Here is a 57,671-nt window from a genome sequence, read left to right as displayed (position 1 = left end):
GGTCCGCATTGTCGTCCACGAACAGCGGAGACTGATTAATCGGCGCGACATGCGCGATGAGCTTGTTCATCTCGTCGCGGTTGAGCTTTCCGTTACGCAGCTTGGACTGGTCCACCTGAGCGCGGGAGCAGAGCAAACGCTGGGCGAGCTGCACGCCATCCATTTCGAGGCTGAAGAACGCCACATGCTTGTTGAAGTCGATGGCCGCATTCGCCGCAATCGTCAGGGCGAACGACGTCTTGCCGACACCCGGACGGGCCGCGAGAATGATGAGATCGGAATTCTGCAGGCCGTTCGTAAGTTCGTCCAGTTCGGTGAGTCCCGTGGGGATTCCCGTAATGCCGTCCTTCCTGTTGTTCAAGCGGTCGAGCAGCGGGGTCACAAAATTTTCAATCGGGCGAAGCGAGTTCTTCACCTGTTTCTCGGCAATCGCGAAAACGGCACGTTCCGCCGATTGGAGCACCTCGTCGGGAGCGGAAGAGACGTCCATGGCCTTCTTGATGGTATCGGACGACATGCGGATAAGCTTGCGAAGCACAAACTTGTCGCGCAGATGCTCCAGGTTCCATTCCACATTCGCCGAGGAAGCGACGCTCTCCATGAGTTCAAAGATATATTCGCGGCCGCCCGACTGCTGCAACCTGCCCATCTTCTCGAGTTCAGCAGGGAGGGTAAGCATGTCAATGGGGGTTCCGGCGCTATAGAGTTGCCGCATCGCCCTCCATATCAGCTGATGGCGTTCCAGGTAGAAAAAGTCATCGTCCGAAACAACATCGATGACCGGAGTCATGACATTCGGATCGCGCAGGATTCCACCCAGCAAATAACGTTCGGCCTCGCCGTCCATGGGGACCTGGCGACCTTCGAAACTTCCACCTTCGTTTACAAATTCAGACATAGCAATACATCGGAAATATAATTTTTATAAATCGACCAGCACTCCGTCAGGCCTTGAAGTATGTGCACTTCGGGATATGGACCTTCCAGGTGAGCCATTTTAGCTGCTTGTCCTGCGACATGGCGACCGCGTCCACAAGCGAACATGTCTTTACGCCCGAAAAATCGAGGTCGGTTCCGGCCAGGTCGTTAAAGACCTTGCCCTTGCCGAAGAGCTGGTGGAACAGCGGTTCACCGAAGGAGACCATCACCTGCGGGGCGATAAAGGAGAGTTCCTTCGCAAGCATTTTGCGGAGCGCCGTTTCGAGCAGGGCGGGAATGTTCCTTGCGGCATGGCCCTTGTAGAAGTAGGTGACCCCGATTTCGTTTTCGGCAACGTTCAGGTTCGCAAAGAGCCTCACGAGCATGGCTCCCGGTTCCGACGAGAAAAAATCACCCGAGTTCGGAAGCGGATTCGGCATCAACAGAAGAAGTTTCGGATTCGCAGGGCCCGCATAGCGGACAATGTCCCCGACTTTCGCATAGACGGCTTCGTTCTGGATAGAGTCGTAGAAGGCATCCAGGGATTCCGCCGCTTCGAAAGCCGACGCAGCCTTCCTCATGACGGGGCGGGCAGACGGGGCCGCCATCGCGGGGCCCACGGACAGGGGTTCCTGCGTTCGCACGGGTGCAGGGGGAACTTCCTGGGCAACAGCACTGCGGGATGCGACCGCCTGCGGTGTGACAACAGGCCGCGGCTGCGGAACCGCACGCGGCTTCTTCGCATTCAGAGACCAGGGTTCATCCAAAAAAACTTCGGAATCGCCCATGTCGATTTGACCGCGCAAGTAGTTGCGCAATTCGCTCATGTCATATTCTTCAGGCATTCAGGCGCTCCAGGCAAAAGTTCAAGATTGTTTCGGCGAGGTCCACCTTGCCCCCCATCTTCATCGGCGGCACGTCGGCACCCGGAACCACTAGGGCGAAGCGCACTCGGTCGAGACCGAAGCCGGAGTCGGAGGCGACCGGCGCATTGAGAAGGAGCGCATCGGCACCGCTCTTTTTGAGTTTCTCTGCCGCATGTTCTTCGAAGTGGTCCGTCTCGAGCGCGAAGCCGACGATGACCTGGTGCCGGGACATCTTGGCTCCAGCGCGGGCCGCGGTGCAGTCGCGCAAGATGTTCGGATTCGGCACAAGCTCGATGGTGAGTTGGCTACGGCTGTCCTTGATTTTCTCGTCGGCGGCGTGGGCGGGGCGGTAGTCCGCTACCGCCGCGCAATGCACGACGGCGTCCGCCTCGGCGAGCCGTGCCATCACGGCGTCGTGCATCTCCCGGGCGCTTTTCACGCGGGTAACCGCGACGCCGCCCGGAAACGCCGCCTCCATCGGGCCCGCGACAACTTCGACCTCGAAGCCGTTCGCATAGAATACCGAGGCGAGCGCAACCGCGGTCTTTCCGCTGCTGCGGTTAGAGATGTAGCGGACCGGATCAATCGCTTCTTCGGTGCGGCCGGCCGTCAAAAGCAGCTTCTTGCCATGGCCGGGGAGCGTTTTGTCTTGCGTGGGCTGGACGTCCTGTGCGACAGGGAATGCGGGCGGATTGCTTTGGCCCCTATCGCCTTCGCGGGGATGACAAAGTACAGCCCCTTCCAGCCACTTCACAATCTCTGCCGGTTCCATCAGGCGGCCTTGCCCGACTTCACCGCAAGCGAGTTCCCCCGCAGGAGATTCAAGAACGGTCGTATCGTCAAAGTTACGCAGGACTTCGAGGTTGCGCTTGACGGCAGGGCTGTTGTACATCGCGACGTTCATCGCAGGGGCGATAACGCGCGGGCACGTGCAGCTCATGAAGCAGAGGCTCACCGGGTCATCAGCAATACCGCAGGCGAACTTGCCGATGACATTTGCAGTAGCGGGAACAACCAGATAGAGGTCGGCCCAGCGAGGAAAATCGATATGCTGGAAGGGGCGCGCCTCGACGGCTCCGCTCTTGAGGTAGACGGGGCACTTGCTGAGGCTTGCGAACGTAAGCGGCGCCACGAACTCCGTCGCGGCCTCCGTCATGCACACGCGCACCTCGGCGCCCTTCTTCTGCAACAGGCGCAAAAGTTCGCAGCTCTTGTAGGCGGCGATTCCGCCCGAAACGCCAAGGAGGATCTTCTTTCCAGCTAGTTCCATATAATGCAAGATAGAAAAAGGCCGGCATGGCCGGCCCTTTCAGGGAAATATTTCTTGCAAGCTAGCGGCTAATTTCTAGCGCAACGAATCGGAAGCGCAATATCCTTCTTGTATTTTGTGAAGACGGCGTCTTTCCTTTCGCACGAGAACTGGACGCCGTAACCCTTGTCGGCCTCCTGGAACGGAGTCGATGCGGTCCAGTATTCTGCAATGCCACCGTAGTTCTGGACATGCTCGTAACCGTAGTAATCCATGTATTCCATGTGACCGCCAAGATCTGCGGTAAAATCAAACGAGTTCAGGCCGGGAATGCCTCCATGGTCGTACCACTGTCCGTAGCATTCCATTCTTTCCCTGAGAACCCACGATGCATTTTCAAGGCCGCCAATAAGGATGAACAAGCCTTCCCATTCTTCGATTGTCGGCAGGTGCCAGCCTCTGGGGCAAATGCCTCTCAGCGTTTCGGGGAGATTGCAGTCGACCGAATCATGGCAGTTGATATCGCTGTTCTCGTAAGTGTAAATGGAATCGATGGCTGCCGCCCATTTGTAATAGCGGCCACCCGTTTCACAGCTGTCCTTGCACCAGAAATTGTTCTGCAGGCTGGGGGTCTGGACGCTATCGATGTACCTGAGGTCTTCGGCCATCCACTTCTTGTTACCGATGGTAACATAGTAATACAGCGAACTGTCGCGCACATCGCAGAAGCTAGTCGAGGGATTAAAGGGAATGCCGCCGCAAAGAGGATATTCCTGTTCATCCTGGAGGGAGACTTCGAGTGTGTCTCCGCTGCATACGAACTTGACCCCATTCCAGGTTTTAGCAACGGCGCAACCGTTGCCGTCATCGCCCTTGTCACCCTTTTCACCCTTCAGCGAAGCGAGCCATTCTTCTTCCGTTCCGGTGAAACCGGCGGCAACGGCCAGTTCGTAGGCCGACTTACCATCAGCACCGTCGTCGCCCTTACTTCCATCGTCGCCCTTGTCGCCGTCGTCACCCTTGTCTCCCTTGGCACCATCGTCACCCTTGTCGCCTTTATCGCCCTTTTCTCCCTTTTCGCCATCAAGGCCCTTCACTCTCGTCCATTCTTCTTCGTAGCAATAATAGAGCATTGCGGAATCCGCAACGAACATCATTTCGCCGTCTTTGTCCTTGGTGCAGTCACCGAGTTTCTCGAAAGTAGCGACAGACTCTACGCCTTTTGATTCTGTAATGGTGTCATTGCAGGCAGTAAGACAAACCATGGATGTGACAATTCCTGCTGCGAAAATTCCCCAGCATCGCTTGCTATTCCCAATCATCGTGTTCTCCTTTTTTGTAAACAGCAGAATTGCTTGTTTATTCTATACTACCAAATGTAATAATTTATACAAACAACAATAACTTATTATTAAAATTCATAATAAAAAAAAATTCCCGTGGTTTTACCCACGGGACTTTTAATGTCGCAAGCGATTGTTGTTCCCCTTACGGGGTTTGCAACGGCAACTTACTTGGCTTCTTCAGCAGCGGCGTCTTCGGCCGGCTTTTCAGCCTTCTTCTTGGCAGCCTTCTTCTTCGGAGCGGCGGCTTCACCGATCGTCGTACCCGATTCACCCGGCTTGTGGGAATCCATCCAAGCCTTGAGTTCTGCGGATTCGCGGTTCTTGAAGTAGTCCACCACAGAGAGGTAGATCTTGCGGTTGTTCTGGTCGATTTCGGTCACGACAGCCGGGACTTCGTCGCCAACCTTGAATGCATCGGCCGGAACCTTGATGTATTCAGCAGTGAGCTTGGAGACCGGGATGAAGCCTTCGATACCGTCGTTGAGTTCAACCACGACGCCGCGGTCGAGCATACGGACAATCTTGCCCTTCACTTCGGAATCCACCGGGAACGTGGTTTCGATAGAATCCCACGGGTCTTCGGTGAGGTGCTTCATGGAGAGGCTGATGCGGCGCTTTTCCTTATCGACGGCGAGCACGACGCATTCGACCTTGTCACCCTTCTTGACCATTTCGTTCGGGTGGGTGATCTTCTTGGTCCAGGACATGTCGGACACGTGAATGAGGCCATCCACACCTTCCTTGATTTCGACGAATGCGCCGAAGGAAGCGATGTTGCGGATTTCGCCAACCACGCGGGCACCCGGCGGAAGTTCGGTCTCGATGGAATCCCACGGATCGCTTTCGAGCTGCTTCATGCCGAGAGAGATGCGTTCTGCATCTTCTTCAACCTTGAGCACGACGGCTTCCACTTCCTGACCCACGGAGAGGATCTTGGAGGGGTGCTTGCCATGCTGCGTCCAGGACATTTCGGAAACGTGGATGAGGCCTTCGACGCCAGAATCCAGTTCGACGAATGCACCGTAATCGGTGATGGAAACGACCTTGCCCTTGACGATAGCGCCTTCGGGGTAGCGTTCGGCGATGTCCTTCCACGGATGCGGCTTGAGCTGCTTCATGCCGAGAGAGATGCGTTCCTTCTTGTCGTTGAAGTCGAGCACCATGACTTCGACTTCCTGGCCGAGCTGGACCATTTCGGTCGGGTGGTTGATGCGCTTGTAGCTCATGTCGGTGATGTGGAGGAGCCCGTCCACGCCGCCGAGATCGATGAAGGCACCGAAGTCGGTGATGTTCTTGACGATACCCTTGCGGACCTGGCCCTTCTCGAGAGTTTCGAGAACGTCGCCACGCTGCTTGTTGCGTTCTTCTTCGAGAACGACGCGGCGAGACACGACGATATTCCTGCGAGCCTTGTTGACCTTGATGACCTTGAGGTCGAATTCCTGACCGATGAGGGCGTTGATATCCGGGATCTGACGGAGGTCGATCTGGGAGCCCGGGAGGAAGGCGTCGATGCCGAACAGGTCGACAACCACACCGCCCTTGATACGCTTGGTGAGCGTGCCGCGCACGACTTCGTTGTTTTCGAATGCCGCGTGGATGCGATCCCACACGCGCACGAAGTCGGCCTTCTGCTTCGAAAGGATGAGACGGCCGTCTTCATCTTCGAGCTTTTCGACAAACACTTCGATTTCGGAACCGATTTCGAGGGAGTCGGAGTCCTTGAACTCAGCGCGGTCGATAACTCCTTCGCTCTTGTAGTTCACGTCGATGAGGACTTCCTGGTCGTTCACCTGGCTGATCTTGCCCATGACGAGCTTGCCCTGTTCGAGGCAGCCCATGCCGGCATACACGTCGGCGTTCTGCTTGCGGAAGTCCGGAGAGCATTCACCCTGGGCGGCAAGGATTTCGGCGAGATCTTCTTGGGTTCCGAATTTGAGATTTTGAGACATATTGTTTTTTGGGGTTGCGGTTCAAAGGACTCGGGACTACGCCACTACACCTACGTAGTCGAGAATCTTTTGGACCTGTTGTTGGATTGAGATGTGTGTAGTGTCAATTTCGATAGCGTCGTCCGCCTTCTTGAGGGGGGCGTTCGCACGGGAAGAATCCAGGCGGTCGCGTTCGACCAGATTTTCGAGGACTTCTTCCAGGGTAACCTTTTCGCCTTTTTCAAGGAGTTCCTTGTAGCGGCGTTCGGCGCGGACCTTCACGTCCGTCACCATGAAAAACTTGTACTTCGCGTCGGGAAAAACGACCGTGCCGATGTCGCGGCCGTCCAGGATGCAGCTCTGCTTCTTGCCGATTTCGCGCTGCTGCCTGGTCATGGCGGTACGGACGGAGGGGAGGGCGCAGTAGATGCTCACGTTGCTCGAGACCTTCATGCCGCGGATTTCGCTTTCGCGGCAAACACCGTTGATGAGGATGTGGTTTTCGGAGTCGAACCCGAGGGTGAGGTCAGAGAGCAGTTCGTCCATGGCGGGGCCTTCTTCGGCCGGCAGACCCTTGTCGAGGGCGGCAAGCGTCACCGCGCGGTACATGGCGCCGGTATCGAGGTAGGTTATACCGAGGGTCTTCGCCACGATCTTCGCCGTGGTGCTCTTCCCGGTACCCGAACCGCCATCAAGGGCGATAACGAAATGCTCACTGGTTTTTACCATAGTGAGCGCAAATTTAGAAAAAACTACTCGTAGTCCAAGTCGTTGAGGTAAACCGTGGCAGTATTTTCGTCGGTATCCCAGAAAATCAGCTCCGAGCCGTCCTTGTAGAAGGTCAGCTCCCAGCCGTTGTCGTAGAAGTAGTAGTAACTACCGTAGTCGTCGTGCCCCGAGGTGTACTCGTGGGTCGTATAATAGTAGCTGTAGTTGCCGTCCAAAGAGAGCGTTGCGAGGTCGTCGGAATCGATCCGGAGCGAGGCCGTATAGGCAGGGCTTATCGGAGCGGCAAGGCTGCAATCGAAAAGTCCGATGCCGTCGAACCGGCAGTCCATCACGTAGTAGTATCGGTACGAGCGGCTAAATACGGCGCCGTCCGCATCCGGGGATCCGGCGGTCCAATCGCCGCACGCCGCAAGGAGAAGGAGCGCCGCCAAGGCAAACGTCATTTTTGCGGTAAAACGGGACATCAAAAATTCCTAAAAAAATTCCCCGACGGGCGCCGGGGATTCGTTCAAAACAAACTAACAGCTAGTCGTTGGATTCGTAGTCACCATTGAAGATCTGTTCTTCGGCTTCTTCCGTATTCTCGTCCTTGTATTCCTCGGGAGCCTGGAGGTCACGGGTGCTGCCGTACTTCCTCTTTTCTTCCTCGGTCAACTTGTTCGTGAACACTTCGACTTCGGGTTCAGCCTTGGCCTCTTCTTCCTCGCCCTGGAGGATCTTCTGGCCTTCTTCGAGGCGGCGCTGGATACGCTGCTTTTCCATTTCCTCGAGGTTCGTGCCTACCTTGGCCTGTTCCTCGGAAACGACGTAGCGTTCGTTGGCTTCATCCATGGCGGCCTTGATGCCCACCAGGCGACCGTGGCCATCGACCTTGAGGCCAGCCTTACGGAGAGTGGAGAGCGGCAGGCGGCGTGCGGCGACCTGGTATTCCTGCTTGAATTCGTAACCGTCGCTGCTGATTTCGCGGGCTTCGTCCGAAGTGACATATTCGAGGGCTTCCTGCCAGCGCGAGCTCTGCACGCAAGAGGTAAAGCCTACAAGGGCGTTGTCGAGGGCTTCCGGGTCATCGGAAGTGCCGGCGCAACCGGACAACACCAGAGCAAAAAGAGCCAATCCCATCAATAACTTTTTCATAGAGGAAACCTCCCAAAAAAATGATACCACTTCAAATATATAACATTTTTTTTATAAAAAAGCCAAAAAAAATTCTATTTTTCAGCTAACTCCGTGTCATTATTGCAGTTACGACGACATCCGAGCCCCTTTTTTTCTATTTTTCACCCCACCATGAGCGAAAACGCAGACATTTACCGCATCCATACGCCCGACAACAAAGAAATCATCCTTGTTGGCACCGCACACATTTCGAAGACCTCGCTGGAACTGGTCCACGAGACCATCGAAACCGAAAAGCCGGATACTGTCTGCGTGGAACTCGACGAAGGCCGTCTCAAGTCCATCCAGGACCCCGACCGCTGGAAAAAGACGGACCTAAAGGAAGTCATCAAGAAAAAGCAACTTTCGACGCTGATCGCGAACCTCGTGCTGGGTTCCTACCAGAAGCGCATGGGCGACCAAACGGGCGTGAAACCCGGTTCCGAGCTCAAGGAAGCCGTCAACATAGCGAACGAAAGGCAAATTCCTCTAGTCCTCGCCGACCGCGACATCAAGATAACACTCAGGCGCACCTGGGCATGCACCCCCTGGTACCGCAAGTTCAGCCTGCTGGGCGGCCTTTTCGGGAGCATTTTCGACAAGACCGAAATCAGCGAGGAGGAACTCGCAAAAATCAAGGAGCAGGACGCCCTCAACTCCATGATGCAGGAGTTCGGCAAGACATTCCCCGAGGTGAAGCAGGTGCTCATCGACGAACGCGACCAGTTCCTTGCAAGCAAAATCAAAAATGCGGAAGGCAAGAAGATCGTGGCCGTCATCGGCGCGGGCCACATGAGGGGCATCGCAAGCATCATCGAAGAAAACAAGGAACTCCCGAGCGAGGAATCCATCTCGGTCATCCCGAAGGGGGCTCCCATCTGGAAAATTATCGGATGGGCCATCCCCATCGCGATTGTCGCAAGCATCATCTTCGTGGGCTACAACGCGGGCGTAGAGAAGGCTGGCGAACTGAGCCTGCAATGGGCAATGCTCACCGGCGGCGGCGCCATGCTCGGTACGATTATTGCAGGCGGGCATCCGCTCACCATTCTGGTAGCGCTGCTAGTCGCCCCATTCACGGGACTCACTCCACTTATCGGCGTCGGTTTCTTTACCGCGCTCACGCAAGTGTACATGAGGCCGCCGCGCGTATCCGAGATGGAAACCCTCTCCGACGACATCTGGCAGGTGAAGCGCTGGTGGAAGAACCGCGTGACCCGCGTAATCCTCTGCTTCCTGTGTCCGGGAATCCCCGCGATTATCGGGAAGATACTCGCGATATTCCAGATTTACCAGGCGTTCTAGAAGACGAGGCCGACGGAGAAGCCGCCGCTGATAAAGCCTTTCTTCCCGAAGTCCATTTTCCCGATTTCAGGATTTATCTCGGAAAGGTCATCCCTGAAGACTACGCCCAGCTCGACGCGGGAAAAATAGTACGACGCACCCAAAGCAATACCATAGTGATAATTGTTCACTAACATATTGTCGTCATAGTAACCATAGCGGACGTCGTTATCCTTCAAATAACCGACATACCCGCCAAAACGCAAAATGGCGTTCCCTAACTGCAGCCCACCCTGGACCAGCGCATCTATATTATAGACCCACCATTCCCAGATATCGTCGTAATAGCTGTCTTCGTAAGTCCACGAGCTAAGCCCCAGACCCAGGCCATATTCCACGAAGAATTTTCCTTGGCCCGAGCGCATAAAGGCCTGCACATTAGCCCCAACGCCTAAGCCATTAAAGCGAATGCGATCGGCATCGTAAAATAAGCCGTCAAGATCGAACACAAGCCTGAACTTGTACGGTTTGAGATCTCCGGATTTTTCTGTCTTAGGCTTGGCGGAAGAAACGTCGCCTGCCGAGGACGCTCCGGATGCTCCACCTGCGGACGAAGCCGTCTGGGATGCGGGAGCAATTTTCGAGAGCAAGGAGCCAAAAATCGAGGAAGACGAAGACGAGGAAGGCGCCTCCTTGGAAGACTTCGCCTTCGATTTCGGATTCTCGGCACCATCGTAGCCGGCCGTACCATATCCCTTCTCGCCATACGCCGTCGAGCCGTAGGCCGTCGAGCCATACGCCGTCGAGCCATACGCCGTTGAACCGTAAGCACCTCGGTCTCCATAATCGTCACTCCACGCGAGACAGGCGAGGGCGAGCAAAACGAGCAATAATTTCTTCATTACGCTAACAGACAATTATTCTTGGTTGACGGAAGCGTCAGACGGAGTTTCGGCGGTAGAGCGCATGTCCTTGACTTCCCTCGAAGAAAGCATCTTGTAGCGGATCGAGAGGCCCCAGTATTTGCAGGAGCATTTCTTTTCGCCATTGACGTTGTTGCAGAGTTCCTCGGCCCTGACATTGATGACGTCCTGGGCTCCGTTCCTCGGGCTCGTGACCGTTGCGTAAGTGACAAAATCCAGAACGGAACACTTGTGTTTGTCTTCCCAGGACACCGGTCCGACAATCTCGTAGGTGCTGGCGCCATAGACGCCCATGGTAGAACTCTGCTTGTCGACGTAGCCGTACTTCTCGGTGCGGACAGGTCCTTCCTTCTTCTGGGTCTGCTGCACGGGTATCATTCCGGCGCAACCGGTCACGGCAAAAGCGACCGCAGCAATCATGGCGATATAGACGAATTTTTTCATTTTGAGCTCCTGTTTGAAAATTTTCGCGCACAAATTTAGGTTTATTTTTATTAACATACAAGGGTATGGAGTTTTTTTTGTTGAGAGTGCGACAACGAGGAGAGCTATGAAAGTGTGTGATTGGAGAGAGGGATGGACTGCGCGGTCATTTCATTCCCGTGCAGCCCTTCGGGTTCTGGCCTTCGGCCAAAATCTCAGACGTCTGCGCTTCACTGCGTTCCGCAGACGTCTGTCGAACCCTCTGCGAGGGTTCGAACCGCTACCCTATGAAAAAATAAGGAACCCGCAAGGGGTTCCTTATTTTTTCAAGGAGAGAGAGGGATTCGAACCCTCGGACCTGTGACAGTCTCCGGATTTCGAGACCGGCCCAATCGACCACTCTGGCATCTCTCCAAGGTTCGCATAATTTAGTAAAGATTTCGCGGTTTGTCTACCCTAGGCCCCACGACAGGTCTTCCCCCGCTCGTTTTCTTTTCTTGCCACCCTTTGAAACGGCCTGCCGTATTTCTACATTTGGCCGCGAATCCAAAAAAAGGATCCAACAGAACTTCAGGTTTATAAGCGCGAGTGCGCTTCGGGGCTTTTCAAGGTTCGGCCGGGCAACCGGCGCTAGAACCATTCGATAGTGCGGCATGGGCCGCAGATGAAGTTTACGGGTCCTGAAGGTGAACTATGTCGAAAGATACCGAAGAGCGTATCCCTGAAGAGGAAATTGACCCGGAATCCAAAATTGCACGCGAGGCGGACGCTTTCCTGATTGCCATCGCCGGCGGCGCCGACGAAGACGAGGCAGACGAGGCCGCATTCTTCGCAACAAACCCGAACGGCGTTGTCGTCGACGAAGAAGGCGACGTGCTGAAGAAGGGCCCCAAATCGGCCATCGAAGTCGGTACGAAGGTCGAAATCGAGGACGGCGAAGTCGAACAGCCTGAAGATGACGATTCGGCAACTTCATCCACCTCGGACGAGGATTATGCCGAGTCGAAGAAGGACTGCGCGGAACCGGCCGAAGAATCAGACGAAGATCCGGGCGACGAAGCACTCGTAACCTTCGAAGACCTGGGACTTGCCGACGAAGTTCTCGAAGCCATCAAGGCGATGAACTACGAGACTCCCTCCCCCATCCAGGCGAAGGCGATCCCGGCACTGTTGCAAGGAGCAAACCTGCTCGGCACGGCGCAGACCGGTACCGGCAAGACAGCCGCTTTCTCGCTCCCGCTGCTTTCCAGGCTCGACTTCAACGGCCATGAGACCACGATGCTCGTGCTCACGCCGACACGCGAACTCGCCATCCAGGTGGCGGAAGCTATCCAGCAGTATGCCGCCAAGATGCCGAAGGTGCACGTAGTTCCCGTCTACGGCGGGCAGGATATCGCAGTGCAGTTGCGCGCCCTCAAGCGCCAGGCGAACATCGTGGTCGCCACCCCGGGCCGCCTCATTGACCACATCAAGCGCGGCTCCATCGTGCTTTCGGGCGTGAAAGCCATCGTGCTCGACGAAGCCGACGAGATGCTCGACATGGGATTCATGGAAGACGTGGAAACCATCCTGAAAGAAATCCCGGCCACGGCCCAGCGCGCGCTCTTTAGCGCCACGATGCCGAACGAAGTCAAGAAGATTATCGACCAGCACCTCGGCGAATACGAGGAAGCCCGCATCGAAGGCAAGACGACGACCGTCGAGAATATCCGACAGCGCTACCTGCTGGTGAAAAACGAGCACAAGATCGAGGCGCTCGCCCGCGTGCTGGAGGGCGAAGACTTTGACGGCGTTCTGATTTTCGTGCGCACCAAGCAGAGCACCACCGAAGTCGCCGAGAAGCTCGAAAGCCGCGGATTCAACGTGGCCCCGCTCAACGGCGACCTCGCGCAGTCCATGCGCGAACGCACCATCAACCGCCTCAAGATGGGCAAGCTCGATATCGTCGTCGCCACCGACGTGGCCGCCCGCGGTATCGACGTGGACCGCATCTCGCTCGTGGTAAACTACGACATTCCCTACGATACGGAATCCTACGTGCACCGCGTAGGTCGTACGGGCCGCGCCGGGCGAAGCGGGAACGCAATCCTCTTCATTACCCCGCGCGAAAAGCGCATGCTCAAGACCATCGAGAAGGCCACCCGCCAGCCCATCGAGGTGATGGAGATGCCGACCGCCGACGTCATCAGCGCAAAGCGTGTCGCCGCGTTCAAGGCAAAAATCAAGAGCGTGCTCAGCTACGGCGAACTCGACAAGTTCAAGGAACTTGTCCAGAGCATGGTCGCAGAAGGCTGCAATATGGAAAACGGCGTCGCTCTCGAAGACGGTTCCGTGCATGAAATTACGGCAGAAGATGTCGCTGCCGCCGTCATCAAGATCTGGCAGAAAAAGCAGCCGCTATTCCCGGAATTGAAACCGCTCGACGCCCCGCGCGAAAGAGGCGAACGCCGCGAACGCGGAGACAACTTCGGGCTCGACCGCGAAGAAAAGAATCGACTCCGCAAGGAGCGCAAGGAAGGCGAAAATGGAGTCGAGGAAGGCTACCTGCGCTATTACCTGGGCGTAGGCCGCCGCGACCACGTGACTCCCAAGGACATCGTGGGCGCCATCGCCGGCGAAGGCAACATCAGCAGTTCTAACATCGGTCGCATCAAGCTGTTCGACAAGTTCAGCACCGTAGAGCTTCCCGAGACCATGCCGCAGGAAGTGCTTGACATTCTGTCGGGCATGACCATCCGCGGGAACGAAGCCCGCTTCCGCCTGATGACCGACGAGCCGCCCACCGGCCCCGCTCCCGGAACCAAGCCGCACGACAAGGCGCACCCGTTCGAAAACCGCAAGGCCCGCCGAGAACGCATGTTCGGCGACCGCAAGTTCCACAGGGACCGCGACGAGCGGGGTTTCGGCGAAAAGAGAGGCGACAAGCCCTTCCGCAAGACAAGGCGATTCGGCAGAGTCTAGTTTTTCTATACTTGCGGCATGTCCTTTTCGCTTTCGACTCTCCTCGGTTTAATTCTGCTGCTCGCCCTTGTCTTTTTCAAGATCAAGGGCAAGGCGCCGAAAAAGAACCACAAGATGTACCACAGCGATGGACGGCGCAAGACCTTTCACGATTTTGAGCACGAACGGCGCCAGGGACTCGGGAATAAAGCTCGCGACATGGGCAAGCCCTTCGAACTGGGAGGCTACGGAATCACGCATGCCCCCAACCGCAGCGAGAACTTCTTCAAGCTAGACCCGAAATTCAACGATGAACGCATCGTGAACGACCCGCGCGGCATTTTCGGCGAAGCGGCGATGATGGCGCTCACCGCACGCGTCTGCGACACCGACAAGCGCAAGTACGTGCTAATGCGGAACCTCTACGTTCCCGCGCGCGCAGGTTACACCGAAATCGACGCGCTGCTTTTGCACCAGTCGGGATTCTACGTTCTCGAAAGCAAGAACCTCTCCGGCAAAATCTCGGGCGACCTCGAAAGCGAACGTTGGAATCAGCACCTAACCGAGCACACGGAGCACACGTTCCACAACCCCATCCGCCAAAACATCGGACACATCCTCGCACTGGAACATTTCCTGAAAATCCGCCACGAGCAGGCTCACTTTATTTCGTTCATTGTATTCAGCGACCGCTGCATTCTCCGCAAGGTACCAAAGGACAACGAATTCTGGAGCATCGTCCACTGCAGCGAACTGCAGGATGTCCTGCTCAAGCGCATATCGGGACGTAAGACAATTTATACCCCGAAACAAATCGAGGATTTTTACTACAAACTCACCACCTGCATGAATGCAAGCGAAGAAGTCAAGGCGAAGCACCGGGATTACACGCACCGAAAGGGAGTATCCCGCGAACAAAATTAAAACGATACACTATGAAGCAGATTGTAAAAAAGACAGTTCTCGATAACGGCATCACCATCCTGACAGACTACATGCCGCACGCTTACTCGGTTGCGGTTGGCGTTTGGGTGCCGCGCGGATCCCGCCACGAGGCGAAGGATGAATTTGGCCTAAGTCATTTTTACGAGCACCTGGTATTCAAGGGAACCGAAAAGCGCAGCGCCCTCGAAATCGCGCACGCCATCGAGGACAAGGGCGGGAACCTGGAAGCATACACCACAAGGCAAGAGACCGGGTTCTACGCGCAGATTGAACGGAGCCATCTTCCGCTCGCTATAGACGTGATTGCCGACATGCTCATGCACCCGCGCATGGACAAGGGCGAGATGGAAAAAGAACGTCGCGTAATCATCGAGGAAATCCACAGCTACGACGACATTCCCGAAGAAATCGTGGGCGACGTGTTCAACGCCATCCATTTCAAGGGCAGCGGCATCGCACATTCCATCACGGGCACCGTCAAGCAGGTGAAGGCGCTCACGCACAGGCAGATGCTCAAGTATAGGGAGCAGGTCATAAGCGAGATTCCGCTCCTAATTTGCGCTTCGGGCAAGGTGGACCACGAGGAACTCGTTCAACTTTGTGCGGAAAAGTTCGCACAAAAAAAATGTTCCGACGTGTTGCCCGCAGACACCTACCGGGCACACAACAGTGTGAAGGTCGTGCAGAAACAGGACATCGCGCAGTCGAACCTCTTCTGGGGCTTGAGCTTTGACCGCAACCTGATGGACGAGCGCGGGCGTTGCGCCCTCTCGCTTTTCAACGTCGCGATGGGTGCGGGCATGGCATCCCGCCTGTTCCAGAAGATTCGCGAAGACAAGGGCCTCGCCTACTCCGTGTATTCTACCGCGGATATCTACTGCGACTGCACCGACTGGGGCGTATCGCTTGCGACCGAGCCGCACCAGCTCAAGACTGCCCTCGAGCTTTCGCTGAACGAAACGCACGGTTTCTTGAAGCGTGGTTTCAACAAGGGCGAATTCGAACGCACCAAAACAAACATTCTGGGAGGCATGTACCTCGGCGCCGACAGTCCCGAAAAACGCGTTGTCCGCATGGCCGAACAGACGCTACACCTGGGCGAGTTCCACACGATGGAGCACTCCGAGAAAATCATCAAGTCCATGACCGAAGAAGAAGTCGTCGGTACCGTAAACCGCCTGTTCGGTGCCGCAAAGTTCTCCGCCGCGGTCATCGAGCCCGCCGGCCGCAAGAAGACCGAGCTCCCCCTCGACTTTTTCGAACATTAAGCAACAGCTATTTCGACTGCACGGCGCGCGCCCTGCGCTTCTTGTTCCAGACCTTGAACTCCATGTAGAGCGTGCTCACCGTGTAGACGAACAGCATAAAGAGGAGCGTGTTCTTGGGAGTGTTCAGGTTGCATATACCCCAAGCAATCGTGATGAGCGGCAGGTGTATGAGGTACGGGTAGAAACTCGCGCGGCCCACCTTGCGCACGATGCCGATACAGAAGAACCGCGCCATGAAGCCCTTGCCCGAAAGGAGCGAGAGCACGAACAGCCCGTAGATGAACACGGCGACGCTATGGTGGATAAAGTAGTTTACGCCGGGATTGAACGAGGGCGACATGAGGAAGAGGCTCCCGTAGAGGGCGGCAAGGAGCAATGCCTGAATGATTCCGCTCACGTAGTCCTTCTTGAGGAACTCGAAGAAGCCTTCCTTGTACAGGCGGAAGATGACCATGCCGAAGATGTACTCGAACACGCGCACGGGGGCGAACATGTGGAAGAACCTGTACTTTTCATCGTAACTGTCGAACCAGAGGTTGCCCGAAAGCCCGAAGAACACTGCCCACGCGATGCCCGGGACGAACACCGCGAAGAAGAGAATCCAGAGGGTGCGGCGATTCTGCCTAAAGAGCCAGCGGCTGAACCACGGCGTGATGGCATAGCACATGAAGAAACTCGTGAGCGACCAGCTGGGCTCATTGAGTTTCATGCCCAGGTCGGGAACGATGGACCACGTGAGCGAAAGATGCAGGAGCAGGCTACGCCAGGGGTGGAACATCTTCGCGAGCCCCGCCGAGGCGCAATCAACGATTTCGCCTGGGCCGGGCAAGTGCGTGTAGCCGCTGAACTTGAACACGAGCACCACGAACATAAGGAGGGTCATGAAGAAGTGGAGCCGGTATAGCTTCGCTATGCGGGCGAACATGAACGGGATTACCGGTATGCGGCGTTCCGGATCGCTGAACTTGCTTGCAAAGAGGAACCCCGCGAACACGTAGAATATGCCTGCCGCAAATGCGGGTGCGGTAAAGACGGGCATAAGCCAAGTGTTGCTTGCCATGTAGGCAAGCGCGCTCGAACTACCCAAGTGGAGCATCACGATGTTTATGCTCGCGAGGAGGCGCAGGCCGTCAATCGCCGGAAAGTAATCCGGCTTTTTTGCACCTGCGTTCGGGGAGTTCTCTGCCATCGTGCGGTATAATTTAGAAAATCTGCTACCGCAGCAAAATCTTCTGCAAGGCGACTTGGCTACCAGAGACAACGCGGATAACGTGGAGACCGCGGCGCGGGATTTCCAGCAAAATCCTGTTAGAGCCTTCGACCGCTTTGAAATCCACAGTAGCGACAACGGATCCCTTCGTATCGACAACATCGACACGCGACCTGGCACCGTCCAAGCCGGCAGAAGCATCGAATACAACCTGCAAGGCGCCGGCATTCTGCGAGGCGCGCAAGCCCTGCAATGTCTGCGCGACAACCTTCCTTGCAGACTTCGCAACACGGATGTTCGCGGACTTCGCCGTCGTAGAAAGCGCCAACTGCAGCGTCTCACCGTCACGCATTTCGGTAGTCACGCCATCGACAGTCACGAACACGCGAAGCCCGCTCGCGAGAATTCCGTCGATACCCGCAAACTTCAGGTAACCCGCACGCGCGCTTGTTGCCGAAAGCTCCACGTCCCATTCATACGCGTCTTCGCCGAGTGCCTTCACGCTCTTTGCAAGGCGCCTGCCCGCATCCATGATGCTGAGGTTCACGCGGTTGCCCATGCCTGCAGGCGGTTCCTCGGAACTCCAGGCTACCTTGCCCGCGCCGAGCATATTCCAGCTGTCCATCTTGCCGTTCGCATCGGAGAGTTCCACCTGCAATGCCCAGCCGTCGGCGCCGGCCGCCTTCGCAAGCACACCCTTCTTGTTGAGCGACTTCACGGGTTCCGTTTCACCTTCCTCATTCACGAAATCAACAAAGGCCGGCTCCGTAGAAAGCGGCAAATCCTTTGCCACACCGCGATTGAGCCTTACCCACACGGCTTCGTAAGGTTCAAGTTCCTCCACAGCTTCAGGCGGGTCGTACTGGCCAGTTTGCGTGTTCCAGCGCCAGAATTCCAACTCAGGCTTTTCTTCCCGATTTTCCTGACCAGCAACGCCAATCTTCATCTTCCAGCCGTAAGGGTTAGAGACCAGGTTCCAGCCGCTGTTTACGCTATCGAGCGACCACACGGCCTCGCCTGTAAAGGCCTCATCCTTGAGCACAAGCGGGCGGCCTTCGAGCGAATTGTACCAGTACCCCTTTCCCTGTTCCGGTGAATCCTTCTTTGTGAAATTCTTGTACTGCCAGTAATCGCCGAAACTGGCAAATTCATCCCACCAGTAGAACACCCCGTCATCGTTCCACTTGTAGCTATCGAAATCGACATCCGAAAGCGCAATCATCTGCCAGCAGTCTCCGCAATCATTCGCGATTTCGCGATTCACCTCGAAATCCCACTCGCGCACGTCCGGATTGTCGCCCTTCCCGTTGTACATCTTTGCGACGACATGGTACATGCCTGCGGCAAGCGGATACTTTTCCCACGTGATCATTTCGGGCCATCCGCCGTTCGGAAAATCCATCGTGGAATCATCGATTACATTTCCGTCCAAATCCTCGAGGAAAACACTTACAAAAGGCGTTCCATTTCCAATCGTGAAGTCGTCCGTCTTTACGGCAAGCTGGACAGCGTTACCCGACAGGAACAGAGTCGAGGAAGCCACATCAACTTCTCCCTCATCCACGCCGTTTGAATCTGGCGAAGCACCTGCCATAAGTTTGAAGAAGTAATCACCATCGTACGCCTCGTCCGCAGAGAACCTCTTGTACGGACCGTTGTCGCTCGGGCCTTCCCAGTGAACAGGGTCGCGGTCAGCATTCGGCTGTTCTAGGCTAGCCGCAAATTCGAGCCACGCCGTATTTGTGATTGCTCCAGATTCGTCCGTCTCAAATTCGAACTCGTTAGTACCCATCCGGTAATTATTAAACTGTCCAAGCATGCGCTCCTCGCTTTCGGTAAGGCATCCCGACTCGATGCAGTCAAGCATAAACACAATCCTGTGCACGTTGGAGATTTCCGCATTTACTCCATGGTAAGTCGATGCGACATACGGATAAACGCGAGAAGTGTCAGCAATCCACTCCACCGTGGCATTCCCGTAATCTGCATTGAAGCGGTTCAGGACATCGGCAAACGCCTGACCCTGCATATACTCCTTCTCAATGATGCCCACGGAGACCGCTTCGCGCGTATCTCCACCCAACATGTAGGTGTCCGAGTCAAAGTTGTCCGTCGCCACCGTATTCCCGGCTGCGCTTCGGTAGTTGCCGTGGGCATAGGCCTTGGGAGCGAAGGTGGTTTCCCCGTTTTCATCATCCAACACAGAAAGCTCGCCAAAGGTATTGAATTCGTATGCACAGGATATATGTTCCAGGCCCTGCTCATTATCCGGCATATATGGCTTCAGGTAATCGCAGTAAGCTTCACCAAACATGCCTGAAGCGGAATCATAGGCGGCTTCGGTGTAATGGAAATTCGAGACTATACTTATATCGTTCGCATTCTTGGAAAGGGAATCAGAGAATACAGCCAAACCTGCAAGATAACCCGCCTTGCAATGTTGCGGGCCCCTTTCCAATGAACAAGTGATATCGCTAAAGGTGTAGGTGGAATGGAACCACACCATCGTATTGTACGTAAGCGAGCCGACAAGTCCGCCCAGGTAAGACATTTGCTTATTTCCCGCAGAAGCATCGTCGCTCAACAAAGATCTGTCAAGCCCCACCCGGCGCAGTTCGACACGCCCTGTATGACCGACAATTCCACCTATGTGCGCTTCAACCATGGAAACCTCCTCGACAAAGTGATGGGCACCATCCCAGAGGTATGCGTTGTTCGACACGCTAAGGCCATCTACGGAGACGCCGACCGCAAACATATTAGACACGCTGCCCGCAAGGCCTCCAATCGCGACCGAAGAAGGATAAATTAAATCGACAGCGTCATTCAAGTCCATATCGGGAATAGAACGGACCTGAATGGAGCTTCCCTCGAAATCCGTCACATAAAGCCCGACCGACGACGAAACGAAAAGGCCCGCTACAGGAGCACTTATGGCCGCGTTTGCAACATAGACATTATTCACTTCGGGTTCATTCACAGCCGTGCCAAAAAGGCTCGCAAAGGTAAGGGATTCCAGACGAATGTTCTCGAACCGGACGTTCTGAACGGAACCAATCAGGTTTCCGCCAAACGAAGCCTCATCAGAAAGCGAGGTATAACAGATTCCCCTAATCGTATAGATACCGTCTTCCGCACTTGTAAGTTTTATCTGAGACGTAATATCAAACTCAAATGGCTTGAAATATTCATTACACGACTGCGTCTGCCCGTCATAACCGCCGAAGTCGATATCCGAAGCAAGCAACAACGCTTCTGGCTGAACGTTAGAATTATAGAGAAGTTCGCCAATAAACTCATATGCCGTTTGGTAACCCTCCGGAGAATCCCATTTTTCGAAACACGACTCGCCCGAGTCCGGTTCGTACGATGCATTCTGCTGCGACAGCTGGATTGCAGCATTATAATTGACATCCCGCGTCAGTTTCACGCAATAGAACTTGGACGCACCTTCCTGCTCGTCCGAAAGGTCCGCGGACCAAGAGATTGTCACAAGAAAAGAAAGCGCAAGCGCAGTTGCTGTTTTCAAGAGGGTAGATTTCCTAACCATACGGAATCTCCTAATAAAACCATACTCTTTAAAAAGTATATAAAAAAATTAGAAATGCAAATCCAAAAGAAAAAGCCGGGAGCAAATCCCGGCGAAAATCACAGTCAATGCGGCCTAGCGAATCACGGTGGACATATTAATGGACTGCGTGGAGCCCTTGAACTGCCAGGAGACCTGCACGTTCACCTGCTTGGCATAGACATGTTGAACCGACTCAAGGTTCGATTCGCTTGTCGCAGTATAGTCGGTCGTAGGAGAAACCGTCACGGTCGGAGTATACTGGATGGTGGACTGTCCTCCACCGACCTTTTCGCCACGGTCCCAGGAACGCTGTATCGGGTCCCATTTCCAGATATAGTCATGGCCAACAACTTCATCTTCACTGTCGTCCCCAGGTGGCGTAGACTCATCGGGAATGGACGCGATGCCGATACGGTTCAGGGAATCTATGACCTGCTGTGCGACCTCGATGGCGCCGTCACGCCCACGGATACGGAGCAAAGCCTCGCGGTTGCCCGTCTGCATGTGGAGAATCGCCATGTACAAAAGACCGAGAACCACCGCGGAGATAAGCACCTCCGTGATGCCGAAACCTTTCTTGTTCTTTATTAACTTATCCATAACACACCTACGGTTCAAACCAGCTCGCACCAGAATCGTAACTCAACTCATAATACATAGAGAACTTCGTCGGGGACTTGATGGAGGCCGCAAACCGGTCTGTACTTCCATATCGGATCAAAATACAGCCACTGGAAATAGGTGACACACCTATTTTAGGAGTAAGCAATATTGACGTCTTGGCATTTAGCGTCGTTTCGCCCCCAAGCGTCGGACAGTCAGTACCACCAGCCTGTCCAGGAACAAACGCGCTTACCGACTCAAGCGTCATCTCATCAAGAATTTGTGAATCATGCGCAGAGCAGTTTCCATCATCGCCAACTGTAGTACATTTATAAAGTCTCAGTGACTTGTTGTTATTTTCCACTTCCACGGTCAGTTTCTCGTTCAACCGCGTAGCCTCGTTCGCCGCGCGCTGCATGAAGGCGGTCACGTTGATACCGGCGTCCTTGATTCGGCTGTTCGCAACCGCACTGCGCAGACTGGCCACCCCGATACCGGAGAGGATGCCCATGATGGTGACCACCACGAGGACCTCGACCAAGGTAAAACCAGCTTTTCCGGGGCGTATTCCCAGTTTCATCCTGCACTCCTGCAAAATCACAACTACTTGATACTCAAAAAGTTAGCAATTCAAACCCTCCGCGGATTTTTATACACCTCAAAAAACCGGCTCCGCGGACAACCGGCTCCTTAAATATATATTAAAAACGCCGGATGCGGTAAAGTTTTATTTACTATAATGCAAAAATAAGATTTTTTGCCGTTTTTGAACTATTTTCGCTACTTTCCGTAGACCGCGCGGCCCTTATAGCAGGTAATGGCATCCTTCGGGCAGGGACTATGGTAATCCGAGGCTTCGTTCTTGAAGACCTCATTTACGATTTCCTTCGCGGCGGGGTTTGTACCCGAGCGGACCGAGACCACGTAGAAGATGTCCGAATCGCGGGTTGCGACCACGACCTCGAAATTAAACTTGTATTCGCCCTTTTTCCCGCGAACCTTGAACCCGTAGGGAATTTCCTCGATGGTAAAGACCTCGCTCATCGGGGCCTCGAAATCCGTATCCTTCCAGGATCGCCCGAACCCGTCCTGCCGAGCCTTGAACCAGCCCTCGGGGTTATCCGCATTGGCCTCCTCCATGGCCATGTTGATGTCGGCGATGTAGCTATCACGGAGCGAAGCGAGTTCCTCGCGGACTTCGCGGTAGGTATCCAGATCCTCGTCATAAGCGAACGCGGGCTCGCACAGGGCAAACGCAATGGCGATTGCCCCCAGAACAGAACGAAAACTTTTCGAAAGAGGTGTCATCAAAGAACAATCTAACAATTTTTGGCAAGTGCGGCCACGGAAAATGCTATATTTGGCACGCACACCTGCCCGGGTGGTGGAATGGTAGACACTGGGGACTTAAAATCCCTTGGGGGCAACCTCGTGCGGGTTCAAGTCCCGCCCCGGGCATTAACCTTGGGAATGACCATGATCGAATTTTACCCGAACAGCATCTACTACCCCCGCGAAGCCGTGGAAGAAAAGCTCGCGAAGGGTGAACTCGAACGCACCGAGAAGCACCTCATGGGCTGGACGGAACGCCACCGCGGCGAAATCTGGGACTGCGCCCGCGACGACTCGGAAAACCCAAGCGACGAAGTGCTGCTCGACAACCTCCGCGCACTGCTTCTGTGCAAGGGGTCCCTCCAGCCTGCCGCCGAGATGGGCGACATGATTCGCGAAATCACGAAGGAAGTTTGGTACCGTAACGAAGACGCCCCCGAAGCCCCTGACCAGGTGGCCGCGGAATGGCGCGTGAAGTATCTGACCAAGTGGCGCGAAGCCCGCATGTTCGAAGCGTTCATCCTCATTGAGAAGCGCACCGAACAGCTGCTGAAGATTTTGAAGGGCTAGCCGCCCGCTCCATCAACGGCTATACTTTTCATTCCACCGAATCGGGAACCAGATTTCCGTCTTTCCCTGCGTACTGCGGCGGTATCGCCAGTAAAATTCGATGTGTTCCCTGAGGTCGCTTTCCAGGGAGCGGTCCTTGGCATCCGAGAACTGGAACTCCCCACAATGGAAGACCCCCAACGAATCTATGGTGAGGCGGAGTCCGAGAGCCACATCCCCCGAACCGCGGTGGGCCTTGAAGTAGGCCCGAGCAAGCCAGTGGAGTCCGGCAGCACGGCCTTCCAGGTACTTTACGAACGCCGGGATATCACGGCCTGCAGAATTGTCCAACACGTAGATGTCATCGACCGAAGGCAATACCACCCGTCCGCTGAAACTCCGGAATTCCTCCGCCTCCGGAACAGGCTCCGCCATCTCGTGAACCGCCCCCACGTCGCGCAACCGCACATAGGGTTCGAACAGGGCTATACCGGCCAAGACGACCGTAAGGAAGGAAAAAAAGTAGGGAAGGAGTTTACGCATGCGTCCGCTATTCGATAGCCTTGATGCAAAGCTGCATGGTCTTCTTGTTGTTGAAGTAGTTCCACGAGGGCTCAAACACGATAGACACTTTCTTTCCCGCGCCCAGGAGCGACTTGCACTTCCGCAATCCAAAAGCGATAGCCGAAAAAACGGGGCTTCCAGCCTGGGAGACTTCCATCTGCAAGTGACCGCCGCGGAGTTCCTTCACACGGTGAACCGTCACGTCCGTCGCCTTGAGCACCGGATACGGGAAGTTTCCACCGAAGGGTTCCATCATGTCAAAATAGTCGAGAACCGTCCTGTCGATACGGTGACGGCTGCCCTCGACGACGAGTTCGCCCAAAGCAACCTGGATGTCATAGGCGTGGGACTCGTCCACGATTTCCGCATCGCCCGAATATCCCTGCTCCACCGCCGAAGCCTCGAGACGTTCGCGCAGTTCGCCAATCTTGTCCGTAGCCAGGGAAAAGCCCGCCGCATTGGCATGCCCGCCCCATCGGTCAAAAAGTTCCCGACAACTGAACAGGGCCTTGTGCCAGTTGAAACCGGGAACGGCGCGCGCACTCGCATGGGCGATACCGTCAACAACAGAAAGTACCGCCGCAGGCCGCACAAATTCCTGAGCCAGCTTCGCCGAAACGATACCGATGACTCCCACATGCCAGTTTTCGCCATCGACCACAAGCACCTTCGGAATCTCGTCTCCATAGATTTCCTTCACGCGCTTCAGGGCCATTTCCGTGATTTCCGCTTCCTTTTGCTTGCGGAGCGCATTCCAGTCCTTGAGTTCGGAAAGGAGCGTCCCCGCAAGATTCTTGTCTTCGCACATCAAAAGCTTGAGTGCCGGATCCGGCTTTTCCATGCGGCCGGGCGCATTCAGGAGCGGGGCGACCTTGTACATCACGTCGATGCCGCCGACCATGCTGCCGGGTTTCATCAGCGAAGCATAGAGCGCCTGGATTCCGGGCCAGCCGCTATTCTGCAACAGCCTGAGCCCCCGCTTCGTAAAGGCTCGATTCTCGGGTGTCATCTGCACGAGGTCGGCAAGAGTTCCGAGGGCGACAAGTTCCAGGAGCGATTCCGGGACCTGGATCTGCAGGCGTTCGTAGATGGCGCATATCAACTTGTACGAAACGCCGACGCCACAGAGTTCCGGATTGGGATAAGAATCCCCGTTCTGATGCGGATCCAGAAGGACATCGCAAGGCGGAAGTCCATCCCCCGAGGGCTGATGGTGATCGACAACCATCACGGACATGCCTAACGACTTCGCATGGGCGATTTCCTCGTTTGCCGTAATACCCGTATCGACCGTGAGAATGCAGCGTGCGCCCGCCTCGTACATTTCATCCACGGCCGAAATGGAAAGCCCGTAGCCATCGCCAAAGCGGTTCGGGAGCCGCCAGTCCGACTCGATTCCAATCTGCGAAAGGCTTCGCGACAGAAGAGTCACCGAGGTCATGCCGTCCAAATCGTAATCGCCGAAGATAAACACCTTCTGCTTTTTTTCCCGGACATCCAGCACCCAGCGCACGGCCTCTTCCATTCCCATCATGAGCCACGGAGAGTGTTCTGCGCCCGTTCCGTCCGAAAGAATCCGGTTTGCATCGACCGCATTGCATATTCCACGCGAAACCAGGAACCGCGCTACAAGATGCGGAATCTTGAGTTCCCGAGAAAGGGTCGATGCCACCGTATCGAGCATCACTTAAACCCCTCGAAAAGCTTGATGGACAGCGACTGCAGGCAGACCATCGGAGCCGAGCGTCGACTTGCGATGCGGGTCATCGTTTCCTGCACGGCCGAAAGGGCTAGTTCCAGAGCGCTCGCATCGACCCTGGGGAAAGCGTCCATGTCCAATGCACCCGTCGTAGAGGCCAACCGCAACGGCGCATGCGCCTGCTTGCGCAAAAGGTCCGAAAGCAGAAACGAGAGCACTTCCAAAAAACGGTTCGCCTCGGCAGCATCTTCCAGCGACGCTTCGGCCAGGCTCGCAAACGCCTCGCTATACTCGTTGCGCAGGCTATAGACGACAAAATCCGCGGCCAGTTTACACCAGGGCGCAGCGCGGTTCATATAATAGAGAGCCTTGCCGGGCGAACCGACCGCAAGGCCCACCACGTCGTCCGAAAGTTCGGCATCTTCATCATCGCCCAAAACGCGCAGGGTCTCGCTGCGGACCTCGGCATCGGTCAGCGGCAACAGGTGCAACGCGAGGCAACGGGAGCGAATCGTCTGGAGCAGGCTTTCCCGCGAAGACGTCGTGAGGACAAAATACGTATCCGGAGGGACTTCTTCCAGAGTCTTCAGGAAGGCGTTCGCCGCAGAATCGTTCATCCTGTCGGCTTCCGCGATAATGACCACCCGGACCCGGTCGCCTTTCAAGGCAAAGGAGCCCGTCATGTTCCTCACCAGGTCCACGGAAATTTCGGCACCTGCACCGAACACATCGATGCGGTAGGGATTCTTGACGATTTCCTCGATGTAGGCCTGCTTGAAATCCTGCACCGTCTTCGCGACACTACCCGCCGACACTTCGTCCGCACTACGGGCATGCGCCTCCTTGGATTCCATCGGCAAGACCCAGTTGTCCGTAGCCCCAGGATCCATCGCCATCTTGCAGCCGAAGCACTTTCCGCACGGCCGCACGTTCGGGTCCGTGCACTGGAGCGCCTTCGCGATTTCCATGGCCAGGGCCTTCTTGCCGATGCCGCCGGGGCCGTCAATAAGTATGGCCTGCGGAAATCTGCATTCGCGAAGCGCCGCCATCACGCGGATGCGCTGGCGTTCCTGGGAAACCGGTCCATTCAGTCTATACTCGATCATTTCTGTTTCAACCACTGCAGGGGATCCACCGTCTGGGTCCCTTCACTAATTTGAAAGTACAATTTAATTCCATTTAGGCTTGCGATATCGCCCACTTCGCCAATTTCTTCGCAATTACGTACCGTTTTTCCCTCCTGGACGCGGATGGACTTCAGGTGTCCGTAGACGGAATAGGTTCCTCCCTCGTGTTCGATAATCACGGAGGGGCCGCGGCCATCGATTTCGGCAACCATGGCGACAGTTCCCGCCGCAGCGGCGCGAACCGACGCCCCGCGCTTACCGCGGATTTCCACCCCGAGATTCCGGGTCATAATGTGGAGGACCGGATGTTCCTGCAGGCCATATTGGCTTATGATATCGCCTTCGAGAGGCATGCACTTCGGTCCCTTGACCGAACCCGCGATCGTCTTCTTCGGCTTCGTGACCGTTTTCGTTTCTTTCTGCTTCTTTTTCGCCCGTCGCGCCGCTTCGGCCTTGCGGGCCTCTTCCGCCTTCCTCGCCGCCTCGATCTCGCGCTTGCGCTTTTCTTCCAGTTTCGCGATAAGCGTCAGCATCAGTTTCTGGTTTCTTTCAAATTCCTGAAGGGCCCGCTGCTGCATCGCCTTGTCGTGCTTGAGGCTCAGGAGCATCTGTTCCTGGTTCCCCATCTGCGTCACAAGGCCCTTCTCTTCGCGAGCTTTCTTTTCACGCAACTTTCCCAAATCCGCCAGGTGCTCTTCCTCCTGCCGTTTCATCTCATCGCGTTCGGCCATCATCGCGGCAAGCGTTTCCACCTGCACCCGGTCCTCGTTCAGCACGTGATGCACCCAGTACGCCTCGCGCTGAGGGTTCCCTTCGCGCGTCAGGAGCTGGAAGAGCACCTCGGCATCGCTGTAGCGGCCGCTCACATACAGTTTCCGGATGCGGACCTTCATCGCCTCGCGACGCACGTGTATCTTCTGGTCCAGGGAATCGATGTCGTGCTGGAGCTGTTCTACCGCACGCTGCACCAGCGACTCGTTTTTCGAAAGCTCGTTGATATAGATGCGCGTCTGGTTCAGATTCTGGTCCAAAAGCGAAATCGTATTGATGACCCCCTTCTCTTCCGTCTCGAGCAGCACGAGCTCTTCGCGCTTCTTGGCAAGATCGGACTCCAGCTTTTTGAGGGCGTTCTTCTGCTCCCTGATCTGGGCTTCCGTCTTCTTCGGAGCCGCCACGGAAAGGCCAACAAATAAACACAGCAGTGCGACAAGCAGACGCATGGCTAGTCCCGTTCGTTCCGCTTGGCGAGGAGGAACTCCTGGACCGTACGATAACTGAAATAGGCCGAGAGCGCCGTCACCATGCACACGACAAGGGCAAGGAGAATACCGAGGCCTCCGATATTTTCAGCAAGCATCGGCATGGCGCGCGCAAGGGAATTGACGACCGCCCCAAGCAGCAGGACCGACAGAGCGCTGCCGACAAAACCCTGCATCATCCCCTCAAGGACAAACGGGAACTCGATGAAGAAGGGACTCCCGCCCGCATACTTCATGTTCTCCACGAGAAGTTTCCTCGACATCAGCGACAGACGGACCGAATTGCAGATGATGAGCGAGAGCGTCACCAACAGCATGACGCTCAAGCAAATGGGCCAGAAAACCATCTTGAACTTCCATTCCGACACACGGGTCGCCCAAGCCACGGGAGCCTGCACTTCCTCGAACGACCCCTCCCTGGACAGCGCATTCATGACATCGACCAGGTCCGACGGGTTACGCGCACCCGGAACCAGGGTCATGCGGAAAAACGGAGGGATAGGATTCTCGTCGACAAGGTCCAGCATCTCGCCAGAAAAATGCCTACGGAAATCAGCCAGCGCCGAATCCGCGCTCACGAACTCGACCGAGTCGATATTCCTGAAATGCTCGAGCCGGTTCCTGATGGCGCCAATCGAATCCGCAGACACGTTCTCGGGCAAAAAAGCCTCGACCGTATAGAGCGACCCCTCGGCACGGAGGATGCGGAAAACACCGCCCAGGGCCGTAAGGGACGCCGCCAGCAGCAGCGAACTCAAAAAAATCGTAAGCAGCGACGGCAAAATGACCGTGCGATGTTGCCGCCACCCACGAAAAGATTCCGATATTAGATACCTTATCTGTCCGAACACGCATTGAATATAACTAAATTTAAGAGGGTCTCTCGGGGCATCTATGAAACATATCGCATTAAAGATTACGGCATTCATTTTCGGAATCGCACTGTGGCTCTATGTCATGTCACTCAACACCTTCAAGGTGACCATGGAAGTGCCCGTGCGCCTGGTCCGACTGCCCGAGCTGCTAGCCATCGCTTCCAAGCCGCCGCATTTCATGGAAGTCACGCTCGAGGGCGCCCCATTCGACCTGATGCGCCTCAAGTCAAAACTCAAGAACAACGATACGACCGTCGCCGCAATCATCGTCGACCTCCAGGATGCGGAGCTCGGTTCCATGCGCATGCACATCACCGACAAGAATTTTTCCGCGCCCGCCTTCCCGAACATCCGCTTTATCGAGCCGGACAACCAGCTCCTCTTCATCGACATTGACCTCGACACGCGAATCGTGCGCAACATCCCCATCCGTTCCATGTCCACCTTCGATGCGGCAACGGGCTACCTGCTGACGGACCTTCCCAAGATGACTCCCGACTACGTCACGGTTTCCGGAGCAAGGAACGTCATCACGCGCATCATCGAAATACCGACGGACTCGACCATCTTCGATTCGCTCAAGGCGGACACCACCTTCTCCATCCCCCTGGATTTCAAGCAGCTTCCGGCACACGTGACGCCGAGCGATTCCATCATCGATATCTCGGTCAGCATCCAGAAAATCGGCAAGAAGACCATCAGGAACGTCCCCGTGCAGCTCATCGGCATTTTCGAGAGGGGCGCATTCAGGCTCACCCCCGGAAGCGTATCCGTCGAGATCACCGGCGGCGAAAGGATCCTCGACTCCGTAAGCATCAACAACGTCAACCTCTTTGTTGAATACAACCGTTTCCAGATAGAAGACGTCGACAGCCTCGCGCCGACGGTAAAGCTGCAGCTCGGGTCAGATGTCAACCGCGAAATGTCCATCAAGGCAATCCAGCTCTCGCCAGACAAGGTCTCGCTCCAAAAAATCAAGTCAGAACCTGTCGCCCCGGCCGATTCGTTGAGCGAGGATTCCGAGGAGAAACTCGAATGATTTGGCTCGGCATCGAATCCAGCTGCGACGAGACCGCCTGCGCCGTCCTGCAGGACGAACCTCTCAAGGTCCTTTCGAACCCGCTCTACAGCCAGATTGACGAACACGCGCTGTACGGCGGCGTCGTTCCCGAAATTGCAGCTCGCGCCCACCTGCAAAAGATTGCCCCCATCGCGGAAGCGGCCGTCAGGGAAGCGGGCATCGGTCTCAAGGATATCGACGCAATCGCCTACACCACGGGACCGGGCCTCATGGGGCCGCTTCTTGTGGGAGCGAGCTTCGCAAAAGGGCTTGCGCGCGACCTCCAGATTCCCGCCTACGGCATGAACCACCTCGAAGGCCATCTCGCCGCCGCCTGGCTCAGCAACCCGGATATAGAGCCGCCGTTCCTCACGCTCACCGTCTCGGGCGGGCACACCGAACTCGTGATGGAAGAACCCGGATTCAGGTACACGAGCATCGGGCGCACCCGCGACGACGCCGCAGGCGAAGCGTTCGACAAATGCGGCAAGCTGCTCGGCCTCAAGTACCCCGCAGGGGCGACAATAAGCAGGCTCGGCCAAAACGGCAACCGCAAGTTCGTCGAATTTCCCCGAGCCCTCCATTCGCACGACAACTGCGAATTCTCGTTCAGCGGATTAAAGACTGCCGTGCTGCGCTACACCGAGACGCACGACCCGGAATTCATCCAAAAGAACCTGGGCGACATCTGCGCCTCCCTCGAAGACGCCATCGTTGGCAGCCTTGTGGAAAAAACAATCAACGCGCTCAAGAAGACCCGCATGAAGACGCTCGTCGTCGGTGGCGGGGTCAGCGCGAACGCATGGCTCAGGAACCGCCTCCAAGACTACTGCGGCCGCCACGGCATCCGTTTCTGCATCCCCGACAGGAGCCTCAGCACCGACAACGGGGCGATGATCGCCGCGGCTGCCATCCGCCGCAACCGCCAAGGGCAGCTCAAGTCCATCGACGTTGTAAAGCCCTGGATGCCGCTCGCACCGTAAAAAATGGATTTTCCATGCAGTTTCCGGGGATTTTACTCACAAACTTTTGCACGGCCCTCGCTTTTTAACAAACTTGAATTTATATTGTATCCATGACTATCCGGAATCCACATAGGGCTTTCTGCATCGCCGCCGTGATGGCCGCCGCTTTCGCCGTTTTCTCTTTTGCCGAAGACACCCCGAAGGATATCCCCCAGAACGTGAGCGACGCCCAGGTTTTCCGTCCCGAAAAGCGCGAGACGAAAGTCGAACTCGTCGATTCCAGCAAGGCCAATTCCGTCTTCCTGAACGTGGACATTTTCGGCAGTCTGGACGTGCAGTCCTACTATATCCTATGGGACCGCATGGACATCTCCGACGACCTCAAGAAAATGATGACCACCCGCGACTTCGCCCGCGACGAGTTCTTCATGCAGAACATCGACCGCGAGCAGTTCGAACAGGAACGCATGCTGCAACTCTTCGAAGACCGCAAGCGCGAATTCTTTACCATCTTCCCCGAAGAAGCGCTCAAGGAACTGCAGGAACAGAAGGAAGACGAAGAATAGCTTGTCATCCCCGGCTTGTCCGGGGATCTTCATTTGAATATGTTTTCGCCCGAAGCAAAATTTTCAGAATGGCACCTCGCGGGATTCGGCGACGCACCCGCATTCCTTTTCGATTCCATTGAAAGCACGCATAGCCTGATGAAGGCACGCGCCTCCGCGGGTGAAATCGTACCCGGCACGCTCATTGTCGCCGACACGCAGACAGCCGGCCGCGGGCGGCACGAACGCACATGGGCCTCCCCCGCCGGCAAGAACCTCTACTTCAATATCCTCATCCCGCTCGACGGAATTCCGCTTGCATCCGCACCGCAGATTACGCAGGTGGCAGCCCTCACATTCGCCGAGATATTCCGGGACCTGCAAGATAGTTCCAATGCGCAGGGGCTCGGCAACAGGGATATCGGGAAAATCACTGTCAAGTGGCCGAACGACATCCTGTGCGGCAAGCACAAGTTCTGCGGGATACTCGCTGAATTAGTTTATATAAAAGGCACTCCCACCATCAGCATGGGAATCGGAATCAACGTGAACAGCGACCCCGCGGACTACGCGCACCTGGGCAGGGCCGTCACTACCCTCAAGGATATCTGCGGGCGAAGCGTCAACCGCGAAAAACTGCTGCAGTCGCTTGTCGCAGGCCTGGAGCGCGCCATCGGGCAGTTCCGAGCCTTCGGGATATCGCCGTGGGTTGCCGCCTGGCGCAAGATGGACCAGTTTATAGGCGCACGCGGCACCGTCGTCGTGAACAACCGCTGCACCGACCAGAATCGCGACAACAGCGCAGGCGCCACAAAGAAAACAGGCCGCATCATCGACATGAACGATGACGGCAGCCTGCTATTCGAATGCGACGACGGAACTACCGAAGTAGTTTACTCCGCCGATTTAGAAGTGTAGAGATTAAATCGAGTCTAAGCTTTAATTATCATTCAACCATTCCGGTTCCTTTGGCGAAATTGCGTCAAAATTCAGATCAACATCATACGCAACCATAGATCCCTGGTTTTTGAAAGAAATGGTATGAGTATCAAAAGAATAAAGGTGTGAATATTTCTTTTCTACACATTCAAATGCCGGCTGATTTAAATACGTATGATATGCTGGAGCCGCAGACAGTCTACACGCATAAACAACCGGTTTACCAACTATTGTAGGTTCCTGACATATCGGGGCAAAAAACACATCTCCATAGTCTATTCCAATTCCTAAACCAACATCTGCTTTAACTACAGAAAACTTATCATAATGCTTTTTGTACTCTGTCTCAAAAAGTTTATGAGCGGCAGCAGACGCTCTTAATGCATAATAAATGGCATCTTCTCCAGAATATCCTTTCGGAAAAAAACACAACAATCCATCACCTGTAAATTTATCTGGTATACCATAATTTTCTTTTATCACTTTTGATATTTTTTCCGAAACGTCGCTGATAAATTCTGCAAACAATTCTGGTGTCTTTGCATTAAGCATAAGTTGTGTTGAATCTCGTATATCAATGGAAACAACAACTGATTTATGGTTTGAATTCAACCGAAAAACATCCAAAAAGTTTTTCTCACCTTTCTTTTCCTGAGCTTTTTGAGATAACCTAGATAACAAATATTTTTTTAAAGTTTCATTTTCCAACTCTCGAATATTTTCATTACGTTTTTTATCATCATTAATTTGCCCCAAAATTCTTGAGGATATTTCTAATATTCTTTTTTCATTCTCTATTTGTCTTTTATAGGTTTTTTCATCAGCAGCAAGTCTTACCCAAGAATTAAGTATTGAATTAGTTTTTTGATTACTAATACTTTCAACTTGTTTTAGAATAGAGTTCGACGGAATATATCGCACAGAAAAAAAAGAATCTTTTTCTTTAGTAGCAACGTCCTTTATCTTCTTATTTTGAAAGACCTTTATTGCTTTTTTCTCTTTATCGTCCATTTTTTTATCCTTTTTTCTTCAATCTACCTTTTTTTCTTCAAAACAATCTATACTTATTTCTTACAGTCTTCCCTAACCAGCCTCAATTCTTATTTTATTCTTAAATAGCATTCCGCAGCCCTATTTTTATTGACAAACTATTTATTTTATCCTATATTTATTTGCGTTGCGAATGATTGAAGCCACATTGCTCGCAACAATATGGCTTTTTTAAGATTATTTGTAACTATCGCAAACATGCGCGTGTAGCTTAATTGGAAGAGCCTCCCTTGACGAAAGGAGAGATGCGGGTTCGAACCCCGCCATGAAAGAATCTTTAACGAGGTTTTTTCATGGCGAGATTCAACCAAAACACGATGCATCCATAACTTTATTCATGAAGATAGCCTCGGTTTGTGAACCGAGGCTTTGTTTTTTTTAAGAATTCTCTTACTACAATTTCCGCTTAAAATACAAGCTTCCCGCCAACGGCATAAGCGCACAAAAAAAGGCCGCGTCATCGATATGCGCGATGGCTGCAGCCTACTATTCGAATGTGACGACGGAACTGAGGAACCCGTTTTCTCCGCAGACCTTGAGATTCAAGATAATTATTCTCCCACGTCAGCTTCGTCGGAGCCTTCACCTTCGACTACATCGCTTTCGTCAGCCCAATCCATTTCCGATTCATCTTCAGGCTCCGGATTTCCCTTTATACAACGGATACTTCCATAATATAGATTATCCATCCATTCCAGTTGCGCTTGATCAGAATCTTTCGTTATCTTCAGCGCATACGATGCATAATCCACATCGTACGAAGTTGACCAATACATTACCGCTATACCTCCAAAATCAGATTCGGCACACTGGCCATCTTCGGAAGCACACGTTATCTTTTCTCCATATTTTCCAACAGGACGAGCATTGAAAGAGAATCCATCTGTTCCATTACCTTCTTTGCCATTTTCTCCCCAACCTTCAATACTCTTGAGGACCTTCCCAGCAACCGATGCTCCTCCCACGGTTTTTATAAGTTCGTCGAAGTCACTCCAAGTCGGCAAGCGCCAACCTTCTGGGCATGCGAAAGACGCTGGACCCTTATACAATATCTCATTTTTTCCATCATTTCCTGACACACGGATAATTGACTCGTCTTCGCCTTCATACCGCATATTCTCGGCCATCCACACCTGATTTCCAATCTGGACAATTGCATATTCCTGCCCATCACGCGGGTCAACCATGGAGTCTTCACCCGCAAAGATGCACATCCCAACTAGCGCGACAAACAACCACACTAAAATGGGTATAACGGGTTTCTTTTTAATTGCTCGATTCCTTGTCCAAAAATACACGGGAGGAAGAGCCACCGCAATCGCCGAATTTCTTACCGTAAAGCCTGCTTTTTTCAAATATTTCTTGTCATATTTAAGAAATAAGCCGTTTAGTAAAGCATATATGGCATATTGCCAGTACAGATTTTCAGCATATGGAACTTGGCAAAGAAGAACAAATAATACAATCGTTACATAGAAACCCCATATTGGCCATGACTTTACCCACTCCGGGTGCTTCTCTGCATTAACCTCGACCTCTTCGCCGTCATTCAAATGAAACCCATAATACTTTAGCGGGACCCATTTATCCCCATAACCACCCCATATGGGAGTTTCTTTCCCAATAATTCCTTGCTCATAAAAACTTTCCATTTCCTCTTCGGAAAAGGGGCCTTTAGAGTTGTTGTTTTCAATGTAAAACCAATTCTTTGACATTTGCGCCCCTCTACTTTAGCATTTCAAGAAATGAGATGAAACCATCCACTTTGGATTTTTTTATCTGGAGTCGATTTTCCAATTCACGCCACCCCAATTCGGGCATTTGCTTGGTACGCCCCATAAATCTTGCTTTCTTTTTTGTGGAAGTGTCTTTAAATATGTAAACAGTTTTATCATTCGACTCGCTGGAAATGATTTCACATGTGCCTTGATTGAATACATACTTGGCTCCAGAGAACGTTTCAATACAAATTTCACCGTTCTTTATGGACAACATCCTAATCTGAGCCCGCTTTAGACCACCCCTAAAAAACGAGATGGCTTTCAGATTAACCTCGTAATCATCGCCAGCAATCTGATCCAAAGGAGGAGGCGTTAAATTTTTGGACATGCAATACCTACCTAAAAAAGGTGTTCAGCCCCATTGCGAACGCCTTAATTTAAATATAAGCAAAAAAAAGAGATATTCTCCCTATCTTCATAAAAATTTTTCAGCAAAATTACGGTTTCCGCTTAAAATACATACTGCCGATAAGCGACACGGCGAGCACCACAATCATCGCGGTAAGGCCAAATTCCGCCAAATCGGCATGTTCGCCCGCAACGCCCGACTCGATAAGCACCACGAACACGAGCGCAATCACCGCACCCACGGAACCCATCTGCTGGAACATCTTGACCTTGTCTTCGGTCGTAAACTTTCCGTCGGTCTTCTTAATAAAGGGCATTGACATCCCCTCCCATGCAAATCCACACGATGAGCCCAGCCATCACGAGTACGCTTATGGCGACATTCGCCAGGAAGAAATCGCGGTTCATGGCGTCGAGATCGTCGGACTTGCGGAACAAATGTATATAGAGCACGGCGGCGGTCATGAGCCCGGTCACAACCCACCAGGGAATGCCCATATTCCACACGAACCCGAACGCGACGCACAGGGCGAGCATCGCGACATGGCTCCAGAAGGCAATCTGCAAGGCGCGCTTGCGGCCAAAACGCGCAGGCACAGAATGGAGCCCCATCTGGCGGTCGATTTCTTCGTCCTGCGTGGCATAGATGATATCGAAACCGCCCATCCAGAGCATGAGAATCACGAGCAAAAAGATCGGGAACACCGCAAACTCCCCACGGATAGCAATCCAGGCGCCGAGCGGGCTCATCCCTATCGCAAAACCCAGGAACCAGTGGCATAGCCAGCTGAAACGCTTCCAGTAGGAATAGGAAAGCAGCAAAAGCCATACAGGCAAGGCGAGCAGGCCCGCGAGGGGCTGCAGCAGGAACGCGAACGCAACGAACAGCACGCCGTTTATGGCAAGAAACGCAATTACCGATTTTTTCGAAAGGCGGCCCGCCGGCAGGTGGCGTTTCGCCGTGCGCGGGTTCTTCGCGTCGATATCGGCGTCGGCGATACGGTTGAAACTCATCGCGCTATTGCGGGCGGTCACCATGCAGCCGACAATCAGGAGCACGATGCGCGCGGTCTCGGCAGCGGTCATGTCGCGGAACCCGTTCGCCGCCACCCACATGGAGCCGAGCGCAAACGGCATCGCGAAAAGCGAGTGGCTAAAGCGCACCATGTGCCCGAATTCTAATATCTTCTTCAGCATACGTTTCCGTTCCAGGGTTTAACAATCCCGGCGCACTCCTCACCCGACGCCGCACCCAGATGCTTCAGGATTTTCGCAACGACGGTATCTACCAGTTCCTCGATACTTGCAGGGCTGCTGTAGAACTGCGGCGAGGCCGGCACAACAATCGCACCCGCGCGGGTCACGCGCGCCATGTTCTCGATGTGGATGAGGTTGTAGGGCATCTCGCGCGGAACAATCACCAGCGGGCGACGCTCCTTCAGGCAAACATCCGCACTGCGTACCAGCAGGTTGTCCGACGTCCCCGCAGCAATGCGCCCGAGCGTTCCCATGGAACACGGCACCACCGCCATGCCCGCATAGTCGGCAGAACCGCTCGCGCATTCCGCAAAAAAATCATCGACGTCGAAGGTCTTGTCCACAAGGTCAAAAAGCGCCTTCTGCCCCTCGTATTCCACGACTTCGCGGCCGGGCGCCGTCACCACAAGCGAAACCTCATGCCCGAGGCGCTTCAAGTACCTCGCCGTGCGCGTCGCATAGATTGCCCCGCTCGCACCTGTCACCCCAAGGATATAGCGGCTCACGCATCACCTCCCGCCGGCACGGACTTCCGGCGCAGAAGCACGCGATACGCCACCCCGAAAAAGCAGGGTTTCACATGCACAAGTTCGAACCCGTTCCTTTCGGCGAGCGCGACAAAGTCCTTGACCGGCAAAAAGCGGATAATGGAATTCACCAGATATTCATACGCGTCGCGCTTGCTGAAAAACGCTCCCAGCACCGGGATAAACAGCGGGGCGAGCACCTTGTAGAAGAACTTGTTGAACACGTTCCGCGGGGAGAAAAATTCAAGCACCTGCAGGTAGCCGCCCGCACTAAGCACGCGCGCGGATTCCTTCAGGCCGCCCTCGGCATCGGGCAAGTTGCGCATCCCGAACCCGTTCAGAATCACGTCGAACGCGCCATCCGCAAACGGCATCTTCATCGCATCGAGCTGCACGGGAACAGCCGCAGTCTTCTTGCCCGCGGCGCCCTTCAGCATGCCATAAGAAAAATCGCCCAGAATGGCGACATCCTGCACGCCATTGAACTTCTCGTACGTAACCGCAAAATCACCCGTACCGCCACACAGATCAAGAAGGCGCTTTCCGGGACGCAGCCGCCGGATTTCGCGGCAGCACGTACGGCGCCACAGGATATCCTGGCCACAACTCAAGAAGTGGTTCAAGAAATCGTAGCGGTTCGCGATACCGTCGAACATCTTTCGCACGGGGCTCATCATGCATCCAAATTTAGAAATATCCCACGATAAACAAAAAGCGCGGGCGACAAGCCCGCGCAAATCCATCGTCAAGCCAACGACATTACTTGAAGTTTGCCGTAACCGACAGTCCTTCCGCAATCGTCGCACGGCACTTTTCCGGGGCGCCCTCCACGGGAGTGCATCCCGACCAGCCGGTAAACACGGACCCGCCCGAAGTGACCGCAGTGAGTTCCATTTCGACACCGCTGAAGAACTTGCCCGAGTACTTGGTCGAAGTCGCTGTGCTTCCGGGGAGTTTCATCCCGTCCATCAGCACCATACCATTCCCGTTCGAGGAAATCGACACGTTGACGGAACCGCCAATTTCGGAGAATTCGGACTTATACTGACCCACAATTTCTTCGTCACGAGACTTCGCCCAGTCGGTAATGCGCTCATAATGAACCGTAAAGCCATCGTCATAATAGCGATTCTTCTGGCCATTCGTCGACAGATCCCTTTCTGCTTCCGAAGCGTCGATCGAGCCCGCCATCTTTGCACGGACCTTTTCGACCACATTGGCATTCAGGTAATTCTCAAACATTACCGCAGAGTGGTTGATGAACAGGCGCCTGAAGTCGGGGTTCTTGATGAGGCGCGTGTAGAGCACATGGAAGCAATGGGCCTTCTCGCCCGTAAATTCCTTGTCGCTACCCGTATAGCACTTTCCGTTGCTACGACCACCCTGCTTGACCCAGTTGAACATGTTCGTGCTCTGCCCAAAGCCCTGTACGCCCCACTTCCAGTCAAAGCCATGGTCCAGGTCGTAAATCATGAACTTCCAGGGATTGTCCGGATTGCGCCAGGCACGCACGTTGTTGTTGGGCCAGTCGCCGTTATGGACATACATCTCGGCAATCATGTAGTCTGCAAAGTTGCCTACATCCATAATTCCCTTTATGTATTCGTAGTCAGCGTTGTTTTCACCACTGAAGTCGTGAGCGGCAACGTATTCCAGCATCGCGACGTAGTCATCGATAGTACCGTTACTCGCTTCGATTTCTTCGCCCAGGTGCTTGATGAAATTGACACTGGAGGCATCGATGCCGTAGTTCGTTTCCACATAGTTCTTGTTGAAACGTTCGCGCATGTCGTGGATACCGCGGTATTGGCCATTGTAGAACACCACCACCTGACGGCTGCGCTGGAAGTCGACGCTGCTTCCGTCAAGAATGGCACCGCCCAGGGCATCGGCAAAGTAGTCGCTCACGAAGCGGTTTCCGTTATTGCGCAGGTTGAATCCCTTGTACTTGTCGCTTCCGCCCTTGTTTACCTTGAGAGCGTCAAACAGCGGATAATGCAGCCAGGTTCCACCGAACTCCTCGCGCATCACGATAGCGACGGACTTCTTGCGTTCCATGCGGCTCCAGCCACCCATCAGGGAAATACCGCCGTTGACTTCCCAGGTCTTTTCCTTGGTGTTGCTGCCCTTGTCGTAGAATTCCACGTGGACAGGATATTCACCGGTGCTATCCGGGTATGCCTTGTTAGGAGCATACATCAGGTCTCCGTCCATATTGGGTTCGCCGCCATCCGTCTTCCTATAATACAGTTCAAAGAATCTCGGATTCACGCTCACCGACACCACGGGCATATTTATCGATTCGCCGATAAAGTAGGTATTCGTCACCGATTCGGTAGTCAGGTAGCCTTCCTTGTAGGCAGCGCAGCGGAGCACCGTCGTCTGACTAATCGTGATGGGATCTCTAAATTCCTCGGAATTCTTCGTAGGCTCAGAACCGTCACGGGTGCAACGCACCTTGATGTCGCCCGAAGTAGACGGAGGATTCAGCGTGACCGGTTCGTTGTAGAAGCCGCCCTGGGCACCGGAGAAGGTAAACTTGGGAGCCACGCCTTCATAGGCGGTAGAAGCCGTATTCGGCTTTTCGGGAGTCGGCTTATCGAAATACTTCCAGGCACCGCCGTCGACAATGCCCCAGCTCATCCCGACCGTCATCGCCGGATAATGTACCGAGTCACGAATGCCATAGTTCGCGTCAATCAAGTAAATCGAGCCGCCAGCCTTTTCAAGCTTCCAGTTCGTATGGGTGCGCTTATGATAGTTGTTCGCATCGCCTCCGTCAAGCACGGCAGCAACGTTGTTCTTGTCGCAGAAAACAGTGCGGAAGGATTTCGGGGCAATCAGTTCGTCACCGAAGACCCACTTGCGCGGCTTTTCAAGATTTTCGACAAGCGAATAACCCTTCAAGTTCGCAGCCTCGGTGCCGGCATTATAAATTTCGACCCAGCCCGGATCGTCGCCGTTTTCATCGAGCCAGTCAAGGTTGACCGGGGAGACTTCAGTAATCACCAACGCGGAATTCCCTTCCCAATGGGGAATCGTATCCTTGGGAACCGGATCGACAACAATGACATAGATTGTATCACCCGTATCCGGGTCAATCGTCCGAACGCTATCGCCGCCAACAGACGAACTTGAGCCATCCTTGCCGCCTTCTCCGGAAATCTTTCCATCCGAAACGGAACCAGAAGAATTTGGCGGAGGGCCCACAACATCGGAGCCTTCATCACCACCGCATGCGTAGAATCCACAGGCAAGCACGCCGACAAGCAACGTATTCCAAATCTGTTTTTTTAAGCGCATAAAACTAGCCTATAAAAATGTTGACGCCTTAAGGACGACAAGCGCCCCTAAAACACCCGTTCAAAATATCCCACCTTAAATTTAGAAGAATATGAGCCAAAATCAAAATTTTTTCGGTAATATTCTATTTACCCTTGACAACAATCACATTTTCTTCTATCTTTGGGTCTACCAAAATGGTTCTGTAGCTCAGTTGGTAGAGCAGTGGACTGAAAATCCGCGTGTCGTTGGTTCAATTCCAATCGGAACCACGAAAACCCCGACGAAAGTCAGGGTTTTTCTTTTTTTGCTAAAAAAAATTTTAAGTGCAAAAAAAGGCGGTTTTTACAAGAAAACCGCCAAAACATCCTTAACGGAGCCCGCCTAGACGGCGACAGCCTCCATTTCGGCGCGAATTTTACGGAAACAGCCGAAGATATCGTCCCAATTCTTCACGAGCACGTCCACCAGCTCCGGTTGGAACTGCATTCCGCTCTGCTTGATGAATTCTTCCTTGACCTTCTCCTCGGGCCAAGCTGACTTGTAGCAGCGCGGACTCGAAAGGGCATCCAGCACGTCAGCAACGGCGCATATACGGCCCGCCAGGGGGATTTCTTCGCCCTTGAGGCCCCTCGGATAGCCCTTGCCATCCCAACGCTCATGGTGCGCCCCCGCAAGCGAAGCGGCGAACACCAGCAGTTCGCGCTTGGATTTAAGGAGGATCTGCTCGCCAATCTGGGCATGGGATTTCATTACGGCATATTCTTCGTCGGTAAACCGCCCCGGCTTGTTGAGAATCGCATCGGGAATGCCCACCTTGCCCAGGTCGTGCATCGGGGCTGCAAGGCGTATGCGCTGGGCTTCCTGTTCGGGAAGACCGTAGTAGACCGCCAGCTTGTAAGAGATCTCGGCCACGCGCTGGATATGGTCCCCAGTTTCGCGGCTCCTGGATTCGGATACGTCGCCCAAGATATGAATCAGTTCCTTCTGGGTCGCTTCCAGTTCAACCTTCGCGGCCTCGAGCTCTGCAGTAAGGGTAGCCGATTCAATCGTCTTTGCGGAATAGACAGCCGTAAGCGCAAGGCGTTCCAAGTCCTGCTTCGAGAAAACAGGAGTCTCGCCCTGCTTGTTGATGGCCTGGTAGACACCCATCACCTTGCCAGCCCCGTTCATCAGGGGCACAGTCATCACCGACGTGGTGTGGTAGTGCGTCTTTTCGTCGCTACGGTGATCGAAGCGTTCGTCCTTGTAGGCGTCCTCGACCAAAAGAGCCTCGCCCGTTTTCACGGAATGGCCCACGAAACCAGCAGTAATGGGAATACGGAGCTCATTCACGCCATGGGCGACTTTCGTCCAGAGCTCGTTCTTGTCTTCATCGATAAGCCAGAGAGAACAGCGATCGGCCCGGACAAGCGAACGTCCGAGATCCGCCATGAGAACCAGAAGGTTCTGCAGGCTACGCTCGGCAGCAATTTTCGGCATGTAGGAGAACAGTAAATCGAGAATCCTATCCGAATCCTGTTTGCTCTCTGCCGTTCCGACAATATTCATCAAATCTTGCGCATTCGATTCCATAGCCCAAAGATAGTTATTATTCACAAATTCATCAAAAACAATTGACGAAACTGCTTTTCTTTTTTATTCTTTGCGCTGAATTCGGAGGAATAGGCTAATTGGTAAGTCAGCGGTCTTGAAAACCGCCGCCGTAAGGCTTGGGGGTTCGAGTCCCTCTTCCTCCGCTAAAACGCCCCGTCATCCGGGGCTTTTTTCTTTGCCAAACCCAATCCAGCGGGCATCCCATTCCATCTCGCAATCCGCCGCGTAGTCCATCACCGCCGAAGCCGGTTCGTCGTAAAGTAACGTACAAACTTTCAAAACCAGCGGGAAATCCTTTCCGAAGGCGGCAATGCACGACATCGTTGTCGCCCCCGTCGTATAGACGTCGTCAACGACAAACACAGTCCCCGTCCGCGGCAGCCGCGAAGGAAGCCTCGGAATAAAAGCTCCGGCGACATTCCACTCCCGCTCCTCTCGCGAAAGCTTCGTCTGCGACACTCGGAAATTCGACCTTGCAAGCCAGCGGCACACCCGACCGCCAAAGCGCGAGGCAAGCGCCGCGGCAATCCGTTCCGCCTGGTTGTAGCCGCGTTCCCTGAACCTCGACGGGTGAAGCGGGACCGGGACAAAATAGAACGGCCTAGCAAGTTCTTTCATGCTGTCGGCGACCTCCCCCCGACCAACAGCCGAAGACCGACCGACCAGGTATCTCGCCATCCCCGGTAAATTCCTGTACTTGAGCGCATGAATCAGCCGTCGCGTCAGCGGACGCATCGGGAACAGGCAGGCGACATCCGGCCCCGGAAACGAAGGCTCCTTCGCCTCGCGCCCAAGTTCCTCACGGCAAGCAGGGCAAAGCCAAGGGTCCAGCCGTTCCGAAGCGCACCCGCATCCCAGGCATTCCATTCCAAAGACAAAATTCGAAATATTTCTCGCAATATTCATCAAAGACCGTCCTTCTATTACTAAAAACGGTCAAAACGGCAAAACGTTACCTTTTGCCTCATTTTTTTTTGCAACTCGCCTTAAACCCGCCCCGAATTCCGGGCGTTACTGACGACCGCCCTGGTAGCGCATGCAAAGGATGCCGCCGACCAGCACCATGCAGGTCACGGCGAAGGAGCCGCCATACGAAAGGAACGGGAGCGGAAGCCCTGTCACAGGCATGAGCCCGACCGTCATCGCGATATTCACGATGATGTGGAACAGGAATATCGTACAGGCGCCCATGGTAGCGAGCGTAATGAACGGATCGGAGTACAGCTTGCACGCCGAGGAGGCGCGCCACAAGAAAAGCACATACAGCGTAAGTACGGCAAGGCAGCCCATGAAGCCGAACTGCTCGCCGAGCACGCTAAAAATAAAGTCCGTATGCCCCTCCGGCAAAAAGGCAAGGTTCGTCTGCGTGCCGTTACCGAATCCCTTCCCGGTAAGGCCGCCGGAACCTATGGCCGTCATGGACTGCAGCACCTGGTAGCCATCGCCCATGGGGTCGCTCATCGGATCCAGGAACGTATTGACGCGTTTCTGCTGGTGTGGCTCAAGCATGCCCCATGCCATCGAACTGGCATATCCCGCCAGAATGTTCGCAAGCAAGAAAAACACCGTAAGCACCTTGGGCAGTTTCCTCCGCACCAGGGCGAAAACGACCGCGCAAATCAGCATGCCCCACAGCACCTGGAAAATAGTCGTCTGCGAATGCGACAGGAGTACGGACAAGACAGGGCTTGCAAGCAAGAACATATCCGTAAACGTCAACCCCGCAAAGAAGAATCCCATGTAGGTGACCGCGATAAAGACAAGCGCCGTGCTCAAATCCGGCTGTTTCAGCACCAGTGCAAAGGGGACGATAAAGAGCAGGAACGGAATCACGAACGTCTTGATTTTGAACAGGCTGACCGGATGCCTGGACAGCCAATAAGAAATCGTGAGAAGATACGAGATCTTGGCAAACTCCGAAGGCTGCAACTTGAAAAGTCCAAGGTCAATCCAGCGGCCGGCCCCCTTTACCACGTCTCCCGCCACAAACAGAACCACCAGAAGAAGCACAAGCGAAATGGCATAAAGCGGAACCGTAATGCGCTTCAGCCAGTCAATCTTGAGGAAAACGATTCCGGCAGCAAGTACACAGCCGCCCACAAAATAAATAATCTGCTTAAACCAAAGCGTTTCGTAAAAAGCAATCTCGTCGCTCGCCGTCGCGGAGTAGACAAGGCAGATGCCGCAAGTCATAAGCGCAAGCGTAATAGCCAAGAACAACCAATCGACCCTCAGCGAGACATCAAGGAAAGACTTAGAACTCATTTTTCCTCCTCGTCAAGTCCAAAGTAGGCCATGAGGACTTTCCTTGCTACAGGCGCCGCTTTCGAGCCGCCGCCACCGGCAGCCTCCAGAATCACGGCGACAGCGATTTGCGGGTCGTAGAGCGGAGCGACAGCCGCATACCACGCATGCGTTTTCTCCCCCTTCTTCCATTCGCCCGAACCGGTCTTTGCGCCCACACGGATGCCCGGAATCGCACCACGCTTTCCCGTTCCACCCGGATGGTTGACCACGGAATCCATGGCAGCCAAAAGTACCCGGTGCGTTTCCGGTTTCATCTTGCCCGAACGGATAATCTCAGGCTCGTAGCGTCGCACGACATTTCCCTGCGAATCCCGAAGTTCCTTCATAAAATGCGGACGGTACACGCCCTTGTTCGTCGCAAGCGAACCGATGAAAGTCGCCTGCTGCAGCGGAGTCACCAGCTGTCCCTGCCCAATCGAGAGGTTCAGGATAAGCCCACGCGCCCAACGCCACCCCACACGTTTGTTCCTTGCGTTGAACGAAGCGGAATCCGGAAGCCAACCGCTCTTTTCTCCGGGAATGTCGATACCGAGCGGCTCCTCGCCATAACCAAAGCGGCGTGCAAACTCGTTAATACGAGCCATGTCGATTTCCAAACCCGCCTGGTAAAAGAAAACGTCGCAAGAAAGCCGGATGGCATTTACCACGTTCAGGTTCCCGTGGACACCCCAGCATTTCTGGTAGCGCACTCCGTACTGGAACCCGCCCGTACAGGACTTTGGATAATACTTGGATTCGGACAGGATTCCGCTTTCAAGGCCCGCACCCGCCGTCACAAGCTTGAATACGGACGCCGGAGGATAGACACCCGAAACAGCCCTGTTCGTAAGCGGACGCAGGGAGTCCAGAGCAACCTGCGCCCAACCCTTATTGCGCTCACGCTTCTTGAGCGAGAAGATGTTCGGGTCAAGCCTCGGGGAACTCACCATGGCAAGGATCTCGCCATTCCGGGGGTCTATAGCGACCAAGGCCCCCCTCACGCTGTCGGGAATCGCCGCCTCCGCGGCCTTCTGCAACTTCAAGTCTATCGTCGATACCAGGTGATACCCCGGAACCGGAGCCATTCCCTCAACCGCCCGCGGCGAGCCAACCTCTCGGCCAAAAGCATTTACTTCCACAAGCTTCACGCCATTCTTGCCGCGGAACTCCGCATCGTATTCCTGTTCCAAGCCCTTCTGGCCAATGCGATCGCCCTGCGAGTATCCTTCGAACGCGGGCAATTTCAACTGCTCTTCGGAAATTTCACTCGTGTAGCCAAGCACATGCGACGCAAGCGTCCCATATGGATAATCGCGCCTCGATTCCGTAAGCGTCACGACTCCCGGAAGCTCGGACGAATGTTCCTCTATCACGGCCACCTGCTCGGGAGACGCATCCTCCAGAATGCGGATGGGCCTGTTCTTTATCCAGCGGGTCCTCTGGAACGCCGTATCCAGCGAAAGGGAATCGAACACGCGGGCGCCATTCTTGTCCTTGATTCCCAGGAGCAGGTTGAAGACAGAGTCACGGCCTTCCTTTTTTCGCGGAAGGTGAAGCGCCTGCAATGCAATCTGGAAAGACGGACGGTTGCGCACCAGGACTTCCCCGTTGCGGTCATAGATATAACCGCGTTCGGCAACAAGCTCCACGCGACGCAAGCGGTTTTTCTCGGAGCGCTTGAAGTTCTCGTCGTAATGGGTATGCTGTAACGAATAGAGCCTGCAAAGCAGCACTATGACCAGGACAACAACCCCCGCCATAAACACAAGGATATTCCAGTTCCTCGTCTGGACGCTGTCGTTGTCCGACAAACTACGCATGTTTCTTTTTCTTCCCGATGGACAAATGGAAGACCACCGCACCAACAGCCATCGTATACGCGCATTCAGGAAGCGTCTTGGAGAAGAACAAGTTCGTAACGACATCCTTCTCGAGACCCGTCAAGAAGAAGTAGAGCATATCGCAAAGCATGAATCCAAAACCGAGGACACCGATCTTCGCAGGTAAATTAAGCGTCAAGAACCTTTCTTCCAACTGCCCCACCAAGAACCCGAGCGCCGTCAGCGAAATCGTATTCGCACCGAGCCATTCCACCGGAGCATATACGTCCTGCGTAAATCCGGCAAGGAATCCCCAAAGCACACCGGCTGCAGGTCCATGCTTGATTGCAATAGAAACGACAAGAATGATTACGAAATCGGGGCCCGCACCAAAAATCTGAAGCCATTCCGCCACCGTTGTCTGCAAGGCGAAGCAGACAAGGAACAGGATGAACACACGCAGCCATTTCCAGTTACTGTTCATCAAGAAGCTCCTGGATAATCCATTCCGGTTCCTTTTCCATCACGAATACTTCTTCAAGCGAAGAAAACTCCTGGAAAGGCGCGACATCCATCTGCCGCATCACGTCGAGGTCGGATTTGCGCACAGCCTTCACCGTACCCACAGGAATCCCCTTGGGGAAAATGCCGCCAAGCCCGGACGTTATCAGGGTATCCCCTTCCTTGACTCCCGCATGCGAAGGGATCATGGCCGTAAGCAGATGCCCGTCTACAGACTCCAGGAACCCGACCACGCGAGACTTGCGTTCGAGCACAGACAACTTAAGGTTCGGGTCGACGAGCAGCTGGACACGGGAATGCGTATAGGCCGCTTTCGTAATTTTTCCGACCAGGCCGTTCATCGAGAACACGGGCATGTTTTCCTTCACCCCATGCGAAGTGCCCCTGTTTATCACGAGCGTCGTGAGGAACCTTCCCGGATTGTGTCCCACTACACGCGCAGTCACAATGGGATAATCCCACTTGTCATCAAACCGGACCAACGTGTGCAGTCGAGCCAATTCCTGCAACCCCTCACTTGCATAGTAGGTTTCCTGCCGCAGGCGCGCATTTTCTTCTTTCAGGTGCTGGTTCTCCGCCGTCACCGACCGAACCGAATTAACAGAAGAAATAATCACCTGCGCCGGATAAAACACCGTCCCCAGCGCCGAAGAGACAATGCTCTCGCGCACGCTCAGCGGAGCCTGCCGCATCAGGAGTCCTACCAACAGGAAAAAGGCAAAAGCGATAACGCCATGCCTCTGGGTAAAAAGTTCGACTATAAAGCGGAAAGCCCTGAGCATCGGACCCGACAATCACCCCGCTAGTTGGAAGATGCAATCAGCACCGGGCGGTACTTGTCCAAATCCTCGAGGATGCGGGCAGCGCCCTTGCAGACGCACACCAGGGCTTCATCGATCACGTTCACGGAGAGTCCCGTTTCCTTGCGGATTCGTTCGTCAAAGCCGCGCAGCTGGGATCCGCCACCCGTCATGATGATGCCCTTGTCGTAGATATCCGCAGAAAGTTCGGCAGGCGTAATGCTCAAAGCCTGCTTCACGGCTTCGATAATGGCCGTAACGGGCTCGTTCAAGGCCTCGCGGATTTCCGTGCTCGAAATCGTCATCGTGCGCGGCATACCGGCGATAAAGTCGTGGCCCTTGACTTCCATCGAAAGTTCCTCTTCAAGCGGGCTTGCAGAACCGATCTGGATCTTGATCTGTTCGGCAGTGCTCTCGCCCACATGGAGGTTGTACATGGTGCGCAGGTAGCGGACAATCGCCTCGTCCATCTCGTCACCGCCCACACGCACGGATGCGTTGCAAACCGTGCCGTTCAGTGCGATAACCGCGATATCGGAAGTTCCACCGCCAATATCCACAATCATGTTTCCCACAGGGTCTTCCACCGGGATGCCCATACCGACAGCTGCAGCCATCGGTTCATGCACCAGGTGAACTTCCTTTGCACCCGCCTGCTTCGCAGCATCGATCACGGCGCGCTTTTCCACTTCGGTGATACCGCTCGGCACACCGACCACCACACGGGGTTTTACCATCCACAGCGGGTACTTCTGCACGCGCTTGATGAATGTCTGGAGCAAGGTTTCCACCAGTTCAAAATCCGCAATCACGCCATCGCGCATGGGGCGCACGGCGCGCGTCTCACCCGGGGTCCTGCCGAGCATCTTTTTCGCTTCGAAACCAATCGCCGACACGCGATTGTTCTTGCTGTCCACGGCAATCACCGTGGGTTCGTTAATGACAATGCCCTGGCCTGCCACGTGAACGAGCGTGTTCGCCGTACCCAGGTCGATACCGATATCACAGGAGAAGAGTCCGAACAAAATATGGTCCTTTGAAAAGGTGAATCCTTACAAGCGAAAATATAAAACTTTTATTTCTGCTTTTCCTTGCGATCCAAGGAATCCTGCCCGAATTTAAGCGCCTTGTAATAGCGGTCCCACTGCCTAGCATGGGCGTCGTAGCGGTACTTGCGCTTCTCGTGCATCTGGATGTCCTGATAAATGAAGAAGTCCACCTCGGCATATGCCGAATAGATAGCGGCCGTGTCACCCTGGAAAAGCCTAAAATCCTTGATGCGATAATAAGGGGTATCCAAGATGCCGCTCCTATCTCCAGAAGCATGGATTGTCTGTGCGACGATGAACTTCAAGTCTTCCTGCACATAGGTGTTTAATTTGTTCTCAATGCGGTCGGTCCGTTCGGAACAGCCGACAAGGAGCAAGGCGACCAAAAGGTATATGACTCTTTTCATGTCCTAAAAATAAAAAGAAACGCCCTCCAAAAGAGGGCGTTCCTCAATAGCTTGTCCGTTCTCGACTAGAAGGAGTAAGTCGCAGAAATTCTGGAGAAGATGCGGCCTTCGCCCTGGAACGGGTTCCTGAAGAGGAGGTCTTCGGCAACCGTCACGTCGATCTTCAGCTTCTCTTCGATGTTGATACCGAAGCCAAAGCCCACGTGGTCGTCGGCAGTGCCATCAGCAAGCGGGTTCGTGCTGAAGAAGTTGCCGTCGTCGTTGCAGACGCCGTTCTTGCCCTTGTTCTTGTCGTGCTGGTCGCAGCTCGTGTAGAGGATAGACTTCTGGCCACCCACGCGAATCACGAACCAATCCCACCAGATGTTACGTTCGATACCGAAGCTGATCATGCCGCCGATGTCACGGCGCTTGTCCCAAGCCGGATCGTCGTTGTTCTGGGAGTTGTAGGTAGATTCACCCGTTGCATAGTTGTAGGTCCAGTCGTGAGCCTTCAGCTGATCCCAGATGAAGTCGGCGCCCAACCAGAAGAAACCACGGTCGAGGGCGACGTTGATACCGACACCGACCTGCGCATGCTTGTTGTCGATGCCCGGGGCCTCGATGAAATTCGCGGAGAGGGCCGGAACGAGTTCGCCGTCAATCGCTTCGAGAGTGAAGAAAGCACGGGACTTGACGAGGAAGCTAAAGTCGCCGTCATCGAAGAAGTTCTTGTGGTCCGGACCGAACTGGATTCGGGCAAGAGCGAAGGAGAACTCGAAATCGATGTTGCCACCGAACTGCATATTCAAGCCTGCGTCGGCCTGCACGATGGAAGCGTAGGCGTTGTCATCGACCTGGTAGAGGCCGCTCGGGGTCTCAGTACCGCCATCCTGATGCGCGATGTAAACGTGCAAGCCCCAGGCGTCTCCGCTAGAAAGCGTACCACCGAGGAAGCCATCGAAGTTCGTCACCGTTTCAGGGACCCTGGAAATCACGCGGGCATTCTCGCCAATCACGTATGTCGGCAAGAAGCGAGCGAGTTCATTATTGATTCGTCCGAAGAGACCGCCGATGGAGAGACGCGGATCCGGATTATTCTCGTCACCGAGGGAGAGCGAGAAGATGCCGCCGAAGTTCGGGAACATCGGGTCCTGGTTCGTACCGGCAGGGACATCCTGCGTGTAAGGACCGAATTCACCGATCAAGTAATTCGGGTAGAGATTGATGTTTGCAGGGTTGTCAAAAATGCTCACATCATCCATGATGTACGTGGTATTTTTGCCCATGGATTCGATACGGGCGAAGGTTGCAAAAGCAGAACCGACCCCGAGAATGCCAAAAGCTGTTCCAACGGCAATTGCAGATCTCAACTTCATTTGAGGACTCCTATTAAAAATTCTAGTATAAAGTTAGATTAAAATAATCAAAAACGCAATAGAAAAATAAAAAAAGACCAAGCTTTTTGGGCTTGGTCCTTTTTTCAGCCAAATACGGATTATTCGGTGAAGGTAAACGGAATCGTCACAGTCGTGTTACCAGACTTGACCTTGCTGAACGTCCACCTACTGACAGCGCTCTTGACCTGAGCATCAAATTCGCCGTAACCGGTGGTGGAAGACACAATGGAAATACTGATAACTTCGCCACCCGGAGCGATCGTGAACTTCAAGGTAACCTTACCCTGGAATCCCGGTTTCTTCTTCAGGAACTTGTTATAGATGTGACGCAGACCCGGAGTACGCTGGCGCACGACCTTCATGATGTCCGCAGCGGAACGGGATCCGCCACCGGCACCCATGTCGATATCACGAGCAGACGGGGTCTTGATATTACCCTTGGCCTTAGTAGCGATACCGCCACCGCCGCCACCGAAGAGGCCTGCAAGGCCGTCGCCGATACCACCGGCGCCACCTTCGGCATAACCTTCGTTGAAGCCGCCATCAGCCTTACCGCGACGACCACCGAGAACGGTCTTACCCGTCGTCTGGAGGCCAGCCACGTCCTTAAGAACCTTGTCGATGTCCTTGGTGAACTTCTGGTTCTTCATGAGGTCGTAAGCAGCAGCACTGGCAGTCTTGGTCTGGGCAGTAAGGAGTTTGAGCACGCCGCGAGTCTGCGGAGCGTTCGGCTGGCCCTTACCACGCGGCTTACCACCGCCACCGGCCTTCTTACGAGGCTTCTTGGGTTCTTCCTTCTTCTTCTCTTCCTTCTTTTCTTCCTTCTTCTCGTCCATGGACATAGAAGCAGTCAGGTCCGGACCTTCCGAAGTGTCGAAGATAACTTCATCGACGACCGCTTCGTACATGGAAGCCCAGAAAGAAAGGGCGAGAGCGACAAGCACGGAACCGCCAGCAATGGCACCCATCTTCTTGTCGGATTCCGGCATCAAAGATGCAACTAACGGATCTACAGGAGTATTTTTCTTAGCCATAGATTATTCCTCCCCTCCGTTCTTTTCCATAACAGCAAAGGAAACGTTCGTATAGCCACTCATCTTCTCGTAACCGGCTTCGCCTTCGGAAGAGGTGCAGGACGGCACACCGGCGATACCGCAGGTAGCCATCACCTTATACATCACGTTGTAAGGGATGTTCTTGTCAATCTGGACAACCACGCTTCCGGCTTCGTCGGCGGGCTGGCCCTGACGCAAGCGCTGATCCACTTCGGCTTTGCGCTTCTGGTAGAGTGTTGAGAGCACAGGCTGAACACAAAGGTCTTCCTGTTCGTTCACGTCCGAAGTTGCCACAACCTTTTCATTATCGACCACGACATTGTTCGCATCGATAACGATGGTCAAGGAAACTTCAGTCGGCTGGAGCTTGGACGTGGAAATCGGAAGAATCAGGTTCTCGGCCTGGGTCAAAAGCTGACCTTCAGCGTCCATGTTCTTGATCATGAACACCAGGATGATGGTCATCATGTCCATCATCGAGGTAATCGAGAACGGGACGTCGTCTGCGTATTTACGAGTTCTTCTAGCCATGATTAACCTCCCAAGAGCGCAAGGTTGATCTTGCTGAAGCCCGCTTCCTTAGAACGGTCCATGAGCTGGATGATCTTGTCGAACTGCGTATCGTAGTTAGCCACGATAATGATGTTGTCGACGTCTTCCAGGTCAATGAACTGTGTATGGATTGCGATCAGATCCTTAGCGATCAGGTCGTAAGCCGAGAGCGGGTAGATGAGATTCTTAGCCGCAACATCAGGTTTCAGCTGACGTGCAGAGTTCGGGGTAAGGGTCGCAAGGGCTGTTCCGGCAGCAGGCTTCTTCAAAGCCGGCGGAGGAGTGAGCCCCATGGGGCCTTCGCCCGGAAGCGAGAGGAAGTCGTTGTTGCCGTTGACATAGGCACTGTCGGCGATCGGTTCTTCGGCCGTTCCGCCGTTCGTGTAGAGAGCCCACATCACGCGGCCCGGATCTTCTTCGGATTCCTTGTGAATAGCCCAAAGTTCGATAGCTTCGATTTCATAGAGATACTTCTCTTTATCCATCTCGCTACCATCCTTGCATTTCGGGCCATGCCCACTTTCTACCGCAGCCTTGACATCTTCAACGGCATGCGTAATCAGCTTGGCATCGGACTTGCAGCGGAACGTCCACATTTCCTTGAAATAGACGTTCGGCTGGAAACCGCCACGGGCACCAATCACGAGATAATCGTTCGTGATGCCGAGCGACAGGTTCAAAGCCTGCTGGTCAGGTTCTTGCTGTTCGTCAGTGTTGGTCATCATACTGCGTTCGGGCAGGTTGACCTGGACGATTGCCAGCTTAGAGAAAGCAGCCATGGACAAAAGCATAGGAATCAGGATGGTGAACAAGCCCATCGCCGGCAACAGGTCCGGTTCTTCAGGCTTTGCTGGTTTCTTGACTTCTTTTGCCATGTTTTAAAACTCCATTTAAAAACTAACTCTTATTAGTGATTAGCAAAGGGAGTTGATAATCTTGAGGCCCTTTTCTTCCATTTCCTGGATAAGGCGTTCAGAGTTCATGTTGAGGAAGCCCACAATGACCAGGAGAGGCACTGCGGAGAGAAGTCCTTCAAGCGTCGTACCCATAGCGATAGCGATACCGTCGGAAAGAGCCTTGGCACGTTCAGAAGCGGGTTTGTTAGCCACAGCGTCAAAGGTGTAGATCAGACCGTAAATCGTACCCATAAGTCCGAGCAACGTGGAGATGGAAGCCATCACGGAAACAAGGCTAATGTAACGAGTCAGACGCGGAGCTTCAGTCAGGAACACTGCATCGCAAGCAGCCTGCATGCCTTCGCGGCCACCGGCACGGTTAGAAACGATCGCAGACATGATACGGGCAACCGGGAGGTTGGTAGCATTGGCGAGGCTCAGAGCCTGGTCAAACTGCTGAGAAGAGATGAGCTTACCGAAATCAGCGAGGAACTTGGCGCGGCCCTTGGAGCTCTTCACCATGATGTAGATGATACGTTCGATGGAGATACCGAGGCCGATGATGAACACAGCCAGGATGATCCACATGAACTGCCAACCATCGGATTCAGGGCTGAAGGATTGAAGCATTTTAGACATTAGAGTACTCCTTTAGAGTGTTGTTTGTTGTTTTTGTTTTTTGAAATCTTTGTTCATATTTATTTTTTTTAGAGCAATTTAGGAGGGTAAAACGGGTAAAATTATATTTACTACCATTTCACCCCCTAAAAAACCCAAATAATAGGGGGGAACCCATGAACGAGGTCCCCCGTAAAATAGATTTTACCGCTATTTTTTCTTACCCTTCTTCTTACCACCCTTCTTCTTGGCGGGAGCAGCGGGAGCTGCTTCCGGTTCCGGTTCGGGTTCAGACATCGAAGGTTCGGGTTCAGAAGCCGGTGCGGAAACGCCCGAAGCAATCTGCTTCTGGAGGTCGGCGAGTTCAGCACGGAGCTTTTCGGCCTCAGCCTTCGCATCCTTGATGATTTCGCGGAAAGTGTTGATCCTTTCTTCCGGAGTCATGACTTCGGACTTCGAAATCTGTTCGATACGAGCCTTAGTCTTGAAGTACGCCGGGTCAGAGAACAGCGTAGACGGGTCGAATTTCTCGATCTTTGTTGCAAGAACCTCGTTAGCCTCGTCCAAACTGCGCAGGGTTTCGAACAACTTTGCAGTCCACTGGTTGTCGATACCGTAGTGGGCGGAAGCCTTGATACCCGTAGCGCACTGCGGAATAGCGAGCTGCTTGGAAGCATCGGACTTGTTGGCCAATTCCTCACGGTAGGCCTCCTGGTCTTCGTGCACGGCTTCCATAGCGTCTTCCTTGGTCATGCCTTCTTCCGCAACGTAGTAAGCAACAATCTGCGCACTATCCGGAAGAGGTGCATTCGCGAAGGCGTCAGCCACTTCGACAAACACGGCACAACCCTGGTAGAACATCTCGATATAGCCTTCTTCGGCCTCGATCACGTCCTTGTTGTAGAAGCCCTGGTCGCGGGCAAGGTCGATATTCTTCTGGAAGATCGGACGGGCCTGTTCGTAGTAGCTCGGCAGCTGCTGCACGATAGTAATACGTTCGGCAAACTTTTCGTCCTCCTTCTTAGCATTCATTTCCTGTTCGCGAATCTTGGCGGCCATGGTCACGAAGAGCATACCCATCTTATTGGTAGAACGGAAGGTCCACTTTTCAGATGCGTAGGCAGCAGACTTGGAGTAGTGGCCCATCGCCTTCTGGAGGATTTCGACCAACTGCTTAACGATCTTCGCCTTATCCTTTTCCTTACCCTTCAGCACGATCGGGTCCATCTTGTGGAACTCGTGTTCGCCCATGTAGAAGGCGGCTTCGGCCGGGACGCCCGGGTCAGCGTTCTTGATCTGGAGACCGAACTTGTCGTAGTTCTTGAGGGTCTGTTCGTAGTCGGCAATAGCCTTGTCTTCTTCCTTGAGTTCCATGTAGGCACGGGCTGCACCGATGTAAGCGGCAATCAGCTTTTCCTTGTCTTCCTGGTACATCTTGATGAAGTTATGGTATTCGGAAGCGGCGAGATCCCACTTCTTAGCATTCGCGTAGGCCATCGGGATGGAGAACGCAGCATCGAGAGCGTAGGTGCTCTTCGGATAATCACGCACGAGATCCTTGGAGCAGCGGATAGCCTCGTCGGTCATCTTCGCTTCGTCGTAGCTCAAGCAGGCACTGTAGAGGAAGCTCGGTGTCTTCTCGTTCTTCGGGTAGCGCTTGTAGGCAAGTTCATAAGTGACAGCGGCATTCTTCTTATCCGGGATGGAATCATACACGGCAGCAGCAAAGCCGATAGCCTGGAAGGCCATGGAATCCTGCGGGAAGTTGTTCGTGATGAAGAGGAACGTCGTTGCGGCAAGCTGCGGCTTGTTATCCTTCTTGTAGGCGGAAGCGGCACGGAGCACACCCTTGATAGTCAAGGGAGAGCCGGCATACTGCTTAGGCAAAATCATGAAGGTTTCTGCAGCCTTGGTGTACTGGTTTGCACTTTCGTATGCGGCAGCGGCTTCGAAGATGGCCTTGTCGGCAATTTCGACCTTCGGGTAGCGCTTCACGAGAGCAAGGTAAGCGTTAGCGCCTTTCTCGTACTGGCCTTCCTTCACGGACTTTTCTGCCATCTGGTAGAGCACGAATGCAATAGCCTTCTCGGTTTCCTTGGCCATCGAGTCGTTCTTGGTGGCCTTCACCTGCGTGTACTGCTTCAACAGCCATTCGAATTCCTTAAGGGCTTCGTCAAGCTGGTTGGATTCCAGGAGGGACTTGGCAAGCATCTGGCTGATGAGCAGGATGTACTGGTGGTTCGGATACTTCGTACGAAGTTCACGGAGAACGTTGACCGCAACAGAGAACTGCTTTGCATTGTAATGGACGAGAGCAGCGTTGTAGGCAAGTTCAGCAGCTTCCTTGTTCTGGCCGAACTTCTGCATGTACTTGTCCACCTGGGCGAAGTACGCCTTCGTTTCGGGGAGACTGTAAGCCTTGACCGTATCGCCCTGAGCCTTGGTCTTCAAGGCCTCTTCGCGAGCCTGGTCCATCATAAGAACGGCGTTGTACGCAGCTTCTTCCTTCTTCAGGAGCGCTGCAGAACCGAGTGCGCGGCGACCATAGCGAGTCGTATCGGTATCGACGATCCAGTTGAACATCTTGGCGGCGTTCGCATGCTGGCCCATTTCCTGGTAGGCGGCAGCGAGGTCGATATGCACGGTGTATTCATCCCACGTCGGCTCGTTCTTGTAACGGGTCAAGAATGCTTCGTAAGCCTTGATAGCTTCTGCATAGCGCTTCTTACCGCCCTCGATATCACCTTCCTTGGTGATTTTCGCGGCCTGCTGGTGATGGTAGTGCGGAATTTCGAGCATAGCACCACGGATGGCCTTGTCGGCGTTCGCGACGGATTCCTTATACTTGGTGTTCTTCTTGCGCCAAGAGGAATTCTTGTCGTAGCGCTTCACCACAACGTAACGGTACTGCTGGGCTTCGTCGAACTTCTGCTGCACGAGCAAGATTTCGATCATGGCAATATCGGCAAGCGGAGCATCGATGTAGTCCGGGTTGATCTGCATCAAGCGCTTGAAGGACTGGACCGCTTCTTCGTTACGGTCATGATCCTTGTTCTTCATACCGATGCGGTAGTACACGGAATCCTTGAACGGAACCTTCTTGTCCTTGAGGAAGGATTCGGCCTCGGCGACACCACCACCTTCCAAGTCAGAGAAGGAGGCCGCCATGAAGTCCATAGCTTCGGCGCGGAGGTCGTTAGGATATTTACCCTTGTCGGCACCGATGATGTATTCGTAGTACTTGTAAGCAGCAGTTTCGTATTCGGCAATATTGTAGTAGGATTCAGCCAAGTGGTACATGGCGAGGGCCGCTTCCTTACCGGTGAGGTTCTCGAAGCCAGTCACCTTCTTGTAGGCGGCGATAGCGTCCTTGAACTTGCGGTTCATGAAGTGGTATTCAGCGATACGGAGCCAAGCCTTCGGCACGAGACCGTCGTTCGGGAAGTTCTTGACGAGGCGTTCACGAAGCTTGAAAGCCTTCGCGTCTTCGCCACTCGCTTCCTGCACGGCAGCTGCCTGGTAGAGCACCACCGGAATCTTCGGGGCCTTCGGGTACTTGTCGATGTACTCGAGGAAGTATCCCAGAGCCTTCTGGTGATCGGCCTTCGGATACTGGCTGATGTTGGCGCACTTGGCCGGCTTGTTATCGCGGTCGGCACACCAGGCAACATCTTCTTCGTACTGGGCCTGGATGTCCAAGAACTGCTTTTCTTCGAGCATGAACTGGTAGTGACCCAGTTGCTGGAGGGCGCCTGCACAGCGGTCAGAAAGCTTGCCCTTACAGGTTTCGCCCTTGGCAAGCTTTTCCCACTGGGCAATAGCCTTTTTCATACCCTCTTCGTCGAGACCACCAGAACGGCAAGCCTGTTCAGCCTGGTTCTTGATGACCTTATAGGAATTGGCGCACTGTTCATAACCAGATTTGCCCTTTCCGATGGACTTGCACTTGGCAAGCATTTTTTTCGCTTCGCTAGTCTTTTCCTTGCAAGGATCCGATGCGGCAAAGGAAGTTCCAATAAAGGAGCACACAACTGCCGCGACAAGAATGATTTTTTTCATCGTTCTCTATCCACCTATATATTCATAAAAAAGGGGAGGCCCCGGATTACTCCAGGTCCTCCAATTCTTCAAGTTCCTGAGCAGCTTCGGACGAAGTTTCACCCTGACCCAT

The 57,671-nt window shown here is 54.1% G+C and carries 52 protein-coding genes and 4 tRNA genes (2 of these 56 cut by a window edge); 12 read left to right on the top strand and 44 right to left on the bottom strand.

Translation table 11 applies throughout. The features are described from left to right. The 8 genes from dnaB to B2310_RS02815 all read right to left on the bottom strand — a co-directional run. Positions 1-898: the 5' portion of a replicative DNA helicase gene (gene dnaB / locus B2310_RS02850; RefSeq protein ID WP_290728507.1), read on the bottom strand. Its footprint begins 521 nt before the window's first position; the window shows 898 of its 1,419 coding nt (coding positions 1-898); the start codon lies at positions 896-898; its stop codon lies off the left edge, out of view. Positions 899-944: 46 nt separating this feature from the next. Further along, positions 945-1,763 carry a hypothetical protein gene (locus B2310_RS02845; RefSeq protein WP_290728505.1) on the bottom strand — a complete coding sequence of 273 codons (819 nt, stop codon included), beginning with the start codon at positions 1,761-1,763 and terminating at the stop codon, positions 945-947. After that, positions 1,756-3,054, bottom strand: coding sequence for a bifunctional phosphopantothenoylcysteine decarboxylase/phosphopantothenate synthase (locus B2310_RS02840; RefSeq protein ID WP_173382791.1), 1,299 nt, complete (start codon positions 3,052-3,054; stop codon positions 1,756-1,758). Before B2310_RS02840 ends, B2310_RS02845 begins: the two co-directional genes overlap by 8 nt. Positions 3,055-3,122: 68 nt before the next feature. Beyond that, complete coding sequence (locus tag B2310_RS02835; RefSeq protein WP_290728502.1) at positions 3,123-4,355, bottom strand: FISUMP domain-containing protein; 1,233 nt, start codon at positions 4,353-4,355, stop codon at positions 3,123-3,125. A gap of 188 nt (positions 4,356-4,543) precedes the next feature. Beyond that, entirely contained in the window at positions 4,544-6,331 is a 1,788-nt protein-coding gene (gene rpsA, locus B2310_RS02830; RefSeq protein WP_290726306.1) for a 30S ribosomal protein S1, read from the bottom strand. A 36-nt stretch (positions 6,332-6,367) separates the two neighbouring features. After that, entirely contained in the window at positions 6,368-7,039 is a 672-nt protein-coding gene (gene cmk, locus B2310_RS02825; protein WP_290726304.1) for a (d)CMP kinase, read from the bottom strand. A gap of 23 nt (positions 7,040-7,062) precedes the next feature. Continuing rightward, positions 7,063-7,503, bottom strand: coding sequence for a hypothetical protein (locus tag B2310_RS02820; protein ID WP_290728500.1), 441 nt, complete (start codon positions 7,501-7,503; stop codon positions 7,063-7,065). Positions 7,504-7,564: 61 nt separating this feature from the next. Continuing rightward, a complete protein-coding gene (locus B2310_RS02815; protein WP_290726301.1) occupies positions 7,565-8,173 on the bottom strand; it encodes a hypothetical protein in 609 nt (202 codons plus the stop codon). A 153-nt stretch (positions 8,174-8,326) separates the two neighbouring features. Here B2310_RS02815 and B2310_RS02810 point away from each other — a divergent pair, with 153 nt between their 5' ends. Continuing rightward, complete coding sequence (locus tag B2310_RS02810; protein ID WP_290728498.1) at positions 8,327-9,499, top strand: TraB/GumN family protein; 1,173 nt, start codon at positions 8,327-8,329, stop codon at positions 9,497-9,499. Here the strand turns inward: B2310_RS02810 and B2310_RS02805 are convergent. From B2310_RS02805 to B2310_RS02795, 3 genes are all read right to left on the bottom strand, one after another. Then, a complete protein-coding gene (locus B2310_RS02805) occupies positions 9,496-10,380 on the bottom strand; it encodes a hypothetical protein (protein WP_290728496.1) in 885 nt (294 codons plus the stop codon). The genes B2310_RS02810 and B2310_RS02805 overlap by 4 nt on opposite strands. Before the next feature lie 15 nt (positions 10,381-10,395). Beyond that, entirely contained in the window at positions 10,396-10,845 is a 450-nt protein-coding gene (locus B2310_RS02800; protein WP_173366416.1) for a hypothetical protein, read from the bottom strand. A gap of 308 nt (positions 10,846-11,153) precedes the next feature. Continuing rightward, positions 11,154-11,238: transfer RNA gene (locus tag B2310_RS02795), tRNA-Ser, on the bottom strand. Positions 11,239-11,517: 279 nt separating this feature from the next. Between B2310_RS02795 and B2310_RS02790 the strand changes: the two genes are divergently transcribed. The 3 genes from B2310_RS02790 to B2310_RS02780 are packed head-to-tail and all read left to right on the top strand — an operon-like array spanning position 11,518 to position 15,977. Continuing rightward, on the top strand, positions 11,518-13,785 hold the full coding sequence (locus tag B2310_RS02790) for a DEAD/DEAH box helicase (RefSeq protein ID WP_290728494.1): 2,268 nt from the start codon (positions 11,518-11,520) through the stop codon (positions 13,783-13,785). 18 nt (positions 13,786-13,803) lie between these two features. Next, positions 13,804-14,688 carry a nuclease-related domain-containing protein gene (locus B2310_RS02785; RefSeq protein ID WP_290728493.1) on the top strand — a complete coding sequence of 295 codons (885 nt, stop codon included), beginning with the start codon at positions 13,804-13,806 and terminating at the stop codon, positions 14,686-14,688. Positions 14,689-14,699: 11 nt separating this feature from the next. Next, positions 14,700-15,977, top strand: a complete 1,278-nt coding sequence (locus tag B2310_RS02780) for a M16 family metallopeptidase (protein WP_290728491.1) — start codon at positions 14,700-14,702, stop codon at positions 15,975-15,977. Positions 15,978-15,984: 7 nt separating this feature from the next. On the opposite strand, the gene B2310_RS02775 is transcribed toward B2310_RS02780, so the two are convergent. The 5 genes from B2310_RS02775 to B2310_RS02755 all read right to left on the bottom strand — a co-directional run bounded on the left by B2310_RS02775 (position 15,985) and on the right by B2310_RS02755 (position 22,669). Next, on the bottom strand, positions 15,985-17,166 hold the full coding sequence (locus tag B2310_RS02775) for an acyltransferase family protein (protein ID WP_290728489.1): 1,182 nt from the start codon (positions 17,164-17,166) through the stop codon (positions 15,985-15,987). A gap of 25 nt (positions 17,167-17,191) precedes the next feature. Beyond that, a complete protein-coding gene (locus B2310_RS02770; protein ID WP_290728487.1) occupies positions 17,192-20,737 on the bottom strand; it encodes a hypothetical protein in 3,546 nt (1,181 codons plus the stop codon). A gap of 114 nt (positions 20,738-20,851) precedes the next feature. Beyond that, complete coding sequence (locus tag B2310_RS02765; RefSeq protein ID WP_290728485.1) at positions 20,852-21,358, bottom strand: type IV pilus modification PilV family protein; 507 nt, start codon at positions 21,356-21,358, stop codon at positions 20,852-20,854. 7 nt (positions 21,359-21,365) lie between these two features. Next, positions 21,366-21,941 carry a pilus assembly FimT family protein gene (locus tag B2310_RS02760; RefSeq protein ID WP_290728483.1) on the bottom strand — a complete coding sequence of 192 codons (576 nt, stop codon included), beginning with the start codon at positions 21,939-21,941 and terminating at the stop codon, positions 21,366-21,368. Between the two features lie 200 nt (positions 21,942-22,141). Next, positions 22,142-22,669: a hypothetical protein gene (locus tag B2310_RS02755; RefSeq protein ID WP_290728481.1), complete on the bottom strand. Its 528-nt coding sequence runs from the start codon at positions 22,667-22,669 to the stop codon at positions 22,142-22,144. A 67-nt stretch (positions 22,670-22,736) separates the two neighbouring features. Here B2310_RS02755 and B2310_RS02750 point away from each other — a divergent pair. Together B2310_RS02750 and B2310_RS02745 are read left to right on the top strand one after the other, a co-directional pair. Beyond that, positions 22,737-22,819, top strand: a tRNA-Leu gene (locus tag B2310_RS02750). Positions 22,820-22,837: 18 nt separating this feature from the next. Continuing rightward, positions 22,838-23,263 carry a hypothetical protein gene (locus B2310_RS02745; RefSeq protein WP_173365580.1) on the top strand — a complete coding sequence of 142 codons (426 nt, stop codon included), beginning with the start codon at positions 22,838-22,840 and terminating at the stop codon, positions 23,261-23,263. Positions 23,264-23,275: 12 nt separating this feature from the next. Here the strand turns inward: B2310_RS02745 and B2310_RS02740 are convergent, their stop codons facing one another. The 5 genes from B2310_RS02740 to B2310_RS02720 are packed head-to-tail and all read right to left on the bottom strand — an operon-like array spanning position 23,276 to position 28,649. Continuing rightward, positions 23,276-23,785 (bottom strand): hypothetical protein, encoded by a 510-nt coding sequence (locus tag B2310_RS02740; protein WP_290728479.1) that lies wholly within the window; start codon positions 23,783-23,785, stop codon positions 23,276-23,278. Positions 23,786-23,792: 7 nt separating this feature from the next. Continuing rightward, entirely contained in the window at positions 23,793-25,490 is a 1,698-nt protein-coding gene (recJ, locus tag B2310_RS02735) for a single-stranded-DNA-specific exonuclease RecJ (RefSeq protein WP_290726283.1), read from the bottom strand. Continuing rightward, positions 25,490-26,611, bottom strand: coding sequence for an ATP-binding protein (locus B2310_RS02730; RefSeq protein WP_290728477.1), 1,122 nt, complete (start codon positions 26,609-26,611; stop codon positions 25,490-25,492). The genes recJ and B2310_RS02730 overlap by 1 nt, the downstream gene beginning before the upstream one ends. Beyond that, positions 26,608-27,852 (bottom strand): murein hydrolase activator EnvC family protein, encoded by a 1,245-nt coding sequence (locus tag B2310_RS02725; protein WP_290728475.1) that lies wholly within the window; start codon positions 27,850-27,852, stop codon positions 26,608-26,610. Before B2310_RS02725 ends, B2310_RS02730 begins: the two co-directional genes overlap by 4 nt. A 2-nt stretch (positions 27,853-27,854) precedes the next feature. Next, positions 27,855-28,649: a cell division protein FtsX gene (locus tag B2310_RS02720; protein WP_290728473.1), complete on the bottom strand. Its 795-nt coding sequence runs from the start codon at positions 28,647-28,649 to the stop codon at positions 27,855-27,857. A 136-nt stretch (positions 28,650-28,785) separates the two neighbouring features. Between B2310_RS02720 and B2310_RS02715 the strand changes: the two genes are divergently transcribed. The 4 genes from B2310_RS02715 to B2310_RS02700 all read left to right on the top strand — a co-directional run bounded on the left by B2310_RS02715 (position 28,786) and on the right by B2310_RS02700 (position 32,254). Continuing rightward, the gene (locus tag B2310_RS02715; protein ID WP_173381860.1) at positions 28,786-29,805 is read left to right on the top strand and encodes a CdaR family protein; all 1,020 of its coding nucleotides are present in this window, start codon (positions 28,786-28,788) and stop codon (positions 29,803-29,805) included. Then, positions 29,802-30,809, top strand: coding sequence for a tRNA (adenosine(37)-N6)-threonylcarbamoyltransferase complex transferase subunit TsaD (gene tsaD / locus B2310_RS02710; RefSeq protein ID WP_173381861.1), 1,008 nt, complete (start codon positions 29,802-29,804; stop codon positions 30,807-30,809). Before B2310_RS02715 ends, tsaD begins: the two co-directional genes overlap by 4 nt. 92 nt (positions 30,810-30,901) lie before the next feature. After that, positions 30,902-31,357, top strand: a complete 456-nt coding sequence (locus tag B2310_RS02705; protein ID WP_173381862.1) for a hypothetical protein — start codon at positions 30,902-30,904, stop codon at positions 31,355-31,357. Between the two features lie 39 nt (positions 31,358-31,396). Next, positions 31,397-32,254 (top strand): biotin--[acetyl-CoA-carboxylase] ligase, encoded by an 858-nt coding sequence (locus tag B2310_RS02700; RefSeq protein ID WP_290728471.1) that lies wholly within the window; start codon positions 31,397-31,399, stop codon positions 32,252-32,254. Between the two features lie 21 nt (positions 32,255-32,275). On the opposite strand, the gene B2310_RS02695 is transcribed toward B2310_RS02700, so the two are convergent. From B2310_RS02695 to B2310_RS02660, 8 genes are all read right to left on the bottom strand, one after another. Next, entirely contained in the window at positions 32,276-33,286 is a 1,011-nt protein-coding gene (locus B2310_RS02695; RefSeq protein WP_290728469.1) for an adenylate/guanylate cyclase domain-containing protein, read from the bottom strand. Positions 33,287-33,876: 590 nt separating this feature from the next. After that, positions 33,877-35,040 (bottom strand): FISUMP domain-containing protein, encoded by a 1,164-nt coding sequence (locus tag B2310_RS02690; protein ID WP_290728467.1) that lies wholly within the window; start codon positions 35,038-35,040, stop codon positions 33,877-33,879. Positions 35,041-35,050: 10 nt separating this feature from the next. After that, positions 35,051-35,434: a hypothetical protein gene (locus tag B2310_RS02685; RefSeq protein WP_290728465.1), complete on the bottom strand. Its 384-nt coding sequence runs from the start codon at positions 35,432-35,434 to the stop codon at positions 35,051-35,053. Positions 35,435-35,543: 109 nt separating this feature from the next. Next, positions 35,544-35,771 (bottom strand): hypothetical protein, encoded by a 228-nt coding sequence (locus tag B2310_RS02680; RefSeq protein WP_290728463.1) that lies wholly within the window; start codon positions 35,769-35,771, stop codon positions 35,544-35,546. Continuing rightward, a complete protein-coding gene (locus tag B2310_RS02675; RefSeq protein ID WP_290726270.1) occupies positions 35,758-36,651 on the bottom strand; it encodes a 4-hydroxybenzoate octaprenyltransferase in 894 nt (297 codons plus the stop codon). Before B2310_RS02675 ends, B2310_RS02680 begins: the two co-directional genes overlap by 14 nt. Next, on the bottom strand, positions 36,645-37,217 hold the full coding sequence (locus B2310_RS02670) for a UbiX family flavin prenyltransferase (protein ID WP_290728461.1): 573 nt from the start codon (positions 37,215-37,217) through the stop codon (positions 36,645-36,647). Before B2310_RS02670 ends, B2310_RS02675 begins: the two co-directional genes overlap by 7 nt. Further along, positions 37,214-37,915, bottom strand: a complete 702-nt coding sequence (locus B2310_RS02665; protein ID WP_290728459.1) for a ubiquinone/menaquinone biosynthesis methyltransferase — start codon at positions 37,913-37,915, stop codon at positions 37,214-37,216. The genes B2310_RS02670 and B2310_RS02665 overlap by 4 nt, the downstream gene beginning before the upstream one ends. Positions 37,916-37,997: 82 nt before the next feature. After that, on the bottom strand, positions 37,998-40,541 hold the full coding sequence (locus tag B2310_RS02660; RefSeq protein ID WP_290728456.1) for a CotH kinase family protein: 2,544 nt from the start codon (positions 40,539-40,541) through the stop codon (positions 37,998-38,000). Between the two features lie 178 nt (positions 40,542-40,719). Here B2310_RS02660 and B2310_RS02655 point away from each other — a divergent pair. After that, positions 40,720-40,792 (top strand) — tRNA-Phe (locus B2310_RS02655). A gap of 112 nt (positions 40,793-40,904) precedes the next feature. Here B2310_RS02655 and B2310_RS02650 read toward each other — a convergent pair. Beyond that, on the bottom strand, positions 40,905-42,095 hold the full coding sequence (locus tag B2310_RS02650; RefSeq protein ID WP_290726262.1) for an HD domain-containing phosphohydrolase: 1,191 nt from the start codon (positions 42,093-42,095) through the stop codon (positions 40,905-40,907). An 83-nt stretch (positions 42,096-42,178) separates the two neighbouring features. On the opposite strand from B2310_RS02650, the gene B2310_RS02645 reads away from it, so the two are divergent. After that, positions 42,179-42,259 (top strand) — tRNA-Ser (locus tag B2310_RS02645). A 13-nt stretch (positions 42,260-42,272) separates the two neighbouring features. Here the strand turns inward: B2310_RS02645 and B2310_RS02640 are convergent. The 14 genes from B2310_RS02640 to B2310_RS02575 form a co-directional block, all read right to left on the bottom strand. Further along, on the bottom strand, positions 42,273-43,022 hold the full coding sequence (locus B2310_RS02640; RefSeq protein WP_173381869.1) for a ComF family protein: 750 nt from the start codon (positions 43,020-43,022) through the stop codon (positions 42,273-42,275). A gap of 105 nt (positions 43,023-43,127) precedes the next feature. Continuing rightward, positions 43,128-44,381, bottom strand: a complete 1,254-nt coding sequence (rodA, locus tag B2310_RS02635; protein WP_173381870.1) for a rod shape-determining protein RodA — start codon at positions 44,379-44,381, stop codon at positions 43,128-43,130. After that, entirely contained in the window at positions 44,378-46,222 is a 1,845-nt protein-coding gene (mrdA, locus tag B2310_RS02630; RefSeq protein ID WP_290726258.1) for a penicillin-binding protein 2, read from the bottom strand. The genes rodA and mrdA overlap by 4 nt, the downstream gene beginning before the upstream one ends. Further along, positions 46,215-46,706 (bottom strand): rod shape-determining protein MreD, encoded by a 492-nt coding sequence (gene mreD, locus B2310_RS02625; RefSeq protein ID WP_173365564.1) that lies wholly within the window; start codon positions 46,704-46,706, stop codon positions 46,215-46,217. Before mreD ends, mrdA begins: the two co-directional genes overlap by 8 nt. Continuing rightward, a complete protein-coding gene (mreC, locus tag B2310_RS02620) occupies positions 46,696-47,436 on the bottom strand; it encodes a rod shape-determining protein MreC (RefSeq protein WP_290726255.1) in 741 nt (246 codons plus the stop codon). The genes mreD and mreC overlap by 11 nt, the downstream gene beginning before the upstream one ends. 110 nt (positions 47,437-47,546) lie before the next feature. After that, positions 47,547-48,569, bottom strand: coding sequence for a rod shape-determining protein (locus tag B2310_RS02615; RefSeq protein ID WP_173365562.1), 1,023 nt, complete (start codon positions 48,567-48,569; stop codon positions 47,547-47,549). 50 nt (positions 48,570-48,619) lie between these two features. Beyond that, positions 48,620-49,000: a hypothetical protein gene (locus B2310_RS02610; protein WP_290728454.1), complete on the bottom strand. Its 381-nt coding sequence runs from the start codon at positions 48,998-49,000 to the stop codon at positions 48,620-48,622. A 65-nt stretch (positions 49,001-49,065) separates the two neighbouring features. Beyond that, entirely contained in the window at positions 49,066-50,358 is a 1,293-nt protein-coding gene (locus B2310_RS02605; protein WP_173365560.1) for a hypothetical protein, read from the bottom strand. Positions 50,359-50,477: 119 nt separating this feature from the next. Continuing rightward, positions 50,478-51,413, bottom strand: a complete 936-nt coding sequence (locus B2310_RS02600) for an AgmX/PglI C-terminal domain-containing protein (protein ID WP_290726249.1) — start codon at positions 51,411-51,413, stop codon at positions 50,478-50,480. Between the two features lie 3 nt (positions 51,414-51,416). Next, positions 51,417-51,965, bottom strand: a complete 549-nt coding sequence (locus B2310_RS02595; protein ID WP_290726247.1) for an ExbD/TolR family protein — start codon at positions 51,963-51,965, stop codon at positions 51,417-51,419. A 2-nt stretch (positions 51,966-51,967) separates the two neighbouring features. After that, entirely contained in the window at positions 51,968-52,861 is an 894-nt protein-coding gene (locus tag B2310_RS02590; protein WP_173381876.1) for a biopolymer transporter ExbD, read from the bottom strand. 39 nt (positions 52,862-52,900) lie between these two features. Next, entirely contained in the window at positions 52,901-53,521 is a 621-nt protein-coding gene (locus tag B2310_RS02585) for a MotA/TolQ/ExbB proton channel family protein (RefSeq protein WP_173365556.1), read from the bottom strand. Positions 53,522-53,710: 189 nt separating this feature from the next. Further along, a complete protein-coding gene (locus B2310_RS02580; RefSeq protein ID WP_290726243.1) occupies positions 53,711-57,559 on the bottom strand; it encodes a tetratricopeptide repeat protein in 3,849 nt (1,282 codons plus the stop codon). A gap of 46 nt (positions 57,560-57,605) precedes the next feature. Further along, positions 57,606-57,671 carry the final stretch of a tetratricopeptide repeat protein gene (locus tag B2310_RS02575; protein WP_173381877.1) on the bottom strand. The gene runs 2,181 nt beyond the window's last position, so the window shows 66 of its 2,247 coding nt (coding positions 2,182-2,247); its start codon lies off the right edge, out of view — the gene reads right to left on this strand; its stop codon occupies positions 57,606-57,608.

The sequence above is a fragment of the Fibrobacter sp. UBA3629 genome (assembly GCF_002374005.1).
Classification (GTDB): domain Bacteria; phylum Fibrobacterota; class Fibrobacteria; order Fibrobacterales; family Fibrobacteraceae; genus Fibrobacter.
The sequence above is the reverse complement of the archived record's forward strand: the minus strand, read 5'-3'. Positions and strand labels throughout refer to the sequence as shown.

What these genes read in the sequence shown, in the direction of transcription:
- B2310_RS02845 (WP_290728505.1), bottom strand. Translation starts at nt 1,763, where the DNA reads ATGCCTGAAGAATATGACATGAGCGAATTGCGCAACTACTTGCGCGGT.
- B2310_RS02840 (WP_173382791.1), bottom strand. Translation starts at nt 3,054, where the DNA reads ATGGAACTAGCTGGAAAGAAGATCCTCCTTGGCGTTTCGGGCGGAATC.
- B2310_RS02835 (WP_290728502.1), bottom strand. Translation starts at nt 4,355, where the DNA reads ATGATTGGGAATAGCAAGCGATGCTGGGGAATTTTCGCAGCAGGAATT.
- rpsA (WP_290726306.1), bottom strand. Translation starts at nt 6,331, where the DNA reads ATGTCTCAAAATCTCAAATTCGGAACCCAAGAAGATCTCGCCGAAATC.
- cmk (WP_290726304.1), bottom strand. Translation starts at nt 7,039, where the DNA reads ATGGTAAAAACCAGTGAGCATTTCGTTATCGCCCTTGATGGCGGTTCG.
- B2310_RS02820 (WP_290728500.1), bottom strand. Translation starts at nt 7,503, where the DNA reads ATGTCCCGTTTTACCGCAAAAATGACGTTTGCCTTGGCGGCGCTCCTT.
- B2310_RS02815 (WP_290726301.1), bottom strand. Translation starts at nt 8,173, where the DNA reads ATGAAAAAGTTATTGATGGGATTGGCTCTTTTTGCTCTGGTGTTGTCC.
- B2310_RS02810 (WP_290728498.1), top strand. Translation starts at nt 8,327, where the DNA reads ATGAGCGAAAACGCAGACATTTACCGCATCCATACGCCCGACAACAAA.
- B2310_RS02805 (WP_290728496.1), bottom strand. Translation starts at nt 10,380, where the DNA reads ATGAAGAAATTATTGCTCGTTTTGCTCGCCCTCGCCTGTCTCGCGTGG.
- B2310_RS02800 (WP_173366416.1), bottom strand. Translation starts at nt 10,845, where the DNA reads ATGAAAAAATTCGTCTATATCGCCATGATTGCTGCGGTCGCTTTTGCC.
- B2310_RS02790 (WP_290728494.1), top strand. Translation starts at nt 11,518, where the DNA reads ATGTCGAAAGATACCGAAGAGCGTATCCCTGAAGAGGAAATTGACCCG.
- B2310_RS02785 (WP_290728493.1), top strand. Translation starts at nt 13,804, where the DNA reads ATGTCCTTTTCGCTTTCGACTCTCCTCGGTTTAATTCTGCTGCTCGCC.
- B2310_RS02780 (WP_290728491.1), top strand. Translation starts at nt 14,700, where the DNA reads ATGAAGCAGATTGTAAAAAAGACAGTTCTCGATAACGGCATCACCATC.
- B2310_RS02775 (WP_290728489.1), bottom strand. Translation starts at nt 17,166, where the DNA reads ATGGCAGAGAACTCCCCGAACGCAGGTGCAAAAAAGCCGGATTACTTT.
- B2310_RS02770 (WP_290728487.1), bottom strand. Translation starts at nt 20,737, where the DNA reads ATGGTTAGGAAATCTACCCTCTTGAAAACAGCAACTGCGCTTGCGCTT.
- B2310_RS02765 (WP_290728485.1), bottom strand. Translation starts at nt 21,358, where the DNA reads ATGGATAAGTTAATAAAGAACAAGAAAGGTTTCGGCATCACGGAGGTG.
- B2310_RS02760 (WP_290728483.1), bottom strand. Translation starts at nt 21,941, where the DNA reads ATGAAACTGGGAATACGCCCCGGAAAAGCTGGTTTTACCTTGGTCGAG.
- B2310_RS02755 (WP_290728481.1), bottom strand. Translation starts at nt 22,669, where the DNA reads ATGACACCTCTTTCGAAAAGTTTTCGTTCTGTTCTGGGGGCAATCGCC.
- B2310_RS02745 (WP_173365580.1), top strand. Translation starts at nt 22,838, where the DNA reads ATGATCGAATTTTACCCGAACAGCATCTACTACCCCCGCGAAGCCGTG.
- B2310_RS02740 (WP_290728479.1), bottom strand. Translation starts at nt 23,785, where the DNA reads ATGCGTAAACTCCTTCCCTACTTTTTTTCCTTCCTTACGGTCGTCTTG.
- recJ (WP_290726283.1), bottom strand. Translation starts at nt 25,490, where the DNA reads ATGCTCGATACGGTGGCATCGACCCTTTCTCGGGAACTCAAGATTCCG.
- B2310_RS02730 (WP_290728477.1), bottom strand. Translation starts at nt 26,611, where the DNA reads ATGATCGAGTATAGACTGAATGGACCGGTTTCCCAGGAACGCCAGCGC.
- B2310_RS02725 (WP_290728475.1), bottom strand. Translation starts at nt 27,852, where the DNA reads ATGCGTCTGCTTGTCGCACTGCTGTGTTTATTTGTTGGCCTTTCCGTG.
- B2310_RS02715 (WP_173381860.1), top strand. Translation starts at nt 28,786, where the DNA reads ATGAAACATATCGCATTAAAGATTACGGCATTCATTTTCGGAATCGCA.
- tsaD (WP_173381861.1), top strand. Translation starts at nt 29,802, where the DNA reads ATGATTTGGCTCGGCATCGAATCCAGCTGCGACGAGACCGCCTGCGCC.
- B2310_RS02705 (WP_173381862.1), top strand. Translation starts at nt 30,902, where the DNA reads ATGACTATCCGGAATCCACATAGGGCTTTCTGCATCGCCGCCGTGATG.
- B2310_RS02700 (WP_290728471.1), top strand. Translation starts at nt 31,397, where the DNA reads ATGTTTTCGCCCGAAGCAAAATTTTCAGAATGGCACCTCGCGGGATTC.
- B2310_RS02695 (WP_290728469.1), bottom strand. Translation starts at nt 33,286, where the DNA reads ATGGACGATAAAGAGAAAAAAGCAATAAAGGTCTTTCAAAATAAGAAG.
- B2310_RS02690 (WP_290728467.1), bottom strand. Translation starts at nt 35,040, where the DNA reads ATGTCAAAGAATTGGTTTTACATTGAAAACAACAACTCTAAAGGCCCC.
- B2310_RS02685 (WP_290728465.1), bottom strand. Translation starts at nt 35,434, where the DNA reads ATGTCCAAAAATTTAACGCCTCCTCCTTTGGATCAGATTGCTGGCGAT.
- B2310_RS02680 (WP_290728463.1), bottom strand. Translation starts at nt 35,771, where the DNA reads ATGCCCTTTATTAAGAAGACCGACGGAAAGTTTACGACCGAAGACAAG.
- B2310_RS02675 (WP_290726270.1), bottom strand. Translation starts at nt 36,651, where the DNA reads ATGCTGAAGAAGATATTAGAATTCGGGCACATGGTGCGCTTTAGCCAC.
- B2310_RS02665 (WP_290728459.1), bottom strand. Translation starts at nt 37,915, where the DNA reads ATGATGAGCCCCGTGCGAAAGATGTTCGACGGTATCGCGAACCGCTAC.
- B2310_RS02660 (WP_290728456.1), bottom strand. Translation starts at nt 40,541, where the DNA reads ATGCGCTTAAAAAAACAGATTTGGAATACGTTGCTTGTCGGCGTGCTT.
- B2310_RS02650 (WP_290726262.1), bottom strand. Translation starts at nt 42,095, where the DNA reads ATGGAATCGAATGCGCAAGATTTGATGAATATTGTCGGAACGGCAGAG.
- B2310_RS02640 (WP_173381869.1), bottom strand. Translation starts at nt 43,022, where the DNA reads ATGAATATTGCGAGAAATATTTCGAATTTTGTCTTTGGAATGGAATGC.
- rodA (WP_173381870.1), bottom strand. Translation starts at nt 44,381, where the DNA reads ATGAGTTCTAAGTCTTTCCTTGATGTCTCGCTGAGGGTCGATTGGTTG.
- mrdA (WP_290726258.1), bottom strand. Translation starts at nt 46,222, where the DNA reads ATGCGTAGTTTGTCGGACAACGACAGCGTCCAGACGAGGAACTGGAAT.
- mreD (WP_173365564.1), bottom strand. Translation starts at nt 46,706, where the DNA reads ATGAACAGTAACTGGAAATGGCTGCGTGTGTTCATCCTGTTCCTTGTC.
- mreC (WP_290726255.1), bottom strand. Translation starts at nt 47,436, where the DNA reads ATGCGGCAGGCTCCGCTGAGCGTGCGCGAGAGCATTGTCTCTTCGGCG.
- B2310_RS02610 (WP_290728454.1), bottom strand. Translation starts at nt 49,000, where the DNA reads ATGAAAAGAGTCATATACCTTTTGGTCGCCTTGCTCCTTGTCGGCTGT.
- B2310_RS02605 (WP_173365560.1), bottom strand. Translation starts at nt 50,358, where the DNA reads ATGAAGTTGAGATCTGCAATTGCCGTTGGAACAGCTTTTGGCATTCTC.
- B2310_RS02600 (WP_290726249.1), bottom strand. Translation starts at nt 51,413, where the DNA reads ATGGCTAAGAAAAATACTCCTGTAGATCCGTTAGTTGCATCTTTGATG.
- B2310_RS02595 (WP_290726247.1), bottom strand. Translation starts at nt 51,965, where the DNA reads ATGGCTAGAAGAACTCGTAAATACGCAGACGACGTCCCGTTCTCGATT.
- B2310_RS02590 (WP_173381876.1), bottom strand. Translation starts at nt 52,861, where the DNA reads ATGGCAAAAGAAGTCAAGAAACCAGCAAAGCCTGAAGAACCGGACCTG.
- B2310_RS02585 (WP_173365556.1), bottom strand. Translation starts at nt 53,521, where the DNA reads ATGTCTAAAATGCTTCAATCCTTCAGCCCTGAATCCGATGGTTGGCAG.
- B2310_RS02580 (WP_290726243.1), bottom strand. Translation starts at nt 57,559, where the DNA reads ATGAAAAAAATCATTCTTGTCGCGGCAGTTGTGTGCTCCTTTATTGGA.